Genomic DNA, 57,671 nt, shown 5'->3' with positions numbered 1-57,671 from the left:
TAGAGACCATAAAACTGTTGAAAGAAGCAAACCTGCCGAATCTGACCGTAGGCATCGGGACGGTGATCTCAGCACAAAACGCAGACAGCTTTGCTTTTGACCGGAAAACTTTATTGTCCTTGAATACCGATTCGCTGGTGGCCGAGATCGCCGAGGAACGGGTGGAGCTGAAAAACCAAAACATTTCCATTACCCCAACCCCGAAGCAATATAAAAGCGCGGCCGATGTTCTGATCTCCGAAACGGCTGAAAACAGGAAAAGGGGAACGGCCGGGCTGGTGCAGGCCTTCAGAAAACATTACTATCAATATGTTTCCCGGGTTTTGTCCGGCGCTGCCGGGCTAAAATGCTACGCCGGGACCGCCTCGGTCCAGATCATGCCGGATGGAAAAGTGTGGGCCTGCTGCATCAAAGGGGATGAGATGGGCTCACTAAAGGATTTCGATTATAACTTCAGGAAATTGTGGCGGTCGCCAAAAGCGGATGCCGTCAGGGAACTGATCAAAAATAGGGCCTGCGCCTGTCCCCTGGCCAACGCGGCCTATACCAACATGATGCTGGATCTCAGGACTTCGTTGAAAGTGCTCCGGGATTTATTATTTTGATTTCAGACACAATAACACTTCTATGCTTAAAATAGTTAAAAATATTGCAGCCCTGTTCGTCTGGTGGCTTTGCTATATTCCATTGAATATCTTCATCCTGGCCGTATTCATCCGGCAGATCATGGAAGGCAAAGCCGATGCCGGGCCATCCGCTGTCCATGACAACGATGATCAAAGGATCATTGCCTTGGTAGAAAAGAACCTGGCAGGTTACCGGGATGTTAACGTCAATGAGGGTTTTGGCACGCAATATGAACGGCTGATGGTAAATGATCTGTTAATGAGTACCTGTTTAAAATACGATCTGAAAAGCGTCCTTGAGTCTCCAGCCGACGGCATCACCGGCGTTCCCGGCGCCAACAGCCTTTGTTTGGCGAAAATAGCGGAAAAACCGGTGGCCCTGTCCAATCCGTCATCCCTGCTTTTAGAACGGGCCGGTGATACCTGGAAGCAGATGGGTTTGGCCGGCAAGATGGAGTCCTGCCAGTGCCCGGTGGCAAAACTTAAATATCCGGACCGATCATATGACCTGGTCTGGAGTTTTTGCATGCTGGAACAAATGAATGATCCGGAATCATACCTGAGGGAACTCTTCCGGGTATCCGCCAACACGGTAATGATGATAACGGTCAATGACAACAGCGGGGTTTGGCTGCACCGTCAATGGCATAGAGGCAGGAACATTCCCTGGGATCACGGAAATGAGGCATTGATGAATCCGTCCGGGATCAAAGAAGCCTTTAGACGGGCGGGTTTGAAGGTGGTTGAAGCCGGAGGGGTGGATGTTCCCCCCACCCTGGATACTTCGGACATGTCCCTGACCGCCGATCTACGAAGAATAGCCGGTCTCTTTGGCAGGAAGTGGAACTGGAACCTGAAGGGCGAAGAACAAAGACCTGGAGCCATCCTGCATCTATTCAGCTGGCTGGAACAAAATATGCCCCGGTGGTTCAAGCTCAGGCATGCCCATCACATTTACGTTGTGGGTATGAGAAATGACGGTCCCGAAAAATGAACAGAACCCGGATAAAATACCCCTGGCAGGAGAACCCTTGGCTGGATTATATAACAAGGTTTATTTTTACCCCTTACAATTCAGCCCGCAAGCTGGGCAATCTGGTCCTGGTGCTGCTCCAGAACATGATCAAACCGGAAAAGGCCTGGGCCAAGCCGGTCAAGCTGATCGTAGAGCCGTTCAACGGGTGCAACCTTCATTGCCCGCTGTGTCCGACCGGACGGATGCTGACCGAACGAAAGGTTTCCGCATTGTCATTTGACCTGTTCAAACAGGCAGTGGATCCTTTGTCCCCTTATCTTTATGAGGTCTATTTATACAACTGGGGGGAACCCTTATTGAACCCGGAATTGTTTGAATTTGTGAAATATTGTTCCCGACGGCGGATAAAGACCATCGTTTCCAGCAATCTGACTTTATTTGAACCCAAAATGACTGATCAACTCCTAGGCTCCGGTCTGGATACCCTGATAATTTCGCTGGACGGGATCAGCAGCCAAACCTACCTGCAATACCGCCGGGGAGGCGATTTTGAAAAAGTCATGGCCAATATGAGGAGCATTATCCAGAAAAGGGATAAAAACAGATCGGCCAAGCCCAGGGTGATCTGGCAGTTCATAGTATTTTCTTTCAACGAACATGAGGTGGCCGGAGCCGCCAAGCTGGCCCGGGAAACCGGGGTGGATGAGATCAGGTTTATCTCCTCTTTTTCCAACATGGAGGAAATGGTCTATAAGGATGATACCCAGAAACGATCCCAATTGAATGATTTCTTGCCCGCTGATCCACGGTACCATCTTTTCCGGACCGCTGCCGGCCAAAAGACCGTAATTAAACCCCAATGCAATTACCTATGGGGCCAGATTTCCCTAAGAACAGACGGCGGAATAGCCCCCTGCTGCGGCAGTTATTATCAGAGGGATGATTTCGGTTCCCTGGCTGATGCCGGCATCCTTGAGATCTGGAACAATGAAAAGTACCGGGAAGCCCGCCGGGCGGTAAAATCAGGCGGAATATACAGCAGTAACACGGTCTGCGACCCTTGCCTTAAAAACAATCAGTTGTGACAGAAGATCGGGCAATTATCTTCAAAAAATAAGATTAAAATCTGGCTAAAGGGAAACTCCCGGGTTATGCCATGAGGTTCTCAGTCAAATCAGGCAACCCATGGTAATGATAGGTTTTATCTTGACAAACGGCCCTTAAAATAGTATACTTAAAGTCTATATAAAAGGAAACAATATGTCTAAAAAAGAATTTAAAAATAAGGCCAAGGCCGTCCCGGAAAAAACTGTCGTAGTGCCGGAAACTCCGCTGGGATTTAACCGCAAAAACTATATTCTGTTCGGAACCGGTCTGGTTCTGATAATCCTGGGGTTTTTGTTCCTGACCAGCCCGGTTTTCGGCGGGGGATTCCCTTTTGTGCATCCTTTTAAGGGCGGCGTGGACGGCTGGCTGACCATGAATCTGGCTCCGGTAATGCTGGTGCTGGGATATTGTGTGGTAATACCGGCAGCCATCATCGTCAAATAACCGGGCGGGATAAAATATTTTAAACCACGGTCTAAGCGGATGCAGTAAAAATCTGCAAGGCTACTGTCCGTGGTTTATTGTTGCCCCGGGTAAAGGCAGAATTCTTAAAGAGCCAGACTTGATTTTTGGCGTTCCGGCTTTGCCGGGTCATAGGAAAATCATTGAAGCTAAAAAAAGTACGCCTGGGCGTCAACATTGACCATGTGGCCACAGTAAGACAGGCCCGGCTGGCTTGCCAGCCCGACCCGGTGGCCGCCGCCGGACTGGCCGAAAAAGCCGGGGCGGAAGGCATTACCGTGCATCTGCGCTCCGACCGGAGACATATCCAGGACCAGGATGTGATTAAGCTGTCCAAAGCTGTGAAGACCCATCTTAACATTGAGATGGCCGCCACTATTCCGATGATGGCCATAGCCGTAAAGATAAAACCGGACGCCGTCTGCCTGGTCCCGGAAAACCCCGATGAAATAACCACCGAGGGAGGCCTGGATCTGATCAAAGCCCGGGGGCGGGTGGCGCTAGCGGTAAAAGAGTTGAACCAAGCCGGCATCCGGTCAACCCTGTTCATCGAGCCGGATGAAATGCAGATCAGGACGGCTTTAAAACTGGGGGCCCGGGCGGTGGAACTGAATACCAATGCCTATTCCTTGGCCTGGGAAGCGGCGCCGGGCAACAGCCGCAGGGCGGCATTTCAGCTGGATCGTCTGGCCAAGGCAGCCAGACTTGCTTCTGAACTGGGAATGGAGGTCCACGCCGGGCACGGGTTGAATTATTTGAATGTAAAACCGGTGGTGAATATCCCCCAGATTACTGAGTTGAACATCGGGCACTCGATAATTGCCGAAGCAGTGCTGGCGGGACTTCCCAAGGCAGTACGCCGCATGGTCAGACTGTTAAAACGCTGAACATAGAACAATGAATTTTCGGACAGGTCAAAGCTTGAACAGCCGACGGATAATAAAACATTTTACCGGCAAGAAGATCGCGGTGCTGATGGGCGGAAGGTCTGGGGAGCGGGAGGTTTCGCTGCGCTCCGGCCGGAACGTGCTGGAAGCCCTCAAACGTAAGGGCCTTCAGGCCGTGGGTATAGACGCCGGGCTGGATCTGGGAACCGAGCTGAGAAACAAGAAGATCGACGCCGTCTTCGTGATCCTGCACGGCCGGTACGGCGAGGACGGCACGGTCCAGGGCTTGCTGGAGATGATGGACATTCCCTACACCGGCTCCGGGGTGCTGGCCTCGGCTCTGGCCATGAACAAGGTCTTTTCCAAAAAGATATTCAACGAACAGGGGATACCCACTCCTGAATACTGCTGGGCAGGACCAAGGCAAGACCCCAAAAAGGCGGCCCATGAAGCGGTGGACGACCTGGAACTTCCGCTGGTGATCAAGCCGGTGGATGAAGGCTCTTCCCTGGGTGTTTCCATAGCCAAGAACCAGGTACAGGCCGTAAAGTCATTCATCCAGATCCACAAACATTACGGCCAGGTGATGGCCGAGCGCTTCATTCAGGGAATGAACGTCACAGTGGGCATTTTAGGCTGCGGTGCCAAGGCCAGGGCTTTGCCGGTGCTGGAATTGGTGCCCAAGAATGAATTCTACGACTATCAGGCCAAATATACCGGCGGCCTGACAGAGTTCCACGTACCGGCCCGCCTGCCGGGCAGCATATACGCCAGGACCCAGCAGGTGACCCTGAAGGCACACCAGGTCCTGGGCTGCCACGGATGGTCCCGGGTGGATGCCATAGTCGACCGCTCCGGTACAGTCTACGTGCTGGAGGTCAATACCAATCCCGGCATGACCGACCTTTCCGATATGCCGGCCGAGGCCAAGGCCGAGGGAATGGGATACGACCAGCTGGTGCTGGAGATACTGGACAGCTCCCGGAAACGATAACCATAGAAATGCAATTTATTTTTTAATTAAGGAGATATCCAATGCCAGTCCCCAAGAGAAGACACTCAAATTCCCGCACCAACAAACGCCGGGCCACATGGAAGCTGGTCAAGCCGAATCTGGTGAATTGTTCCCATTGCCATCAGCCCCGTATGCCGCACCGGGCCTGCCCCAATTGCGGATATTATGGCGGACGGGAAATCGTTGCCATCAAAGAAGTATAAGTTACATTTTAAACTGTTGCTTCAATAAAAATGCCGCCTAAACCCATCAAGAAAAAGAACTCCAAAAGCTCTGATCTTACCAGCGGAGCAGCCATGGCCCAGATCCCGACCGGAACTGAAGTAGTGACGGTTGTGGTAGATGCCATGGGCGGAGATCACGGTCCGGCTCCCATCATAGAGGGAGCCATCCAGGCCGCCAAATTAGCCAAGGGGCGCTACAAGGTGATACTGGTGGGCGACGAGGTGGCCATCAAGACCGAACTGGCTCAGGGTGTGGGTGAAGACAAGTATGAAGAGGAAGACCTGAAAAAGTACGGGGTGGAGGTGGTGCACGCTTCCCAGGCCGTGGAGATGCACGAGTCCCCGACCGACGCCCTGCGCCGCAAACGGGATTCCTCCATCCTGGTGGGATTAAGGCTGCAAAAGGACAAGAAGGCCCAGGCCTTCATCTCCACCGGCAACACCGGGGCGGTGATGGCGGCTTCGCTGTTCGAATTGGGAAGGCTGAAGGGGGTGGCCCGGCCGGCCATAGCCAGTTTTATGCCCACCGAGCACGGCGGCTGCATCATGATAGACGTCGGTGCCAACATGGACTGCAAACCCCACCATCTTCTGCAGTTCGCCTTTATGGGTTCTTCCTATGCCCAATATGTCTTTGAACGCAACAATCCCAAGGTGGGGCTGTTGTCGGTGGGCGAGGAAAAATCCAAGGGCAGCGAGAGCATCTTAAAGGCCCACGAACTGCTGTCGGCCAGCAAGCTCAACTTCATAGGCAACATCGAGGGCAAGGACATCCTACGGGGCACGGCCGACGTGGTGGTCTGCGACGGGTTCATCGGCAACATCATCCTTAAGTTCGCCGAGAGCGTTGTCAGGATGTTCTACGGCTCCATCAAGCGTTATATCAACACCAGCATTCTGGCCAAGCTGGGCGCTTTGTTGCTGAAGCCGGCCTTGAAAAGGTTTGCCCAAGACCTTGATTACGAGGAATATGGCGGGGCACCGCTTTTGGGCGTCAATGGTGTCTGTATCATCTGCCACGGACGTTCCAGCGCCAAAGCCATCAAGAATGCCATATTGGTTGCCACCCGCTGCGTTACCCACCGGGTGAACGGCCATATTCAGGAGCAGTTGGAATCCTTAAACACCGAGGAATTTGAAAAATGAAACGGATAGCCATTTTGGGAACAGGTTCGTACGTTCCCGAAAAGATACTGACCAATGCCGACCTGGAGAAGATGGTCGAGACCACCGATGAGTGGATAACCCAGCGCAGCGGCATCAAAGAACGCCATGTCTCCGACGAGAAGACCCCGACCTCCAAGCTGTCGCTGGAAGCAGCCAAAAAGGCGCTGGAAGCTTCCGGGGTTAAGCCGGAGGATTTGGATTTCATCCTGATCGGCACGGTCACGCCGGACATGATGTTTCCCTCCACCGCCTGTCTGGTTCAGGCGGCGCTGGGGGCCAAGAACGCCGCGGCCTTCGATATTTCCGCCGGCTGTACCGGGTTCATCTACGGCCTGGAACTGGCCCGCTCGCTGATAGTGGCCGATCCCAGGCGCAAGGTGCTGGTGATAGGGGCGGAGGAGCTGACCAAGATCACCGACTGGACCGACCGCGGCACCTGCGTGCTGTTCGGGGACGGGGCCGGGGCGGCGGTGCTGGGCGAGGTGGAAGATGAAAGGGGTATCCTGTCCACCTATCTGGGCGCCGACGGCAACCTGGGCGACCTGATCTTCCAGCCGGGCGGCGGCAGTCTGAACCCGGCCACCCATAAGACGGTGGACGAGAAGATGCACTTTGTGAAGATGGCCGGGAACAAGGTGTTTCCCCATGCCGTCCGGAACATGCTGGATGCCTCGACCAAGGCGCTGGCCAGCGCCGGAGTTTCCAAGGAACAGCTGAATCTGCTGATCCCGCACCAGGCCAACATCCGGATCATAGAAGCCATCGCCGAGCGGCTGGGGGCCGGGAACGAGAAGATATACATCAATATCCAGAAATACGGCAATACTTCGGCGGCTTCCATACCCATCGCATTGGATGAGGCGGTACGGAACGGAAAGATCAAGAAAGGCGACCTGATAATGCTGGTGGCCTTCGGGGCCGGTCTGACCTGGGGGGCGGTGCTGATACGGTGGTAAACCTGAATACTGAATACGGAATATTGAATACAAATCAGTGTCCATAAGTGTCCCATAAAATTAAGAGGTAAAGTATGTCCAAGACAGCATTCATATTCCCCGGCCAGGGCGCCCAGTACGTGGGCATGGGCAAGGATCTGTTCGACAACCACCCGCTGGCCAAGGAAACTTACGAAAAGGCCAACGAGGCCCTGAAATTCGACATCACCAAGATCTGCTTTGAAAGCACGCCCGGCGAGCTGAGGATGACCCACAACGCCCAGCCGGCCATTTTGATACATTCCATCGCCGCCTTCCGCCTGCTGCAGAAGGAAGGCATCAAGTTCGACTATACCGCCGGGCACAGCCTGGGCGAATATTCCGCCCTGGTGGCGGCCGGGGCCATTGCCTTTGAGGACGCCGTGCGCCTGGTGCGCATCCGCGGCTCGCTGATGGCCATCTCCGGCGACATCCAGCCCGGCACCATGGCGGCCATCCTGGGACTGGATCCCAGGGATGTGGAGCAAATCTGCCACCAGGCCCGGGAAGCGGGCATCGTGGAAGCCGCCAATTTCAATTCATCCGAGCAGACCGTGATCTCGGGCGAGGTTAGGGCGGTGGAGAAGGCCATGGAACTGGCCAAGGCCAAGGGAGCCAAGCGGGCGGTGCAGCTGGAGGTCTCCGGCGCCTTCCACTCGGAACTGATGGATATCGCCCAGTACGGCATGCGGCGGGCATTGAACCAGGTCTCCTTTAAAGAACCGGCCTGCCCGGTGATCGCCAATGTCTCAGCTGAGCCGGTGCACAGCCCGGCCACCATCAAGGAGCTTTTGATAGAACAGGTGAAGAAACCGGTGCGATGGGAAGAGTCGGTCAAGAAGATGGCCTCGCTGGGCGTGACCACCATGGTGGAGTGCGGCCCGGGCCGGGTGCTTAAGGGGCTGATCAAGCGGATAGCTCCGGAGATCAATGTGCTGAACGTGGAGGATTCCAAGACTTTGGCAGAGACCCTGGAAGCGCTTAAAAAGGTCTGAAAAGGCTCTAAAGGAATAAACGTAGTAAATGTTTGAGGTTGCAGTATGAAGCAGCATGTGTTTCTATGTATGCTGATGGTTAGTCTGGCTTTTTATGGCTGCAGCAAAGACAGTGTTCCAACCGAAACACCGTTGGTGCCTGGTACAAGCACTATTATAACGGGCACAGTAAAAGATTCTTCAGGTAATCCCATAGACAGCGCGGCCATAAAAGTAAAATATTTTTTTACTGCGGTGGCAAAACAAAAAGCAAAAACAGACCCTTGTAGTTTGGTGAGTTTTACAGCTTCCCGGATCACAAATGGAGTGCAGTTAAACTGGAGTACTGATTATGAATCCTCTACATACCGATGGGATATCGAAAGGTCGGTTTGGCTAGATATGGGTTTTGTTAAGATAGGCGAAATTGCCGCAGCAGGAACGACATCATCAACAGTTAATTACATATACATTGACAGCACTACAGCTTCTGATACCTCTTATTATTTCAGGCTTTGTTTAATCGATGTTAGCGGTGCAAAATATTATTACGGACCGGTCTGGTTGGGGGGACCAATACCCATACCCCATGATGCCTTTTATCCCGCACGCCCATGTCCCTTTTATTTAAATACAAGTTTTTATTATTCACTAGCCGGCAGTAGCCAAACTTCTCTGCTAATAAAACAAAACGATAAAACCGTTAAAACTCTAGTAAATCAAACTAGCGTGGCCGGTTCTTATTTAATAGCCTGGAATGGGTTGAATGATAGTAGCATAACTTTAGCTTCAGGTTATTTTGTTTCTGAATTAACTCTTGCCCGGCACGATTCCACCTTCAAGTACACAAAACCTGTCTTTATAAATATAATTGACAGTTCTTCTACAAGGGTCAATGCTTGCTCAGATGCTCAAGGCGCTTTTACTATTAGCGACCTACCGATTGATTCGTTATTCAATATGACTGATGCGATGGGAACCGATTTGGGCAACGTAAAGGTCTGCGACAGTGTCACGGTTTACGCGGTAAAAAATGGGTATACTGCTAACAAGGTTACCTTTGTACTGGGTAAAAACACCACCAGCACGATTGACTTTATCTTAAGGTAAAAATGATCCTAGAAAATAAAAACGCCATCGTTACCGGTTCGGCCCAGGGCATAGGAAAATCAATCGCCCTGGCGCTGGCCAAGGCCGGGGCCAACATCGTGGTCAGCGACGTCAATCTGGAAGAGGCCGATAAGACCGCCAGGGAGATCGAGGCCCTGGGCCGGAAGGCCATCGCTGTCAAGTGCAACGTAGCCGATGCTGCTGAGGTCACGGAGTTAGTGAAGAAAGCCCAGGAGACATTTACAGCATTGGACATCTTAGTCAACAATGCCGGGGTGACCCGCGACAACCTGATGATGCGGATGGAAGAGAAGGACTGGGACCTGGTGCTGGACGTCAACCTTAAAGGCGCCTTCCTGCTGACCAAAGCCGTCACCCGGATCATGATGAAACAGCGCTACGGACGGATAGTCAACATGTCCTCAGTGATAGGCGTGATGGGCAACGCCGGGCAGTCCAACTACGCGGCATCCAAAGGAGGTTTGATCGCCTTCACGAAGTCCACCGCCAAGGAGTTCGCCTCGCGCAACATCACCTGCAACGCCATCGCCCCGGGTTTCATCGAGACCGCCATGACCGCCAAGTTGACCGACGAGGTCAAGGAGAACTACAAGAAGGGCATCCCGCTGGGCCGGATGGGCAGCGTGGACGATGTGGCCAACGCGGTGCTATTCCTGGTATCGGAGCAGGCGGCCTATATTACCGGCCAGGTGCTGCATGTGGATGGCGGTTTGGTGATGTGAGACCTCACCCTTGGTCCCTCTCCTAACGCATTATGAGAGGGAAGGAGAAGCTAAATAGGATAGAGAATAACTTAAGTAACATACCAACAATTTAATAAACCACTAGAAAAGGAGGTGAAACAAATGGCAGTAATAGATGATGTCAAGAAGATCGTCATCGACCGGTTGGGTGTGGACGCTTCGCAGGTGACCATGGAGGCCTCGTTCATCGAGGATCTGGGCGCCGATTCGCTGGACACCGTGGAACTGGTGATGGCCCTGGAAGAGAAATTCGGGATGGAGATCCCGGACGACGAAGCCGAAAAGCTTACCAAGGTGGGCGTGGCGGTGGAATATATCGAAAAGAAGATGGCCGAGAAGGCCGGGAAATAAATACCCGGATCCCAAGCAGAAACAGGAGAGGCGCTTTTCAACTCAGGCGCCTCTCCGTACCAAAAACAACAACGGCAGATAGAAAAGATTATGAAACGAAGGGTTGTTATCACCGGATTGGGGGTCATTTCCCCCGTGGGAAACAGTCAGGATGAATTTTGGAAAAGTCTGACCGAAGGCCGGAATGGGATTGGGCAGATCACCCGGTTCGACGTCTCAAAATATAGCGCGCGGATCGCCGGCGAGGTCAAGAACTTTGACCCGTCCCAGTTCATAGACCGCAAGGAACTGCGCCGGATGGACCGCTATACTCATTACGCCATGGCGGCCTCAAAAATGGCCATAGATGATTCCGGGATCAAGATCGAAGGGGAACTGGCCGAGCGCACCGGGGTGATCATCGCCTCCGGCATCGGCGGCACCGAGACCTGGGAAGAGCAGCACACCAAGCTGATCCAGGCCGGGCCGGACCGGGTCTCCCCGTTCTTCGTGCCCATGATGATCAGCGACATCGCGGCCGGGCAGGTCTCCATTTCTTTCGGGGCCAAGGGCCCCAACTTTGCCACGGTCTCGGCCTGCGCCTCGGGCGGCCATGCCATAGGCGAAGCGCTGAAGAGCATCCAGACCGGCGACAGCGACGCCATGATCTGCGGCGGGGCCGAGGCCCCGATCACCCCGCTGGCTTTGGCCGGCTTCTGCGCCTTAAGGGCCCTGTCCCTGCGCAACGACGATCCGGAACACGCCTCAAGACCCTTTGACAAGGACCGCGACGGCTTTGTGATGGGCGAGGGCGCCGGGATACTGATCCTGGAGGAATTGGAGCACGCCAAGGCCCGTGGCGCCAAGATCTATGCCGAACTGGTTGGCTACGGCGCCAGCGGCGACGCCCACCATATCACGGCGCCGGCCCCCGGCGGCGAGGGCGCGGTTAGGGCCATGAAAATGGCGCTGAGGACCGGAGACCTGAAGCCGGAGGAGGTGGATTATATCAACGCCCACGGCACCTCCACCGACATGAACGACAAATACGAGACCGCGGCCATAAAGACGGTCTTCGGCGACCATGCCAAAAAGCTGGCGGTGTCTTCCACCAAATCCATGACCGGCCACCTGCTGGGGGCGGCCGCCGGGGTGGAGGCCGTGGCCACCGTGCTGACCATCAAGAACGGGGTCATTCATCCCACCATCAACTACACCACCCCGGATCCGGAATGCGACCTGGATTATGTGCCCAATAAGGCCCGGCCGGCCAAGGTCAGGGCGGCGCTTTCCAATTCATTCGGTTTCGGCGGTCATAATGTTTGTCTGGCTTTTAAAGAATACGTATCTTAATGTTTTGCAGTATACTGCAAATACAGAATCAAACGTTGCTTTAATCTTATTTTTCGTTGAAAAGTCAAATTTCCAAAATCAATCCTGGAATCCAATTGTTTAAAAAGTTATTCGGCGCCGGGGACAAAAAACTCTCCCCGGAACGCCAGCAGGCGCTGGATAAGATCCGGCAGAGGCTGGGTTGGAAGATAAAGAACCGGAACTATTTTCTCCAGGCCCTTAAGCACCGCTCGGCCGCCGGACGCCACATTGATTCCAACGAACGGCTGGAACTTTTGGGTGATTCGGTGCTGGGTCTTTTGGTCTGCGAATACCTCTACACATCCAGGCCCAAGGACGACGAGGGCCAGCTGACCGAGGTCCGGTCCCTGGTGGTCAGTAAGAAGATTTTGGCCAAGCTGGCCAAGGAACTGGGAGTGGGGGAACTGCTGGAGATGTCCCGGGAGGAAGTTTCTTCCGGCGGGCGCTACAAGGATTCCATACTCTGCGATGCCATGGAATCGCTGATCGCGGCCTATTATCTGGATTCCGGCCTAAAGGCGGTCAGGATATTTCTGCAAAAAACGCTATTCTGGCAGATCATCCATCTTTCCAACAACGAGGCCTACAAGAATTTCAAGGGCCTGCTCCAGGAATACATGCAGTCCCGCCGGGATGACCGCCCCGTCCGCTACACCCTTAAATCGGACGCCGGCCCAGAGCACCACCGGACCTTTGAGGTGGAGCTGAAAATCTCCCGCAAGCGCTACGGGCTGGCCCGGGCCGGCACCAAGAAGGAAGCCGAACAGCTGGCGGCCCAGCAGACCCTGGAAAAACTGAAGTCCGAAGAAAACCTTACCCGCGAAATCCACTAAATAATGGAAAGTAATATATTAGTCTCCTTTAGTGTATTTAGTGGGCAGGTTCCTGTAAATAAACACACATTGCAAATTGAGGGCTGAAATGAACTACTTTCTGACCGAAGAACAGATGATGATCAAGGACCTCTGCCACAAGATAGGGGTGGAGAAGATCAAGCCGGTGCGCGAACATTACGACGAGACCGGTGAATTCCCCTGGGACATAATCAAGCTGTTGGCTGCGGCCGACATCTGCGGGGTCTATATCCCGGAAGCCTTCGGGGGCATGGGCGGCGGGGTGATGGAGATGGTGATCGCCACCGAGGAGCTGTCCCGCTTCTGCGGGGGAATCTCACTGTCCTTTGCCGCCACCGGGCTGGGGACCTTCCCCATCATCCTGTTCGGCACCGAGGAACAGAAGAAGAAATACCTGCCGGACATCGCCAGCGGCAAGAAACTGGGGGCCTTCGGTCTGACCGAGGCCAACGCCGGTTCGGATGCCGGCGGCATCCAGACCACTGCGGTCAGGGACGGGGATTTCTTTGTGCTCAACGGCACCAAGCAGTGGATCACCAACGGCGGCGAGGCCGAGATCTATACCGTGGTGGCCCTGACCGACAAATCCAAGGGCAGCCGCGGGGCCACCGCCTTCATCGTGGAAAAGGGGACGCCCGGGTTCTCCTTCGGCAAGAAGGAGAACAAGATGGGCATCAGGGCCTCGGTCACCCGCGAGCTGGTGTTCGACAACTGCCGGATCCACAAGGATCAGGTGCTGGGCAAGGAGGGCATGGGCTTTCTGGTGGCCATGGGCACTTTGGACCGGACCCGTCCCGGCGTGGCGGCCCAGGCTTTGGGCATAGCCCAGGGGGCGCTGGACGAAGCGGTGAAGTATTCCCGGGAGCGGGTGCAGTTTGGCAAGCCGATCTCGGCCTTCCAGGGGGTGCAGTTCATGCTGGCCGACATGGCCATGAAGCTGGAAGCCGCCCGGTCGCTGGTCTATGCCACGGCCAGGATGATCGACTCCGGTGAGAAGAAGTTCGCCAAGGAGAGCGCCATGTGCAAGTGCTTTGCGTCGGATGTGGCCATGGAAGTGACCACCAACGCTGTCCAGGTGCTGGGCGGCTATGGCTACATGAAGGAATACCCGGTGGAGAAGATGATGCGCGACGCCAAGATCACCCAGATCTACGAGGGCACCAACCAGATCCAGCGCACCGTGATCGCCTCCAACCTGATCAAGGAGGCGGCCGGAGGGAAGGAATAAGGAAAATCATATATTCCTGAAATACCCCAGGCTTTTTAAAAGTCTGGGGCATTTTGTTTGTTTAAAATATCTGCATTAGGGGACTGGTTGACATACCGGGTTTTAACGTGTATAATCATAGGTTGTGAAAGTTATTGCAAATAAACCAAAATCTCAGCATAATATAACAAGGAGAAAACCATGACCAGAAAGTGGGTATTGTTGACCCTGGCTCTGTTTTTTACGGCAGGTATAGGCCTGGCAAAGAACCTGGGCGGAAACCTGGATCCTGCATCCAGTGCCACCGGCGCTAAAGGCTGGCGCAGCAGACTGCGGACCAAACCGGTAGCGGTAAAAAAGAGCGCTGTTCCAGTCAAAAAACTCGATCCCAAAGCCTGGCACTTACAGGAAGACTTTGAGGGAACTTTTCCGCCGGCTGGCTGGACCACCCAAGACCTCGCCGGCATGGATGAATCCTGGCAACAGTCTGATCTGGATTACTATAACGGCAGTTACAGCGCTTTCATTGATTATGACTGTTCCGAATATTCCGAAGACTGGCTTATCACTCCCCAAATAACGATACAGGCAAATGATACACTCTATTTTTGGATGAATGTCTACGATCCCGGTTATGAGGATGATACTTACATAAAAATATCAACCGGGGACAATCAGCCGGCAAGCTTTACGACCACTTTGCTGCATCTATATGATGATTATGGTGCTGGCAACTATGTATATTCCTGGACACAATATGCCGTAGACCTTTCGGCGTATGCCGGGCAGACCGTCTATTTGGCTTTCCATCATACCGATGACTGCGGCGACGGGATTTTCATTGACGACGTCAGCGTGGGACATGAATATATTCCAACCGGCCATGATGTCTGCGTCAATTCCATCGATCTTCCGACCGCTGTGATCACGCCGACGGTGCCTTTCACGCCGACTGCCACCATTCAGGACCTTGGAATGAGCCCGGAGAGCGATTTCCAGATTTTCTTCCGGATCAACGACAGCTTGGGAGCACAACTCTACCTGGATTCGGCCCTGATAGCCAGCCCGGACAGCATTCTACCCGATTCCTTAAGGCAGTTCATCTTCAGCGGCTTCACTCCGGCGGCTTATACCAGGTATACTGCAGTTGTTTGGACGACATTGGCCGATGACTACAACTGGAACGACACCTTGGCCAAGCAATTCCGCACCTGGGACCTGGATGTGGCCGCAAACGCGATACTTAACCCGCTGGGTTCGGCCAATCCCGATCTCGATATCATACCCAGAGTAGTCTTCCATAATGCGGCAACCCAGACCGCCGACTTTACAGCTAATTTCGAGGCCACCTACGGCGGAAACCTGATGTATGACCAGGAAGTTAACATCAGCGGGCTGGCCGGCGGGGCCGACACCACCGTAGAATTCCCCGCCTGGCCGGGAGTAAGGCTGGAGGGCATCTACCAGATGACGGCTTATGCCGAAATGGACCATGATATGAATAATGCTAACGATACAATATCTGGTTCTTTCGGCAGCGGATACAATATCTGGGTATCTAAAACCCCGTTACCAACATACCAGTATGGCCAGGCCGTGGCGCCATGGAACGGCCGGATTTACCTGTTCGGAGGAGCCCCCGGCGGTACTTTCTGCAACACTATCCAGTATTATGATACATTGACAGAGACCTGGAACAATTCGGCCATTACTTTTCCCACCAACCTGTTCGGCGCCTCGGCCATTACCCTAGGCGACAGGATATTTGTCATCGGTGGCTGCGAGACCTGGGCCAATCCCTTGACCTCTGTCTATTGCTATTGGCCGGATGGGGATTCGCTGACCACCAGGGCCAGCCTTCCCACCGCCACCATGGAAGCAGCGGCTGGTTTGTGGCGCGACTCGTTGATATACGTCATGGGCGGCGGGAACTGGACAATGCCCCAAATCAACAATGTCCAGATCTACGATGTTGCCAATGACAGCTGGAACTCCGGAACTGCCATTCCGGGCACCGTGGGTACCAATGGCGGCGGAGTCTGCGGTGACACCATCGTTTCGGTAGGCGGGTACCTTACCAGCGCCTGTTACTACGGGGTGATAGATACCACTGATCCTACCAGTATAACCTGGACCGCCGGCACACCCTATCCAGCCGGTAACCTTTGCCGGCCTTCCACTGCTGTCCGCGACCATAAACTTTACGTGGCTGCAGGGTATAATGGCAGCAGTGCTACTGCTACGGCCTATTATTATTCACCAGCCGAAGACACTTGGACCCAACTGCCAGATAAGACATCGGCCACCATTGGCGCCGGACAGGCAGCCATTATGGGTGAGTGGTTGTACGTAATTGCCGGGGAAAGCACCGGTGAGAACGAGGCCCTGTTCCTTGGCACTTCGGATAAAGCCAACCCGGTGGTTACTGCAGTGGATCCGGCAAACAACGGTACCGGAGTGCACCTGCTGGCGCCGATAACCGTGAACTTCTCCAAGCCGATGGACACCACCACTGTCACGTATTCCTGCAATCCCGATCCCGCCGGCTGGTCCAGGGCCTGGAGCGCAGACCTGGCCACCATGACGCTGAACCACTCGGCTTTTGCTTACTCGACTGTCTGCAGCGTCTCGGTGGATTCCGGAAAATCTTTGGACGGTTACGATCTTAAGGCGGGGACCGCCCCCAATCCGTTCACCTTTACCACTTGGGAAGCCCCGGAGGTCATCGCCAACCAGTTAAACACAATGGAAAACTACGGCGCTTCCCAGATATTCTATGACTACCCGTCATTCAGCTGCTATGTGGCCGATGACATTGATATCCCGGCCGGCTATGATTCTGTGAAGATCACAGCGGTGGAGATAGAAGGCACCTACTGGAACAGCCACACCGGTCATGTTTTGGACAGCCTGTATCTGGCCTTTACCGGTGACAGCTCGGCCAGCCATTTCCCGGCCTTCAGCCAGGCATTGTGGACAGAGAACATGAACCCGGCGGTTTTTGACGAGGATACAACCGGTTCAAGCGAAATTCAATTCATCGTATATCTGGATAACCCGGTGGTTCTGACCCCCGGCAAAAGCTGGATGACCTGCGCTCCCTATATGGCATTTTCCGCCAAAAAGGACGGTCAATATGGAATGAACCTGCAATCTGCCATCACCGGGACAGAAGCTTCATGGCTCAATCCCGGAGGCGGGTTTGGCGCCGGCACTGACTGGTTAAGGGCCAGCGTTATTGCGGGTTCTTCCATGGACGCCATCTTCCGGGTTCTGGGGCATACTTATCTTGCAGCAGGCGCCGCCGGACAGCCTTCTGAGGCCGGATTGCCCAGGGTGTACAGCTTAGCCTCCAGCTATCCCAACCCCAGCCGCGATAACAGCACCATTAAGTTCGCCCTGCCCCAAGCGGGACAGGTGAAGATCGAGGTCTACAACATCGCGGGGCAGAGGGTAAAAACCCTGGTCAACGGCAACATGGGCGCCGGATACCACCAAGTCACCTGGAACGGGCGGAACGAGGCGGGACAGAAAGTTGCTAACGGAGTGTACATGTACCGGATGAACAGCGGCAGCTTCCAGTCCACCAAAAAACTGCTGATGGTAAAATAACCCTGACCTGAACCATTAGGCGGAAAGCGCCGGACAAAGCGGACGGGATATGTTATCCCGTCCGCTTTTATTTATTGGCGGTTAAACCTTTTGGGCTGATCTCCGGTCTAATGTTATGTTAGGATTTATCCTTAAACGGTCTTTCCCTCAGGCATCCGTTACCCTCCAGGGCGGACGCTTTTGGCGAAAGGCCGTTAGTTTATTTCTAAAAAATATTATTTGAGCCCCCTTGACATTCACAGGTGTATTGCGTATAATAGAACTGACCAGTCAGTTCCATTATCTATATAGCAAAGGCATAAAATGAGAACGGTTACCGATCTGAAGCGCCAGGAAATATTAAAAGCCGCCGCGGTGGTGTTTGCCAAGCGGGGATTCCAAAAAACGCTGATGGAAGACGTGGCCGGGCAGGCCGGCATCGGCAAAGGCACCATATACCGGTACTTCCCCGGCAAGGAGGACCTGTATTTCAGCATTCTGAACCAGGCTATCAGCGATCTTACCGATTGCCTTTCCCGCGATGTCAGGAAAAAGGAGCCGCCGGAAGCAAAGCTCAGGAAAATGGTCTCGGATATGACCGATCTGCTGATGACCAACCGCTCCTTGATGATCCTGTTGCACGAGATAGAAGGAAGCAAGATAAAAACCAGGCGCGCTCACTTTAAAAGAAACAATTCCAAAATCGACAGCCTGGTGGCGGAAGTGATAGCCGACGGCATAAGTCAGAAATTATTCAAAAGGGGTGATCCCCGGTTCATGGCAGTGCAGCTGGGCTTCATGGTAAAAGTAGCGGTCATGGAATTCCCCGGGAAAAAGAAGGATTATTTGGTGAACCAGATCATGGATACGTATTTGCATGGTATCAGCAGCAAATAGGAAACTTTTATCAGGTTTTTTGCGTAATATAATAGTATTTCCAGTTTAAAGATAATACCCAATAATCACTAAAATGGATAAAAATGAACAAAATGAGGAAATTATACCTGTTTTCTATGGCGTTTTACTTGGCCTGGGCGGGTTTGGCACATGCTGCTGATTCTCTGACTGTGGAACAATGCGTTTCCCTGGCCTTAAAACAAAGCCCGGAGATCAAAAAAGCCCAGGCCAACCTGAGCCTGGCCGGTGCCTCGCTGCAGGGTTCGGTGGGAACCATTCTTCCCCATCTATCGGGCAGCTCAAGCTATACCCAAAGAGGCCCGGCCACCATCGACCAAAACGGGCATTCCGATACCTACAGCACAGGGCTAAATGTGGGCATGAGCCTGGTGAATCTGTCCGGCTGGGCAGGCATCACCGGCACGGCGCTGGCCCGGCAGTCGGCCGGGGCGGCTTATCAACTATCGGTGGCTTCGCTGGCCTACCGGGTCAAGGAGGCGTTCTACGGCCTGGCCAAGCTGGAAAAGGCGGTGGAAGTGGCCCGGTCTTCCGTCAAACAAAGCCAGGAACAGGCCAAGAGAGCCGAAGCCATGTTTCAACTGGGTTCCTTAAGCCGGGCCGACATGCTAAAGATCCAGGTCCGGCTGACCCAGAACCGGGTGGACCTGCTTTCTGCCGAGAGCAATCTGTTGACCGCCAAGCAGTCATTGGCCGGTCTGCTGGGGCTTTCAGGTGAAGCGGTCATCAACCCCAACCTGGTCTTTCCCGACACCGGTCTTATGAAAGCGGTCAGCGACAGCGTAACTGCCTCCGAACTGGAACAGAACCCGGCCTATCGTTTGGCCAGCAAGAACCAAAAAAGCAAAAAAGCCGGGCTTTGGTCTGCCTGGCTGGATAAACTCCCTTATCTTTCCGGTTCTTATAATTACGGCTATTCAGATTCCCGCCAGTTCAAAGGCAACTCTGATTGGATGGAACACGATTCTTGGAGCGCGTCACTATCATTGAATTGGAATGTTTTTGACGGAGGCATTTCCGCTTCCCGCATCCGCCAAGCCGCCGCCCAGTTGAAAATTGCCGATGCCGATCTCTTTTCTTCCCGGCAGGCGGTCTATTCCGAGTTGAAGCTGGCCAAACTGAGCCTGGCGATGTCCCGGGAAGCCATCGGCCTGGTGACGGATCTGCTGCAGCAAGCTTCCGAAGATTACAAGCTGACCACTGAAAAATACCGGTTAGGATCTGCCTCGGTGCTGGACCTTTTGTCCAGCCAGCTGACCTATAACCAGGCCCAGCAGCAGGCCACCAATACTTTGTGCGATTATTACCTTTCCCTGGCCAGGCTGGACAAGGCTTTGGGCAAATGGTAACGACAGACCTTTCCGGGAATAGACAGGATTTACAGGATTTCACGATTGTCTGAATAAATACAACGTTTCAAATCTAAATTTCAGGAGTGACCAAGTGAAAAAGATCAATCTCAAAAGCAAAAAATTATGGATCATATCCGGTGCGGTGCTGCTGGTGCTGATCTTGGTCGTTTCCAACATCGCCCGGGGCAGCAAGAAACTGACCATCCAGTCGGCCAAGGTCAAAACGGGTGAGATCATCTCCACCGTCTCGGCCCCAGGCAACGTCAAGGCCGAGACCGAGGTTCAGATCTCGGCTTATGTGATGGGCAAGATCACCAGGCTGCCGGTCAAGGAGGGAGACAAGGTCCGCCAGGGACAGGTGCTGGTGCAGATCGACCCCGCCAGCTATGCCGCCCAGGTCAAGCAGAACAAAGCCAGCCTGGAGCTGGCCCAGGCCAACCTGGCCCAGACCGAGCTGATCTACAAGCGCAAGCAGGAACTTTTTGCCGCCGGGCTGATATCCCAAGAGGAGAACGAGGCCACCACCACCCAGTACAACCTGGACCGGGCCCGGCTGACCCAGGCCGAGGCTTCGCTGGAGCAGGCCCAGGACACCTACGCCAAGACCACCATCACCTCGCCCATCAACGGCACGGTAGTGCAGCTCAACGTGGAGGTGGGGGAAGTGGTGGTCACCGGGACCATGAACAATGCCGGGTCGGTGATCATGACCGTGGCCGACCTGTCGCAGATGGAGGTGGAGGCCCAGGTGGACGAGAGCGATGTCAAGGATATCAAGCTGGGGCAGGAGGCCCAGGTGGAAGTGGACGCCATCATCGGCAGAACATTCAAGGGAGTGGTCTCCGAGGTGGGCAACGCCGCCATCTCTTCCAGTTCTTCCTCCACCAGCAACGCCTCGGTGAACTATACCGTCAAGACCAGGATCATAGACAAATCAACAGACCTCAAGTCCGGGATGTCGGCCAACGTGGAGATCACCACCGCCCATAAGACAGGCATCATGCTGATACCAATCCAATCGGTGGTGATGCGCAAGGCGGAGGCGGAGCGCAAACAGGCGGACCCCAAAAAGGACAAGGGCGGAAAAGGGACCGCCCTGGCGGACGACAGCTCCAATGACGGCAAGAGGGTCAAGGAGAAGGAGCAGGAAGTGGTCTATGTGATGGAAAAGGGCCGGGCGGTAATTACGCCAGTGCAGACAGGAACATCGGATCAGGAAAACATCGAGGTGGTCAGCGGTCTGACCGAAGGCCAGGAAGTGATCAAAGGGCCTTTCAGCGTGCTGCGGAACCTGAAACACAATGACAAGATCAAGACCGGTACAGCCAAGGCGGCCGGAAAACAAGATAATGCCGGAAAGTAGGCCCTTATGATAAAAATGGAGAACCTGTCAAAAACCTATAAGATGGACGGGGTAGCGGTGGACGCCCTGAAAAGGGTGTCGCTGGACATCACGGCCGGGGAGTACGTGTCCATCATGGGCCCTTCAGGCTCCGGCAAATCCACCCTGATGAACCTGATCGGCTGTCTGGACACCCCCACCACCGGCAGTTATCACCTGGACGGACTGATGGTCTCTGAAATGGACGACGACCAGCTGGCGGTGGTGCGCAACAAGAAGATCGGATTCGTATTCCAGACCTTCAACCTGTTGCCCCGCTCCTCGGCCCTGCACAACGTGGAACTGCCCATGCAGTACGCCGGGGTTGACGCCCAGACCAGAAAGGCCAAGGCCGTGTCTTCGCTGGAGTCGGTGGGGCTGGCCCACCGGATCCACCACAAGCCCACCGAGATGTCCGGGGGCGAACGGCAGCGGGTTTCAATCGCCAGGGCCCTGGTTAACAATCCGGCCATCCTGCTGGCCGACGAGCCCACCGGCAATCTGGACAGCAAGACCGGGGTGGAGATCATGGCCTTGTTCGACCGGCTGCACCAGGAAGGAAAGACAGTGATCCTGGTGACCCACGACCAAAAGGTGGGCGAGCATGCCCGGCGAATGGTGCGGATACTGGACGGAGAGATCGTGGCCGACCAAATAGTAAGGAAATAAAACTCTTAGCTTTATGCTATCAGCCCTAAGCTTATAGCCTACAGCTTCAAAGGAATATCATTATGAATATCTGGGAATCGGTCCGGCTGGCCTTTGACGCCATCTGGGCTCACAAGCTCCGCTCGGGGCTGACCACCTTGGGCATCATGATCGGGGTACTGACGGTGATCGGCATGCTGGCTTTGATAGACGGCTTCAACAAGATGATAGCCAAACAGCTGTCGTCGCTGGGTACCACCACCCTCTATGTTCAGAAACAGGGATTGGTGATGAGCCACGAAGACTGGCTTAATACCAGGGGCCGCAAGAACCTGACCATCGAGGACGCGTATGCCGTCAGGGACAACTGCCCCTCGGTGCTGCGGGTGGCCCCCATCCTGGACAATATGGCCAATGTCAAGTACCAGAAGCAGGAGGTGCTGGGCACCGAGGTCAACGGCACCACCACCGACTACCAGTTCATTGCCGAATACGAGATCATCGACGGACGGCCCCTGTCCAACGTAGATATGGTGCACAGCCGCCAGGTGGCCATGCTAGGCTCGACCGTGGTGGAAAAACTGTTCGGCCATCAGGATCCCCTGGGCAAGGAAGTGATCATCGGCGGCAACCGCTTTGAGGTGATAGGCCTGCTGGGTAAAAAGGGATCATTCCTGGGCAATGACCAGGACAACATGATCATCATCCCCATTTCCACCTTTGAGAAGATTTTCACCGGGCAGATCCGCAACCGGGGCCGGGGCGGTTCGGTGACCATCGCGGTCCAGCCGCTGGACTTGGCCCACATCGAGACCGCCAAGGATGAGGTCACTGAGCTTCTGCGCCGGAGGCGCAAAGTTCCGCCATCCAAACCGGATGATTTTGGCATCGTCACCGCCGACCAGCTGATGGGGATCTTCAAGAAGATCACCGCCGGTGTCTTTGGGCTGATGATCGGCGTGACCCTGTTGTCGCTGCTGGTGGGCGGCATCGGCATCATGAACATCATGCTGGTGTCGGTCAGCGAGCGGATCAAAGAGATCGGCATCCGCAAGGCCATCGGAGCCCGCAAGAAGGACATCATGCGCCAGTTCATCATCGAGGCGGTTTCGCTTTCCCTGGTGGGCGGCGTTACCGGGATGATCCTGGGCTTCATCCTGGCCGGGCTGGTCTCTCTGGTCATAAAACTGCCGGCTTCGGTCAGCTGGTGGTCGGTGCTGCTGGGCTTCGGCTTTTCGGCCGCGGTGGGGATATTCTTTGGCTGGTATCCGGCCCAAAGGGCGGCCGATCTGGATCCTATAGAGGCTTTGAGATACGAGTAAAAATATTTAGCCCAGCCATCTGCCTGCGTAAAACTTAGGCTGACCAGTAAGGACTGGGCTAATAATATAATAACATAAAAAGCCTCCGGAGCGATCCGGGGGCTTTTCATGTGTCACAGGTAAAATCAAATATTATTTAGACTTGAAATATATATGCTAAGAGGGTATACTTCAGTCTATGAGCCAAACCGTAAAACATAAAACAGAACTGCACTGGCGTTACCGAGCCCTGGAAAAATTGGGGCAGGGAGGGGAAGGCGAAGTATACCTGGCCGAAGACAGGCTGACCGGCCGGTCTGTAGTGGTCAAGATATCTGTTAAGGGCTCGGGCCATGACTTGAAACTGGAGTTCATCCGGCTTTACCGGATGGACCATTCCGGCCTGCTGAAGGCTTTTGACTATTATTGCCAGGATGAAAAGTCCCTGGCCGCCTTTGAACATTTTTCCGGAGCCACTTTGGACACCTATATTCAGCAGAACCAGCCGGACAAAAAAGAGCTGTGGGATATCTGGGTCAGGATGGCCGGCATTGTGGCATATCTCCATGGGCGGGAATACATCCACGGAGACATCAAGCCGGGAAATATCCTGATAGGTCCGGAGGGAAGGGTAAAGCTGATAGACCTGGGGCTGGCCCGGAAAACAAGCGCTGAACTAAGTTCCGGCTTTACCGGTACCGCCGAATACTCGGCTCCTGAGGTTCTAAGCGGCAGCGCCGGGCCCACCCAAAGTTCCGATGTCTACAGTCTGGGCTTGCTGCTATTTCAGATGATGACCGGGCAACTTCCGTCGGCCAAGGACCGGCTGGAGGAAAATCAGTCATGGAGCCTGCGGCTCAGGGAAACATTGGATGACAAGCAATCCGAGATCGGGATAAAAGCTTTGAGCTTTTGGCCCCAGGAAAGATATCATTCAGCATCTCAGCTGATTCAGGCCTTGAGTCATTCCGGCAGTGGATGTTGTCTGGAACCCCCGGGGTCCTTTCGCTATTCCGGCCAAAACGCGGCTCTGGCAAAAGCCGTGGAACATTTGCGTCCGGGGAGATCCGGCCTGTTTATTGTTTCAGCCGGACCAGGCAGGGGAAAGACATCTTTTTTAAGAGAATTGAACTTTATCAGCCAGATGGCCGGACTTTCATCAGCCTGTTTGAATGCCGGACGGATAGAAGAGGATAAATTGTATCAGGTTATTCCGCCAGATACAGTTTTGCTGATAGATGGTATAACGGACGGAGATACCCTGGACTGGTTAAAAGAAAGGCCCGGCCAAACAGTAGTTGCCATTAACCCGTCAAATCACCGGTTTCCTAAAATCGGCAATGCGGCTTTGCTAAAATTCCAAAAGCATGAATACTGCAATGTTCTTTCTAACTATTTAACCGGGATCAGCGCCTGGGAACTGTACAACCTGTCCGATTGGATCTGGCGTAAAGCCGGAAGTAATATTACATTTGCCAGGTTGTATCTGAAATATTGCCAAGCCAGCGCTGTCATTGGACAAAAACAGAACCATTGGCAGATAGACTGGCAAAAAATGTTTTTCGACCGGACCATTCCGGAGGATATAGCCGCCGACATTGGCCGGCGCTGGAAAAGCCTTGACAATGAAGGCCGGGAGACTTTGAAGAAGATATGCCTGGAAGGCGATGCGGTATCACAGAAGACAGCGGCGGTCTCCGATCCGGACTATTGGCTGGATGACAGCGGCCGGGTGGATGGGGACATTCTGCGGTCTTTCATCCTGGAACAAACTGATCGTAGTTTAAAAACGGTGATGACAGCCCCGGCAGCGTCCGGCCTGAAAAATGAAGCACCTTCTTTGGCCCGCTGGATATTCTGGGATGAAATAAATATGCAGCAGCAATGGTTATCCGAAGGCAAAAGATTATTTGAACAGGCCAAGAGCGTCAATGATCTGGAGAAGATGCTGTATATTGGACGGCTGTTGATTGATTCCGGCCGGCTGGTGATCAAGGAACAGGTTCAAATGGCCAGGAAACTGGTAGACCTTTACCAACGGACAAGCCGGTGGGCTCCGGCCATAGAATTATGGGAAGCAATGGCGGGAAAGCTTTCCGGAGAGTGGGATTATTACCAGATATTGTCCAAACTATATGCCAACAAGGGCGAATATATACCGGCATTGGATGCACTGGAATCCGGGGTCCAATCAATCAGGACTGCCGATCAGCATTGCCTGTATCTGGCCTATAAGGGCTGGGTGCTTGGACTGCAGGGAAAAATGGATGAGGGCGGGGCTGCCTTGGACGAAGCTTTGAAAAGCGCAGACTCAAGCCAATGTTCCGACAGCACATGCTTTGAGATATATAATTCTTTGGCCCGGCATCATCATTTATTAAATGATTTTGAACAGGTTGTTTGTTGGGCCGAAAAGGCCGCCTTGATTGAAACCCCCGACGTAACGGGGAAAGCGAAATTATTGAATATTTTAGGGTACAGTTTATTGCAGGCTGGTAATTTAACTAAAGCCAAATCATATATTGAAACGTGCATCAACCTGATAGAACAAGAAGGGCAATATGGTATTTTATGCTATGCCTGGTGCAACTTGGGTTTAATAAACATTAGATTAAAAGATTGGGGCAATGCTCTTTTATGTTTGCAAAAGGCGGAAAACAATTTTAATGTGGGTGATGGTTTTGCTCTGCAAGCCAATATAATTGTTAATTTAGCGTTAGTATATGGAAAGTTAGATCAAACAAACCTTTCAAAAGAAAAATATTTGGCAGCATATAATGTTTACAATGAAATTGCCGATGTGCAGGGCATGTTAATAAGTCTTGCTAACGCTGCATTAAAAGATCACCTTTTGGGTAAAATTGAATACGCAATAAAAACACTTACACGTTGCCTGGATTTAGCATTAAAAAATGAGTTAGATCATGTGGCAAGTATTATTAGAAAAGACATTGGAATTGTTTATACAGAAGACGACCGATATGGCGAAGGCTTGGATTTCATCCAAAAAGCTATGGTGGTTTCATCGCAAAAAATTCACTGGGATTGTCTTTATTACGGGGCTTTGGCTGCCGGTGGTCTCAACGACCTTATAAAGATGAACGATCTTTTAGTAATGGCAAGAAACAAGACTGAAGACGAAACTGAAAAGGCGCAGCTTAAAATGCTGGAAGGAATATATATGGCTAAAAACGGTGATCTGAAAAAAGGCCTGGACCTAGCCATGGAGGCCGCAGGCGAGCTTAAGGACAACGGCGATCCGGCAGAATCCGCCAAAACCTGGCTGAAGACGGGAGAATTAGCCATATCATCGGATGGCTTTACCGATGCGGAAAAAATGATGCCCGGTCTGCTATTTGCCGAGGCCGAGTTCCAAAAAATGGGAGCGCCGGTTTACCTGGAGCGGACAAGAAACACCATCCTGGCAGCAGTCCATCAGTTGTTTGCCCCGGGCAATATCATGCCCGGAACTCAAATGCTGGAAGGGCTGTATCAGATCGCTGCCTTGCTGGATCCCGGCAGGAACCAGGCCGAGCTGGCCCAAAGCTGCCTGGATGTAACGGTCAAGCTTCTTAACGCCGAAAGGGGCGGCCTGTTCTTAATGGATGAGAATTCAAAACTGTTTCTGGCAGCCAAGACTGATCTGGATCCCGATACCCAGCACGACGCGCTGGAGTTTTCCTCCAATGCCGTGATGGCGGCAGCCGCCGGGGAGACCATGGTGGTCTCCAACGATGCTCAATTGGATGAAACCCTCAGCTCCCGCTTGAGCGTCAAGCGAAATGCCATCCGTTCATTGTTATGCCTGCCCTTAAGATCGCGGGAAGGAACGCTGGGAGCCATATATCTTGATTCCCGTCTTAAAAGCGGAATTTTCAACCAGGCCCAAAGGGATTTCACCAAAGCTTTGGCCCAGATCCTGGGAGCGGTCATTGAAAGCCACCGGTTGCTGGAAGAATTACGATCAAAAAGCCGGGAGCATCATGGCTCTGGGTCCAAGGCTTTGTTGGGAATGATCGGTAATTCGGCAGCGGTCAAAAGCATGATCAAGCGGATCAAAGCCGCTGCTCCCACCGATGTAACAGTGCTGCTGGACGGGGAATCGGGCACCGGCAAGGAAATGGCGGCCCAGATAGTGCATCAGCTTTCGTCCCGTAAGGACAAGAAGTTTTTGGCTTTGGACTGCGGCTCCCTGCCGGAGACTTTGCTGGAATCCGAGTTGTTCGGCTATATCAAAGGGGCGTTCACCGGGGCCAACAGGGACAAGACCGGGCTGTTTGAGGCGGCCGACGGAGGTACGGTATTTTTGGACGAGATCGCCAGCGCCAGCCCCGGAGTGCAAGCCAGGCTTTTAAGGGTGATAGAGGCAGGGGAGATCAGGCGGGTCGGCAGCGATGCGGTCAGCCATGTGGATGTCCGGATGATCTGCGCCACCAACAAGGACCTGGAGATCGAGATCAACGAGGGGAGGTTCCGGGAGGACCTTTACTACCGGCTTAAGGGGATAAAGATAGACATTCCGCCTTTAAGGGAAAGGGGGGACGATGTGCTGATCCTGGCCGAATATTTCAAAAACAAGTTCCAGAAAAAGCATAATAAAGGCCGGCTGACCTTTACTGAAGAAGCCCGGAGATCCATCATCATTAATTCCTGGCCCGGCAATATCAGGGAACTGGAAAATACAATTCAAAAAGCGGTGCTTTTGGCACAGGAAAAGGTTATAACCGGCAAAGATCTGGAGATCGACGGTTACTTCCTGGAATCAGGTCAAACTTTGAAACAAGAGATAAATAGCACCCAAAAAGAGAAAATATTGAGGATTTTAGAGGCAACGGAAGGCAATTATACCAAAGCCGCAAAAATTTATGGTGTCTCTGTAAGGCATTTTTACCGAATATTGGAGAAATTTGGGATCAACCGTGACATAAATGTCAATTAGCCTGACATTTATGTCATAGTGGGTTAATAGATTGTTATGCAATAACTTATATAATTAGTTATTTGTAATATTTAAAAAAGCAGGACATTTATGTCCTGCTTTTTTGTTTTCCACCAACAACATCAGTAAAAGCATAAGATCAATGATGTAATGTAAAATATTGCAAAACAATATAATAGATGAGTTGCGTGTTGTATGATTTTTATCTGGCATGGAACTTGGATATATATTATGTTGTAAACAAAAACTAAAATCCAAGGAGATAAAAATGAAAAAGGCGTCATTGTTCTTGCTGGCAGCTTTTCTCTTGATCAGCTCCATTGCGATTCCGGCCTATTCGGCCGTTATCAATAAACCAATAATTGTACTTGGCGATGACCCGGTGCCGCTTCCCCCGCCCCCACGTTAAACAGTATTAACCAGCTAAAGTAAAGAATATTTTCATGTACAATAAAATAGACACATACCATTTCATTCTCAGCACGGGCCAGGACTTTTACGGAAAAGTCCTGGCCCAGGACGACCTTAAAATGGTCGTTTCTACGGTCAAGGACAGCAAACCGGGCCGGAGGGTGATCATTTACCATCAAGCCATGCTGATGGCCGAGCCGGTGAAACTGCCAGTTGCCAAATCATGTTGATTGATGGAGTATGTTATTAAACAACCAGGTTGATCCGGAAAATGATTCACCGGTCTGCGAATTGAAGCACAGGGTCAAGATCCCAGTAGCAGCTTTAAAAGGGTGTTACAAATACAAGTGTTGTGACGCCCGTGACTGTCATTGGAAGAAACACCTTGACAATGAAAATTTCTGCCTGTTTGACCGGGATCGTCGGCCAGACTAACATTACAAGAGGTTATAAAATGCATTTCTCTGAAGAGACCCTTAAAAAGGCCTGGGAACGGGCCGGCGGCAAATGCGAGGGGATGGTAGTTTCCGGAGGCCGGAAAGAAGTCTGCGGCAAGTCGCTTTTTTGGGAAAAGAAAAACTCAGTGGTTGAGCTAAAGCATCCGGACGGTTGGATAGCCCTGCCCCGGCTGGTGATAAGCGGCAAAGCGCCTGATCTGGCTGCCAACTGCGAAATACTGTGCCAGGACTGTCACCGGCAGTATCAGTGAACAATAGCCATAGGAAAACCGGAATTCAATAATGAATCCAGGAAAACAGGAAAGATTCTTGGATTTGTCAGATAGAATCAACCCGGTCGGCAATTAAATCCAAGTGAGTCGTTACCCATGAACGGACAGACCAAGATATATCTCTGCATCCGGGAGGTGGGGACCGAATACTTGCTGCAGCCTACCAATAAGGATCAGAATACTTCCTTTGCTGGAACAGAGGATAATATTTGGTATTTCATCACCACCAGGCCGCTGGCTTCATTTAAGTATTTAGGAAGTTTTGGGTCTTACCGGGATCTGCAGGCCGCCTTCAGCGCCATGGTGCTGTTATATCCTTTGTTACAAAAGACTGACGCAAATAACCTGCTGTGATTGGGCATAATATATGGCCTGTCCTGATGGAAACCTGGCAAGAAGCACCCCTGGCTTTCGGATGCGGCAAGCTTTCCGGAAGTGCAGGTTTTTTTTTGTACTATTTAGACATGATTAACATGATTTATTGGATTGTATTTATCATGGCGCGGTTTAGACAAGGATCACAGTAACTCCGTGATAGTAAAAAAATCATGTAAATTCTGTTAAGGGATTTATCGTGAATATGATCAGGTTACCACACCGCCAAACGCAACCGAAAAGGACATGAACCGTGTCTGCCGAACACCACTTGGACATGACAATGCTGGGACAGAGTTTCCTGGACCACATGCCCCAGGGTCTGATGGTCTGCCATCCGGATGATTCCAGGGTGATCTATGTCAACCCGGCATGGGAAGCGGTCACTGGTTACCATCTGGCCGACATGCAGGATTCCAGGCCGCCCTATCCCCACTGGATCCCGGCGGAAAAAGAGCGGATGGTCCAGCAGATGCTGCTGGCCCGGCAGAACGGCTTTTTGGACTGCGAATGCAGGCTCCAGCGCAAGGACGGCAAAGTAATCTCAGTTCAGGCCTATCACGGCCAGGTGCGGGACGGCGAGGGAAAGCTGCTGGCGTGCTATCAGTCTGTGATAGACAATACGGACAATAAGATACTGGAAGCAAAACTGCTTCAGGCCCAGAAGATGGAAGCGGTGGGGCATCTGGCCGGGGGGCTGGCCCACGACATGAATAACATCCTCCAGGTGATCCTGACCTCGGGCGACATGATGCTGACCGAGGCCGGGGCCGGACATCCCTGGCATCAGCGGATCATGGATATCATTCTGGCCGGGGAAAAGGCCGCTGTGCTGACCCGGCAACTGCTGACCTTTGCCAGGAAGAACAAGGCGGAGTTCAAAGTGCTGGACCTGAATCCCCTGGTTACGGAATTCCAGAGGATGATCTCCCGCCTGCTGGGAGAAAGGATCAAGGTGGAGATCACCCTGGGACGCAACCTGCCGTTGGTGATGGCCGATCAGTCCCAGATGGAGCAGGTGCTGATGAACCTGGCTGTGAACGCCCGGGATGCCATGGAGCAGGGAGGCCTGTTCTCCATCGCCACCAGAGAGGAATTCCTTGACGATAACTATGCCAAAACCCATCCCGAGGTGGAGCCGGGGCGCTATGCCCTGATCACAGTCACCGACACCGGGGCCGGGATGGAGGCCGAGACCCAAAAACATTTATTCGAGCCATTCTTCACCACCAAAACCAAGGACCAAGGCACCGGCCTTGGTCTTTCGGTGGTCTACGGCATCGTCAAACAGCACCAGGGACACATCTACGTCTACAGCGAAAAGGGCCGGGGCACCACCTTCAAGATATTCCTGCCGGCGGCGGCCGATCAGGGCAAGGGCCGGCACGCCCAACAGCAGACCGACATCCGGTTCGGCCACGGGGTGGTGCTGCTGGTGGAGGACGAGGATGTAGTTCGGGAGATGGAGATCCAGCTTTTGACCAGTCTGGGATACCAGGTGCTTCCCGCCCGCAACGGCGAACAAGCTTTGGAGATGTTTGCCCAGCGTCAGGGGAAGATAGATCTTTTAATGAGCGATATGATCATGCCGGGTCTTTCGGGTTGGGAGCTTTACATGATCCTTAAAAAACAAAAGCCGGAACTAAAGGCCCTGTTCGCCTCGGGCTACAGCGACGAGAGCATCCGGCCGCTGATCAAGAGCCATGGGGTGGAGTTTTTGCAGAAGCCGTTCAGTCTTCACAAATTGAGTTTGAAACTGCACGAAGTGCTGAAACGATGAACAATTAAAAATAAACACTAAACACTAAACACTAAACACTAAACACTAAACACTAAAAGGTTTCGAGCCATATTAAATGACCAACAACAACCCTACAGTACTATAAATTACACACAAAAGGGAAAAAGACAATGAACAAACATATTTTTACCATCATGGCAGCAATAATTACTGTTGGCGTCACTGCAACAATCTCGGCAAGCAGCGAGATATGCTATGGAACTGTATATGACAACGGTATGGTTGTGTCAGGTGCATCCGTGCATTGCGAACATTCGGCTGGGGGTTGGTGTGGTGATACTTATTGGCCCAATACCACTACAACTTTGGACGGATGTTTTGATATATCTGCCCACTATCCGGAGGATCAGGCCGGTTATTATAATTTGTGTATAATATATGGCAGCAAGCGGGCCCATGTGCTTAACTTTTATTCCAATATGATAACCAGTGGAAATCTTGGGAATGTTTCCCTCCAAGGCGGGGCACACCCATCTCATAATACGTGTCAATGATTAATCCAACAATCAGATAGTGACTAATTGGATATAGGCAGGTTATGAAGCAGAGTAAAACGAAAAGAGCGTTAGTCTTATATTAAACTGTAATTTCAACAACCCAACAGTTCTATCAACAAACAATCAAAGACAAAAAGGACAAAAATGAAAAGACTTATTTTAATTATCATGGCGATTGCAATAGTTGCCTGCCCAGTGACGTCAGCTTTTGCAGGGAATTGGATTGTCGCCGGAATTGTATGGGACAATGGAGTTGTTGTCTCTGGTGCCTCCGTGCATTGCGAACATTCGGATGGGGGTTGGTGCGGTGATACTTATTGGCCCAATACCACTACAACTTCGGATGGGCGTTTTGATATAGATGCCCATTATCCCGAGGATCAGGCAGGTTATTATTCACTGTGCGTAACATATGGTAATAAGTGGGCTCATGTGCTTAATTTCTATTCCACTTGTGTATATACCGGAGCGGTATTCGACAATATTGTTCTCCAGAGCGGCGCACATCCCTCACACAACATGTGCCAATAGTTAATTAAATAATCTGTTGGGTTGTTGAATTTAAAAAGACTGAGTTTCTAAAAATGATCAATACTAAACTATTCACGATTCTTTTATTATTAACTATCTGCAACTCATGGGCTAAAAATGTGAACGTTATCGCCATAGCACCGATAAATGGGCAGGTTTCATCATGCCAATGCGGTGGCAGGGATATGGGTGGTTTGGCTAAAATACACACGGTTAGTTATAATTATAAAACAATCGGTCCGGTGTTATTAAACGGAAATAATATGGATTTATTGGGAAACAAGACAAAAAATAATCTTATATTACAACAATTAAGTAAAATGAATATAGCAGCAGTTGGCGTGGGATGGGCTGAATTAAAAGGTGAATTACTCCCTGAAATAATGAATGTTAAAACAGCTGGTCTACCCTGGGTTAATTGCAACCTGTTTTATGCCGGTAATCCGCTGACGAATAGATCTGTTCGGTATGAATTGAATGGTGTAAAGTATGTAATCACGAGTGCGATTTCCGATATAAGGGTCAAATCACCTTTATTAGAGGAACATGCCAAAGAACTCAAAGTGCTACCGGTTACAAAAAGCATATTTAATGAATTCATTAGTTATAAGGAAGGAACCGATATATTCGTAGTACTTTCAGATATGAGCATTGAGGACGAGAATGAATTAGTGGTAAGTTATAAAGATGATAAACCGCTGCTGATAATCACAAGTAACGGAGAGAAAGGGATTGATGACAAAAGAAACAAGGGCCGTGTATTTATACTTAACCCAGGCAGTAAGGGACTTCAAACTTGGCAGGCGAGCTATGATAGCACAGCAAAGGTATTTGATTTCATTAAATCACCCATAGACAGCAGTATTGAAAGTAACTCGGAAACAGCAACTGCAGTGGATATATATATACGCGTAGCTGGAAACGATAGCGTAATAAGCAGGTCTATGCTGGTCACAGATAAAAGCGATATGATTACTGTGCTGAAAAATGAGATTATTCTATTTTACGCACCAAATTGCGATGATTGCAGAGAAATTATTGAAAACAGTTTGCCAAATACAAAGAAAGTAATGAAACAAAGGATAAGATATACGGACATAACGAATGCCAGTAATTATCAAAAGCTGATGGATTTGCAAAAAAAAACCGGGATGATGACCTATGGAATGCCTGTCGCCTTTTACAACGGAGTGTTATATGATGGGAAAGAAAAAGTGGGGGAATTATTTAAGATAATATTAAGTAAAAGTAAATTGGGGAGAAAAGGATATTGATTGTCTGTTTGTTAGTCAATATTGGAATCATAGATCACTTAACCGGAACGTGAATTGCCATCCAACATTTCCGCTATATCTGTTGTTAATGATAATGATATCCGTGAATTATTGCCGGGCATATTTGAATACGAGATTGTATTGTAATATAAACGGTCAAGAAACTGAAATTGAGAGAAATAAAGCTGGAAAAGAATCATAAACAATCAAAACAAGGAGAAAAATGAAACGGATTTTAATCCTCGCAGCATTGATCGCTTTGGTGGTCATCGGATTAACTACTACTTCTTATGCTTTGCCTGCAATCTGTTATGGCCGCTTATTTTTGGGATCAACCGGGCATAACGGGGCCACGGTAAAATTGTACTCTGCCGATTGGACATACTTGGACCACTACTCAACCACAGTCAGCTATCCGGACAGTTCCTCGCCGGGATATTTTCTGGTAAATAAGTGCACCGAAGGCGCGGGATACTACAACCTGTGCATCATTGATGGTGACGGTTGGGAACATTATAATTTTTACTATGACGGCAACTACATGACCAATGTGGGGAACTTGTATCTACACACTACCAAACATCCCGTACACAATTATCTGCCATAAAATAACTGATTCTTTTCCAGCTTTATAATTTGTATTATTAATTATTATCCGACAAACCGAAAAATATTAAAAAAAGTGAAAAAATGAAAAATATATTTCTCATAGTAATGCTGTCGGCCCTGGCAACAACTGCCATTGCCACCGATTCCATGGCCAATCCTCTTTTTTGCGATGGTTATGTCTTCCTGGGCGATTCTGGGCATGACGGAGCAATAGTTTATCTGTATTCCTGCGATTGGCTGTACCTTAATTACAATACTAGCACTTACAACTCCGGATGTTTCCAAATACATGATTATTACATCACTACTGCCGGCTATTACAACCTGTGTATCCGCGACAGCCACGGCTGGGACCATGTGAACTTTTACTTTGACGGGGAAAACGTGGTCCATATTGGCACTACCTATCTGCATACCACTACTCATCCTCTTCACAACTATCTGCAATGAAACTTAGGAAACCGGTATTAACGAAAAATTTTCCAGAGAACAATACGCTATTCAGCAGGTACTGCCCAGTAGACCCTGCTAGGTAGCCAGTATCAATTACCACTATTCAGTATTCAGTATCATAGTTACCATGAGGAGCCGAATGCTAACCAACATAACTTCCGAGGAACTGATCCTTACCGCTCAAAGGCTGGAAGCCGCCGATCTTTTGGCTCAAGCCGATTACACCATGCTGGTGGCCACAATGGATGGGCTGGAACCGGCCGGTCTGTTGCCGCAGGGGTTCCTGTCAAAGGTAAAGGAGACCCAAAAACAGGTGGACAAGGCCCTGGCCCAAAGGTTCCGGGGCGGGGAGGAGCGGGAGCTTAGGCTTAAGATGGGCCTGTTGTATCAGGAGCTTTGGGAGATCACCCTGGCCGGGCAGAAGCTTTATGCCGGGGATGCGCAGAGCGCGGCGGCGTATAATCTGGAGCTATTGCAGTGAGGGGGCATTGCCCAATCACATCATAAGCGGATCCTCCTAAAAAAATGTTAGCAATAAAAAGCCAATAAACGAAAGGGGAAAAATGAGAAGAATTGCATTACTTGCTGTCCTGTCGATCATATTAATGGTCTCAACAGGTTTAGCTGCTGTCGTCGTATTTAAAGGTTATGCTTTTACTAATGGTTCCGTACCATTGGTTGGCTATACAATTACTATAAGCGGTCAACCCAGTTGTGGTTCGGGGGTAACTAGTAGTAATGGCTATTTTGAAGTACAGGGTTATTATCCCGATGCTGGTTATTATACTTTAGTTGCCACAAAAAGGTATCAGGGTTCATTGGTTTCTGTTTCCACGTACTACCACAATGGCTCTTATACAACTGATTGTGGTAACGTTAATTTTGAACCACCAACGGAATAACTCATAATAAAAATGTGCTTTTTATTGCTAACAATACAGAATATAGGTTAACATAAATTACAAACCCAACACGAAGGAGTGATATACGGCCAAGGTTTTATTGCCTGAAGTGCGGGGTATATAGGGAATTACAACATAATGAGAATAACTAAATAGAAGTGAAATAAACAAAAGGAGTATTCAAATGAATAAAATAATTGCATTGGTAATAGCAGTTGTTATACTGAGTTCCGTTTTATTATACGCCGAGCCCAGTTGGGTGAACGGAATTGCAATCTTCAATACTGATGCTTTAAACGGCTGGACCATCACATGCGGCGGCGGCACTTATGGCAGCACTGTTGCAGCTATCAATGGTGGTTTTGGCTTGTCCTGGGAACTTCGTCCACCGGCAGGTTATTATTATTTGACTGCTGATACAGCCGGGCCAATTAAACGTTATTCAGGACTGTTTTATTACGACGGGTCTTCATACGGCACGAATGGAACATGGTATTTCTCCAGGTATATTCCCGAATAAATAATCACCTACTAAAATAGTACTAATACTTCTGTTTTGTTATTCTCATAGTAGTTTAATAATTCCCAAGCAATAAAGATATTCTATAGTATTTGACCAAATATGTTAAAAGTAAACAGTTAAAAAATCTGATGCTGAAAGTCTATCCAGTAGCCGCTATCCAGTTGACTAACTAGGAACGGTGAATGGAAAATGGTAATCCGTAGGGGCGATTGGACAATCGCCCGGTGGTACATGTTAACGGGAAATACAGAACATTGAATGGTAACCGTAGGGGCGATGCAGGAGCCCGAAGACCTGTCCGCCGTAGTATGCCTGTGGCAGACACAGGAGGAAGCCTATGTAGATAGCGTAGTAGAATGAATCGCCCAGCGGCATATAAGAGTACCTATTATCTGTACATAAAATAAATAACCAATAAAAGTGAGGCAACATGGAAAATACGGACAATATTTGTTATAAACCGTCATTTTATAACTATACATTTAACATTGAAAAGGTAACGATCTTATACAATACCTATACCGGTGCTATGGCAAAACTACTGGATAAAGACAAAGAACAGGTGTCTGCTATTCTAAAAGATCCCAATGCCAATAAAAAAAGTGATAATGGCGAATTGTTCGAAACAATGGTAAACAATGGTTACATTTTAGATAAGAGAATTAACGAGCTTGACCTGGTAAAACTAAGGATAATGGAAGGCAGGTTCAATGCCAAAAGCCTTGCCATAACTGTGCTGCCAACGATGGCCTGCAATTGCAAGTGCACCTATTGTTTTGAGGAGCCGTATGCCAGCACAATGGGTAAAGAAGATATTGACAGGATTGTGGAATTTGTTGATGAACAAATAAAAACAATAAAGCCGCCTCAATTGTTCGTCAACTGGTATGGCGGGGAGCCTTTGCTGGGGTATGCGATAGTTGAGGAATTGAGCTTGAAACTCATGGAATTGAGCAAAAAACACGGTATCGAATATATCGCCCATATAATAACCAACGGATATTTGCTGACCAGGGAAAGGGCGGAAAGACTTAAGGAACTGGGGGTCATTCATATTCAAATTACGCTGGACGGTACAGAAGAAATACACAACCGCCGCAGGATGCTAAAGAACGGCGGGCCTACCTTCGGCAAAATTAAGGAAGCGATAATAATAGCGAAAGATGTGTTTGAAAAAGTTACTGTGCGCATACATATTGATAAGGAGACCAAGGAGAGCGCCTACGAATTGCTGGAACAAAAATGGATGATGGGCGATAACGTGAACGTCCGGGCCGGACATTTAAAGGATTTTAGCACTACTTGCATAGATTGGCGGACGGACAAGAAATCACTGGACGGCAAGGACTATATCGAAGTGGAAAATCACTTCAGCGAAGTCACCGGAACCGCCAAATACGCCGAGGAGAATTTTGATTATAAAAGTTATATCGGCTTGATTCCCTTAAGGGGAAGGTATTGTTCGGCCGATTTCATGGGGTCCTGGATCCTGGGTCCGGGAGGCAAGGTATACAGATGCGCTTCTGCCTTGGGAAAGAACGAGGACTGCGGCGTTATCTCCGGCGGTACGTTCCGCCCCAATCATAATATTTCAAAATGGTTCATAGATAGCCCAATAGATAATGAAATATGCAGAAATTGTAAGCTGCTTCCGCTTTGTATGGGAGGATGCCCCACTGTAAGGAAAAGGTATGCCCGGCCGGAAGAATCGGGCATATGCGAATATTGGGATGAATTTTTAAAAAGGGCGGTAAGCAAGGTTGTTAAAAAACTTGATAAGATATGATAAGTAATAAAGGCAATTATGCGGATCGTGAAATGGCATGCGCAGCCTTTCTTTGATTCGTTATCATTATATAGAAAGGAGGTGAGAATATATGGAGATTTTAAGAACAGGAAAGCACAATATCTATACTACAGAGGCAGAAAGCGAAAATGCGGCACCGATCTCTTGTTGTGCGGATAACCTGTGCATTCCGACCAAGGTGTGCTATTAAAGATTGAATAGCCAACCGATGGAGGTAGAGTTTAATGCTCTACCTCCAGTTCAGCATCAACCGCCGAATGTCGGCTTGCAACAAACAGCTTAGAAAATATAGCTAGAGCCTACAGCTTAAAAGAAGGAAACAGCCTATGAAACATTTCTTTTACCTATGGATGGCAGTGCTGGTTCTGCCGGGCATAGTTTTGGCCCAGCCGGCCTTTGACATCATCCGGCCCGACAGCATCCTGGGGCCTGGCAAGACCGTGCCGGTGTGGGTGCAGATAAGGGTAAAGGAGAAGAGCGGGGTTTATCTGATAGACATACAGCCTTCCTGCCCGCCGGGCTTTGTGATGCGGCCGGACAGCGGGACGGTGTTTCCTCTGACCGTCAACGGTTCCAGGGACAGCAACGACCTGCTGGTGCCGTTCAAACTCAGCGCTCCCGGCTGGAAAAGAGGCGGCAACGAACTGCTGGTGGCGGCCGGACAAAAGCAGTTCGCCCTTAACTATACCTACCAGGCCGGGGATAAAGGCGAACCGGTACGACGCTCCGGCACCTTTGGCATCACCTATGTGCCCTCGCTGTTCCTTTACCTGGTTTTCGGGCTGGCCGGGATACTGCTGGGCTTTTACGCCAAGATCAACATCAAGAACAGCGCCCAGATAGGCGGGATGGCGGCCCCGGAGGACGGGACGAACAAGGTACAGCAGATGGCCCAAAAGGCCGGGGCGGTGATGGGTTCCACCGTGCCCAATCTTTTAACCACTTTGATCCTGGGCCTGGCGGCGCTGTTGACCCTGGCCAGGTCCGGCATCCCGGTGGAGCATTGCTACTTTGCCCTGCCGCTGGGGATAGGGCTGGCCATGCTGGCCGACGAGGAGCTGATCTCGAAGGTGAAAGTGAAGTAGAGGGCCGGAGGCGGCCCGAAATTAAAAGGATGGTTGAGGTTCAAGTATTTAACGGTAAACCAATAAAGGAAAGGGCCAGAGATGCCTTTTAAGCCGGAAACCCAAGTTTGGCCTGAGGACAGGGCCATACTGTTTGTACATGGAATAGGTAACGCTAAAAAAGGCGATGGCCATGTGCTGATCGATATGTTAAAGGGAGGACTGGACGATCAGGCCGGCAAGTTTGCCTATTACTCGTTGTATTACGACGATATTAATGATTGGTTCAAGGAGAAGATAAAATTTACAGATGCAATCAAAGCCCTTAAAAACGCCATAAAACCTGGTATTGGCGATGACAGTGTCAGCGATACCATAGCGGAATACAGCGGCGATATAATTTGGCCGGTGTTGAACTCTGCGGCATACGACGCTATCCAGACCGCTTACATAACCCAGTTACAGCAGATTGTTTTGGACGGCCAGAAAAGAAGTGTTAAGGCCACTAACCAAAAGATAAGCATTATCTGCCACAGTCTGGGTTGTTTTCACACCTACGAAATGCTGCATAAAGTGGCGGATGAACCCCTGCATAACCTGTCCCCGGACAAGCTGTGCTTTGCCAATGTGATATTTATGGCTTCTCCAGTTCAATTGATTAAAACAGTAGCCCAGAAAATCGGGCATCTGGTCCCCGGCAACCTGGCTGTGCTAAAGCCGGGCGGTTTGAGATGCCCTTCAAGGAAAGTTGTGTTCTGGAATTACAGCTCCACTAAAAACTTGGTGTCAATCACCGGGGATTACGATCCGGTGGGCGGCTATCTGCTGAAGAAACGGCTGGACTGGGCCTATATGGATGTGCCGGGGCAGGTATCCAAAATCGACCCGCAGGACTTGCTGAAGATAAATAACAAGACCGAGCTGGCCGCCATTCTGAGCCAGTCCTTTAGCACCGATGGTCCTCCCAAGATTACCGTCAATAACCCGCATTCCTGGGAGAGCTATGTCAAAAACCACCAAGAGGAGATAAAAGAATGGTTGACTGCCTGAGAAAGATAGCCTTATGCCTGGTGCTGCTGTCCCTGGCGGGACCAGTGCATGCCGGTGATGCCGTTCCGCCGCTGCCGCTATATGTGGATCTTTTGGGAAAGGTGGCCCAGGCACTAAGGGCGGTGGATGACAGCTCCCACATAGGTTTTCTGGGGCCGGGCATAGTAGACACCCTGGCCGGAAAGATCACGATCATCGAAAGTTTTAAAAACAAGTACTCGTCGCTGGGTGATTTCAAAACAAAGGCCCATTGGAGCAGAACCGAAGTGGCCAAACAGGACCTGACAAACGACCGGGAATTGAATAATGCCCTGGACGGAGTGATGGAGATCCTAAAACAGCTGAGGAACAATCCAGAGATAGACAGTAACACTATTGCCCTCTGGGATTCCCTGCAACTATACCGCCTGCATTATTCCCAGGAGGCGGGGCTTAAAAAATTGCAAAGATACGAAAACAAATACGGCCCCAACTCGGCCCAATTGAACCCTGTTGAAGGCTTTTTAAACATCATCGTATTCCAGTGCTTGCCAGGCTTTAAGTTAAATTCCCAGGGTCCCGGGCCGCTGGAATTCATTTCTTCCTACAGTTCATCCTATGTCACAGCCTACGATGCGGAGACCGGGAAAACATTTGACGACATCGGCGTGGTTTCGGCCTTTGAAATAGGTCTGCGCTGTTACTTTTTTGGCGGGAGCTGGGGCCAGCAGGGGTGCAAAGGCATTTTAAAGCCGGGATATGCCACGGCGGGCCTGCTGATAACCGGGGAGGCGAGAGGATTCTTCAAGTGGCCGTTAAGGGGCAAGGAGTCTTATGGGATATTCGCCAGCTGGGGAGGATTAAAGGCGGGGTACATACCCGGGGGCAATTACCGGATACTGCTGAGCAGACAGTTTCAACTTGTACCTTATCTCTTCTGACCGGGCAGTAGACGCGGAACTTTAAACATTAACCGCTATCTCATTTCCGCGATACCGTTCCGCCTTCGTACCGGCATACAACTGCGGCGGACAAGAACCCATATTTTTCTTTTTTGTACTGCCAACTAAGAAAAAGAACCAAAAAGAAAAAAGTTCGTCGCAAATGACTTGTGGTGAGCGTTGTCGAACCAACCATCCGGGCGCTACGCTTCTCGTTACCGTCGGGCTTGTCTGAACTCGGGCTTTGGCGATCCCTCAAACAGGCCAGACAAGTATTTAACGCGACAACACAGGGGTTGGTTAGCCTCCAGAAAACAGAATATTGGATGGTAACTGTAGGGGCGATTCATGAATCGCCCGGTAAGATATTCCGCGATACCCTAACCCATATTGTTCTTTTTCTTTTTTGTACCGCCAACTAAGAAAAAGAACCAAAAAGAAAAAAGCTCGTCGCAAAATACTATCCGGGCGCTGTGCTTCTCGCTGACGGCGGGCTTGTCTGAACTCGGGCTTTGGCCAGCCCTCAAACATGCAGACAAGCTTTTAACCGCCATCAACTGCGATGCTCACTGATAGTATTTAACGCGACAAACGGGGTTGGTTAGCCTACGGAATATCGCCCGGTGAAACAACCCGACGGCGAGCACAGTCTGTTCCCGGCCGGGGCGGAGTACATGGTCTGCCCGCGCCGGCAGTCTTTCGCCAGCAGTCAGTTCTGGCCCTGCCAGGTGCGTCATCATCTGCATCAAAGGGAAATATCCTGAACCACCGGACTCAACTTAATGGAACAAAAAGGAAAAACCATGGCTTTCAATTTCCGAAGTAAATTGCACCGGACCGGCATTGTCATCACCATTATTTCCTTGGCGGGATACATCATTTATTTCATCGCCAAAGGTCCGCGGGACAAGGTCTCTGTATTCCTGGCTTTGTGTTTGATCGCAGGTATCATTTTGGCGGTCTTTACCGTGAAAGAGCCGTGGAGAAAAAAACGCGGCCCGGGGCCGGAAGGCGGCGGCATATAATTTGGAGCTGCTGTAGTGAACAATTTACAGGGTTCTTTCAACACAAAATCACAAAGGGGTTTATTCAACCGGTTACGAAAACCTATTTATTTATGATTAACAACTAAAAGTAAAAAGGAATAAACAAACAAACAAACAAATGAAAAGGAATACCATGAAACGAACAATCCTAACCATGGCCGTGATATTAATCATTGCAGCTTTAGCATATGCAGTGCCACAATGGTGTGAAGGGCATGCGAAAAGCACACGTGGAGCATATTTAAAAGGGTGGACTATATCCTGCCCAACCTATGGCTCTGGTATAGCAGATACACTCGGAAGATTTGTTTTTGGTTATCCAAATTATCCACCTGCAGGTTACTATTATTTCCATGCTGACTCAACCGGTAAACAAACTTTAACATCGCAAGATGCGCTTTATTATCCCGGGACTGGCCAGGTAGACTACGGTGATATTATTTTCGATAAATTCTAAACATTAACCATAATTCCTTTTTACTTTTAGTTTAGTATTTCAAAGGAATACCTTTATTTAGTAGTTATCAGATGATCGTTTCCCATGCTAAAAACCCACTATCTCAAAGAACTCTCCCTGGCCCAAACCTGCCGCACCGGGTCGCAGGGAAATGACGTCAAGAAGATCCAGGAATGGCTGGAGCTGTGGCGCCATGCCCGGCCGGATTGGGCTTTGACCAAGGTGGACCTGGACGGCGTCTTTGGCCCCCAGACCGCCTTTGCGGTAAAGGAGTTCCAGGCCAAAAGCGGAATGCCGGCCACCGGCGCGGTGGACGTAAAGACATTTGCCAGGCTGTGCGGGCCGATGGCCGGGGCGTGGCTTCGACCGGGGGCAGGCACCGCCGGCCCGGCAGCTCAGCCAGCGGCTGGGCCGCGGCTTCGACAAGGGGCAGTTCTTGACGGCCATGCAGCTCAGCCAGCGGCTAAGTTCAAAGGACTGATCATTCCCTACGCCAGGCGGCATCTGGCGGCGCAGGCCCGGGAGCTGGGGTCGAACAACGGTCCCTGGGTGCGGGCCTACATGGACGGGAATGAGGGAAAGGATTTTCCCTGGTGCGCCGGGTTCGTGCAGACGATCTTTGACCTGGCCTGTTCGGCCTGTGGGTTCAAGTTCACCGAAATGATCACCCGCACCTTCAGCTGTGACGGGCTGGGGCTGTATGCCCTCAGCCATGATAGGCTGATACCGCATAAACAGATATCCCGCCGGATGGCCGAGATCTCCCCGGGCGACATCTTCCTTGTAAAGCATCCCAAGAACAAGCTGGACTGGGTGCACACCGGGCTGATAGAGAGCAAGGGCAAGGGGTTCCTTATTACCATAGAGGGGAACACCAATGACGAGGGGTCACGAGAGGGTTACGAGGTGTGCAGGAGGAGGAGGGATCTGGGGACTGAGAAGCTGGACGTTATGAAGGTCTGAAGGTCTGAAGGTCTGAAGGTCTGAAGAACTGGCCGGCATATAGAAACTGGTTGGCTGACAACAAAAAGAAAACGGAAAGGGAGGATATGGCTAAAAATATCGATGGTCCGGCGAAACAGGCCGGGAAACACCCGGGTCTTTTTACCCGGATAACCGGCAACAGCCTGTTCCTGCTTTTGACCGGCGCCCTGATGTCGTCCCTGGTCGTCCCGTACATAACTTCGGTCTCAGTCAAGAATCGGCTGCTGCAGGAGAACCGGCTTAACATGCAGCGGGAGATAATCAAGAACGGCATCCTGACCGACCGGCAGATCAACGCCATCCTGACCAGGCTGGAGCTGTACCACAAGGACAACTACCGGCTAAAGCCGGACAAAAGGGAACTGAAGGCCGCCCAAAACAAGCTGCAGGACGAGATCAACCGGATGTACCTGGCCTTTGACGACAATGCCTGGTGGTGGCACCGGGGCCTGTACCAGGAGGCGGCAATGCTGAACTTGACCTCCCGGGAATCCCTGGACAGCCTGCTTTTGGACATGGGAAGATACCAGGGCAACATCGTGACCAGCACCAATGTGCTTTCCGGGCTGTGGGGGAAATGCCTTTCGGCCGGTTACGATTACAATGGAAATTGCGCCAAAGCCATAGAAAGCGATTCGACCCGGGAAAAACTGCTGGCTTTGAGGAATGAAAGGAACATTCTGATAACCAAGCTGGTGGGGTATTTTAAGTGAAGTGTGAAATGTGAATTCGGAATACAGAATATTGAATGGTAACTGTAGGGGCGATGCATGAATCGCCCGGTAAGATATTACACGGTACCCTAATCTATATTGTTCTTTTCTTTTTGTGCCGCCCCTTCGTTTGCAAGGTAAATAGCCTTCTCAGGGCAGGCGCCAGCAAATAACCAAAAGAAAAAGCTCGTCGCAAAGAACCATCCGGGCGCTGTGCTTCTCGCTGCCGTCGGGCTTGTCTGAACTCGGGCTTTGGCCAGCCCTCAAACATGCAGACAAGCTTTTAACCGCCGTCAACTGCGATGCTCACTGATGGTTCTTAACGCGACAACCGGGGTTGGTTAGCCTATAGAACACAAAATATTGAATGGTAACTGTAGGGGCGATGCGAACAGGGGATAGGGTTTAGCGTACGGCGTGAAGGGTAAAATGTGAAATGTGAATTGTGAATTGTGAATTGTGAAGGTAAGGTTGACACTACCCAGTAGACAGCAGCCGGTAACTTGAAGCTGAAGGCTGACAGCTGACAGATGATGGCGGCAGTTCAATTGTTAAACGTAAATTCCAAAAGGCGCAGCATTGTTTTTAGCACAAAACCAAAGCAAAAGGCGGTAGAACAATGGGAAACAGCAACATTAACATCTAGAGGGTAAAATGAAAAGAAAAACACTGGCTTTACTATTGGTCCTGCTATCAATATCAACGATGGCGATGGCGGTTAATTACTGGTGCTATGGAAACGCAAAAACCGGGGTCTCAACCTATTTAACGGGGTGGACAATAAAATGCGAAGAAGGCACCTATGGCACTTATACGGCCGGATCAAACGGGTATTTTGAGATGGTCTATTATTATTATTGGACGCCCCCTGCCGGTTATTACAGGCTTACCGCCGATTCAACCGGGAAAGCGCGCCTGACTTCCACCAGATTCTACTATTCCGGAAGCGGCAGTTTAAGCCTGGGGACCATATCATTTTCGCGTTTAGCCGAGGAAGAATAATCCAAAATCTTTAGTCTTTTGCTTTTGGTTTTGTTAAGATAGTTAACCACGATTGATTGAAACACTCCGGCGCAACAGCCGGTAAAAATCAATACCAAACGAGATCGCCAAATGGGGCCTGACCCCGGCCGGACTGCAGAAGCTTTTGGACGCCTACCAGGCCGTCAACGCCAGGCAGGAAAAGATGAAATCGGATATGCAGATCTCCACCCTGGATTTTAACGCGGCCAAGAAGGACCTGAAGAACGAGATGGCCCGGTGGGTCTCGGTGCTGGAGGGGAACTACGGCAAGACCGGGGATAAGCTGCAGGAGTTCGGTATAGCGCCCAGGATGTACAGGCTCAAGAAGGGGCCGAGGGCCAAACAGGGCTGACCTGACCCCTCACTTCGGCAGTTAATTGAGTTGCACTTACTCAGTGCAGGCTTCCCGTCCTCTCCGCTTCGAAAGATAGGCATGGCGCGATCCTCAGTGCAGGCCCGCTGCGGAGAGAGGTGAGGCAGTCACCAAGGCACCCTTCGATAAACACTTCGACACACTCAGTGTATCACTCATCACAAGTTTTTAACGCGACAACCTGGGTTGGTTAGCCACCAGAATACAGAATATTGAACGGTAACCCGTAGGGGCGATGGACGTGTCCGACCCTTTGCCGGCAAAGCAGGCGGTTATCCCTTAGGCATAGCACTTCGATAAACTCAGCATGGCACTCAGGGCAAGTCTCAGGGCAGGCTCCGCTTTTTTTGTTTGCTAAATCGTAGGCAGAGGTAGTCGGATCAATCGCCCGGCAATGCAATAGTTTATTAAATCCAGGCACGAACGCCAGCGGGGCATTTACCCCCACAAATAGAAATGAAGGAACATGGCATTAAACATTCGAACCATATTGCACCGGACCAGCATTATCTACACCATCGGGTCATCGGCGGGATATCTATTTATTTTCATAGCCAAAGGACCGTATGATAAGGCCTCTATGACCCTGGCGTTTTGTTTGATTGCCGGGATCATTTTGGTGGTCGTTACCTCGAAAGAGCCGTGGAGAAAAAAGCGCGGCCCGGGACCGGAAGGCGTTGCTGAAGGATCTGAATGAGCGGCGGGGACAGGGAGAAAATAGTCAGGTCAATATCATTGGTATTTTAAACAAAGAACTGATAAAAAAGGGGCAATATGTTTAAAAGGATTTTTACCGCCGTCTGGGCAGCATCATTGTTGCTGGCGTTGGGCGGCTGCAAAGAGGCGCCGTTTGACGCCGGCGTTTTGCAGAGCTTTGAGGGCCTGAAGCAAGCCCACCTTGCCCTGATCGATACCTGTTCCGTCATGCCGGCGCTGGATGCCGCCGGGCTTGAGGCCAAACGGGATGCCTGGCAGAAGATAAGCCGGGAGGCAGACGGCTATCAGGGCGGGCTGATGGAAAATGACGACCTGCGCAAAGCGGCCTTTAAAATACTGAAAGACCATTTTGAAATGAACCTGATGGAACTGCAAAACGCCCGGTATCCGCTGTCGCCCACCTTCGTCAGCAACCTCAGGGAGCAGGCGATCAATGACCATAATGCGGCCATAGCCGGGGAGAAGGCCAGGAAAAATTCGCCCTACCACGATGCCAACAGGAAAGGACAATGAGATGAACGGAATAAACGACCGGTTGAACCAGATCCCCGAATACCGGGAATTTGAGGACATGCTCCTGGAAGGCCATGACCTGTTAAAGGAAAAAGGCGTGGAGTACAGCCAAAGGCTAAAGCAATACACAAGACAACTGGCCGAGGGGGAGGTCAATGCCAATGAATACAGAATAAGCGTGGAGGGTTTGCAGTATGAGATGAAACAGTGGGTCAACACCCAAGGGATATTCAAGAGAAGAAAGATGAACAAGTTGATAAATGGAGTAGGAAATTATGTTTTTAATACCCTGGTAAATGTTATTGTAACTCGCAGCTAAAAGGCTAAAGTGTGAATTGTGAATTGTGAATTGCGAGGGAACGGCAGCCGGAAATTAGAAGCTTACAGCTGAAGGCTTACAGCTTATAGCTATAACAAAACATCAACCAAACACAAAGGAGCGCGTTAGGTTCAACCTGACCTATGCCCAAAAATCGGCCTTCGTGCAGATGGTATCCCAGTTGTTAAAGGACAACCTGGCGGACCTTAAAGCCCAGGGGTTCAACCCGGCGGCCAAGCTAAGCTCGCTGGATGCCGCCCTAAAAGCCTCGGTGGAGGACGACATGAAGCAGGAGGCTCTTAAGGCAGAATTGGTGAAAGCCACCAACCAGGCCCTGAAGTCCCTGGAAGCCGCCTACGTGCTGGCCTCATCCATGTCCGACGCCATGGTGGGGGTGATAGGCAAGAACGCGCCGATGGCCCTAAGGATAAAACAACTGCGGGGCCAGATGGTAAAGGAAAAGGCCAGGGGCAAACGGGAGGTCAAAGCCTAAGAACAAATGACCAGGGTCTAGGGTTTAGGGTCTAGGATTTACGATTTCCAATTTGGGATGGTGTGTTTACCATTTGGGATAGGGAAGCTCCTTATTAGGATGGAGGATATCCCATCTGGGATCTGGGATCCACCCTTTGGGATCGGGAATATCCTGTTTAGGATGGAAGATTTCCCGTTTGGGAGGGAAAGTTTCCTGCTGGGGATGGAGGATTTGGACATTGGGAGATCCGGTTTCCGGTCGAGGAAATCGGATCTCCCAGGCAGGAAATTCAATTTCCTTAAGGGGAAATGGGTTGTAGCGCAAGGGGTTAGGATATATATAGGCAGTTTTTGGTTAAGTTTAACAGTTGGCAGTTTTGGAGGTGGTTTTTTTAGTAAATAATGGTTGGCAGGGCGGGTTTTACGAAGGAGGTAACAACGGTAAAAAGGCAATAAATAAATTGACATTTACCCATATATAATAGTATTATTACAGGGGGTTGGCAGGCCGTTTGATGCGGAATAAAAACAAGACTGTGGTTACACGAAAACATCTTAATATTTAAGGTTTGTGTTAAAGAATGCCGCCAGTTACAATAAATGACCCGATAATAAACTCTCCCTTCATCCACCTACGCTTAAGCTACGGCGGACAAGTTGCGCCGAAGCGGCATTTCCGCTTTGACGACAACGGCATCACCGAGCAGATCGTTGAGGGCCGGAGGGAGAGTTTCTATTTTATGCCGGTTATTGTAATTCTTTAAACAGGATATAAGATGCCAAACGACAAAAAATACATCGAGCTGATCTGGGCCGACAAGTACGACAAGCTGGAGAAGGGCGAGAAGATGCCCATAGAACGGCCCAACCTGCCGTTCCAGGTGGTGGAGACAGTGAACAAGCCCCGCCAGAAGGACATTGAGGAAGGGCTGTTCAGCCAGGAGCAGTACTACCCGGAGAAGGATTACCCCAAGGGGTATCCCAAAGACTGGAAGAACAAGCTGATCTGGGGTGACAACAAGTTGGTGATGAGCTCGCTGTTGAAACAGGGCTGGGCCGGCAAGATCAATCTGATCTATATAGACCCGCCATTTTTTACCGGGTCCGATTTCTCGGTTAAGACCACGGTGCACGGCCAGGAGCTGGAGAAGGAGCCTTCCATTATTGAAGAGCGGGCCTACAAGGACACCTGGAGCGGGGGGATCTCGTCGTATTTGAAGTACATGTATGAACGGCTGGCGTTGATGAAGGATCTGCTGGCAGAGAATGGGAGTATTTACGTGCATTTGGACTGGCACGTGGGACATTACATAAAGGTAATGATGGACGAGTTGTTCGGATATGAGAACTTCAGAAACGAAATAACAAGGCAATCAGTTTTCAGCCATAGTGACGCAAAGCAATATGGCAGGAATGCGGATTTAATATTATTCTACAGTAAGACACTTGATTATTATTGGGAAACGCAATACCAACCTTATGATGAAAGCTATATTAATTCAGCCTTTAAGAATATTGAAAATAAAACTAACCGTAAGTACCAGTTGGTTTCACTTACTGGTGCAGGCTCGGGACCCGCTAAAACATTTTGTGGTAAGAAAAGAACACCACCACCAGGCCGACACTGGGCAGGCACTATGGGTAAAACCATTGATGAGTTGGAAAAAGAAGGGCGCATCATAATCTCGAAAAATGACGTACCAAGAGTTAAATATTATCTTGACGAGTTGCCTGGTAAAGTATGCCAAACAATATGGACAGATGTTGTTGATCCACAATCCCAATCCGATGAAAAAATATATTACGACACGCAAAAACCAGAAAAGCTATTACAGAGAATAATAAGTGCTTCGTCAAAACCCGGGGACGTAGTGGCCGACTTCTTCTGTGGCTCGGGCACCACGCTGGCAACCGCCGAGAAGCTGGGCCGGCGGTGGGTTGGTTCGGACCTTTCCAAGTTTGCAATACAGGTTACCAGGAAACGGCTGCTGGGGATACACGAGAGCAAGGGGGTAAATTCAAACTAAAACATACCAACATATATTCAACATTGCATATATAGCTTTTAACTAAAAGCTAATTCACAAAAACCAAGAAAGGTTAATTCATGCCCAAAGTAATCAATGATGAGAATCCGCTTAAGCACCCATTTGGTGAAGTTGCTTGTGAAGAAGAAATTACTGTAATGGGCGATAAATATAGTGAGTATTATTTTAAACATGCACCATTTAATAAAGGTGTATTGGATAAAGATTGTTACTTAATTGTTGGTAGGCGAGGTTCTGGTAAAACATCATTGGCAAATTATTTAACATTCCAAAATAAATTTAAAACGACAAAAAATATATATATACAAAACCCTATGGAGTATGAAGAACTTGCTGAGAAAATAAGCAGGTCAGTGTCTTTTGATGCAGAGGTGATAGTGCCAAGGCTTATTAAGCTTTGGGAATACTATATATGGTATAAAATATTTATAGAATTTAAAGAAACTCATATTGATATAAAAAAAGCATGTCTCTTAATCGAAGAGAAGGATAATTACCTATCACTTTTTAAACAAATAGTAAAAAGTGTGTTGCATAAATATATTGATAGCGATGGTATGATATATAAAAAATTGGAGAATATTCTGTCATCACAAGTAACAAATGACGCTAAAGCAATAATACTCAAGCAAGCAAAGAAAAAGCCTTTTTTCATTACCATTGATTCAATGGAGAGATATGATCTAAAAAACCATTTATTAATTTATTGTATTGCAGCAATGATAGAATTCGCAAAAAAATTCAACCTACAATATTCTGATAAAGGTATACATTTAAAAATATTTGTTTCTGAGGAAATCTATCCTGAGCTTGCTGAAACATATGTAAGAAATCCCGCAAAATATATTAGTAACCCCATATTCTTACATTGGAGACCGAAAGACCTTCTTAGATTAACATGCTGGAGATATTTTAAATATCTTCAGCAAAATCAGATTATTTGCGAAAAATTAGAAGATTATGAATGGGATAAGTATGAAATTGTTAGAAAGAAATTTTGGAATATATATTTTAATGAAAATATTTCAAATAAGATGGGTTTATCGGAGAGTACCTTTCCATATATATTGCGGCACACACACATGAAACCTCGCGAAGTAATAGCTATATGTAATAAAATAGCATATCTATCGAAGGCTAATGAAACATTTCCCAAATTCTCACAATGTGATATTATAAAAGGCATGCATGACGAATGTGATAATTTAGCTAGTTCAATAATAAATACATATGAGAGTATTTACCACAATGTCGCAAACATTATAGATACATTGGTAAAATTTCCAATTATATTTGAAGGTAAATTGCTTGATAAATATGCGCCAAGAAGTTCGCCTGATTGGCCTAAAGGTGAATATTCACCACAGAATTTTCGCAAGTTAGTTGCTGAGCTTGGCATAGTTGGAAGAGTTAGGAAGCATGAAGGTTGCTGGGTAGAAGCTGATTTTGAATATGCAATGAATGATAGGCTGGTAATTCAACCCGAGGATACATGTGTAATACACCCTATGTTTTACAGGAAATTGAAAATACAGGTTGATAAAAGCATTATAGTACACCCTTTTCCGGATGAGCCAGAATATGAGGAAATAAAGTAGCTTATACAAGGCGCGAACAGGTAATGAAATAGTAGCATGGAAAACAAAATACCCCTTTTTAAAGTTGGAAAAGAAAGGGATAGGTAAGAAAAATAAATTATGCCTGATAACACTAAATACAACCGCCCCGCCCGGCCTTTCGAACTGTGGAACATCGGCAACTACGAAACAGTCTACTGGCAGGAGCGAACCGAGGACTACCTGTCCTTCATGCTAAAACTCTACCAGGCCAAACCGCTCAATGGCCACCGTTACCTGCACGGCAACAAGGCCGGCCGGGTGGTGCACGTGGGGCCTCTTAACGCGCCCATTACCATGGAGGAAATAGAAAAGGTGGTGGTGGCCTGCCGGGCGGCCAATTTCAACAAGGCCGATATTTTGGGCTGGGAGTGGAGCTACGAGGTGAACAACCTGGCCAAGGAGCAGGCCAAGAAGAACGGGGTGGATTTAAAGCTTATCCAAATACCGGCGGTCAACGAGATCAAGGCCGCTCTGGTGGGCTTTGATTTCCAGCTTTTAAAACTGCCGGAGGAGGCGGTAAGCAAAGAAGTTCTTAAGCACATCAAGTTCGCCGAGGTGGCCTACTTAGAGGTGGAGACCAAGTTCAAGGACGGGGAGTTCAGCCTTAAGATAACGGACTTCCAGATCCCGCCCAACGGAGATCTGGCGGAGATATCCGCCAAGATCAAGGACAGCCGGGAGCTGATAGACTACTGGGCCATAGACTGGGATTATAAGGGCGATACTTTCCGCAACTACTGGCAGAGCTTTAGGACCAAGAAGGAGCCTAAGGTGGAATACGTGGCCCGGCACAGGTATGAACAGCCGGGGAAGTATCAGGTGCTGGTAAAAGTGGTGGATGTTTTCGGGAATGATACAAATAAAGTAGTGGAGGTAAAGGTGAAATGAGCAGTATATTTGATGAAATATTGAATAAGCAAAATGGTGCAGTATTTTACCGCGCTGATCTACATATACATACGCCTTTTTGGCACCACTTTAAAAAACCTACTGGTATAAATACTAATGACGCTGAATGGAAAAAACAATATGCTTTAGAATTTGTCAATAAAGCGATAGAAAAGAAATTGGCAATAATCGGTATAACTGAACATAACGATGTAACGTGGGCAGATTTAATAATAAACGCTGCCAAAGGGAAACCAATAAAAGTATTTCCAGGTTTTGAAATTACCACAATGAGTGGTTCGGATGGAATACATTTGCTATGCTTGTTTAATGATGATATTGGTTCGGAAAAGTTAGATGGTTTAATATCACAATTTGGATTATTGCCTGGGAATCGTTTTTTCCCCGACAATACACCAAAAGCAGCGGAAAAAGATGCAAATTCAATTATTGAAGAAGTTAAGAAAAATAATGGTATTTGTATTGCTGCACATATGTCCTCAAGTAATGGATTGTTGGCGAAAACGGAAGGACAGATCAGAATTAATATATTTACTAATCAAGAGCTTTTAGCTGGTGAAATACCAGCAGAGAAAAACAAACTTGGCAAATTCGAATCGGAAGCTGTTTTAAACAAATTAGATTTATATAAAAGGAAATTTCCCATTGCATGCCTAAATTCATCAGATGCAAAATCATTGGACGAGATAGGTAGCAAATATACATATATTAAAATGAGCTCACTTACAATAGAAGGTTTGAGGGAAGCATTTTTAGACTGGGAATCACGGATTCGATTAAGCAATGAAATACCAGTTCAGGCACCTAGATACTCAAAGATAATAGCTGCAAAATGGGAAGGTGGCTTTTTGAATGGCATAGATATAAGGTTTAACGATAATTTAAACTGTGTTATTGGCGGGAAAGGGACAGGTAAATCTACGATAATAGAAACAATAAGATACGCTTTTGATGTTAAATCTACAGTTGATAAAATTGAAGAACAAAATGATGATGTTTTGAAAAATGTTTTTAAAAGTGGTTCTAAAATATCACTATTATTGGAAACCCATGAACCCAGCCCAAGGAGGTATTTGCTTGAAAGAACATACCCGGAATCACCCGTAGTTAAAGATATTGAAAGTGGTGAAAAAACAGAATTGCGGCCCAAAGATATTATGGGTCTTGAGGTGTATAGTCAAAAAGAAATATATGAAATATCAAAGGATAGAGCATTTCAATTAAAATTATTAGATAGATTTATTGGCAATCAAACAGATGGGGATAAAGAAAATATAAAACAAATAAAAATTAGTTTATCAAAAACAAAAGATGATATAAAGGCATTACTAAAATTAATACAAAGCGATGAAGAAGAAATAGCGTTGTTGCCATCTATTGAGGAAAAGATTAAAGCATATAAAACAATAGGAATAAATGATAAGCTTAATGAGAAAAGATTATATTCAAAAGAAGAATATATACTAAAACAGAGCAGTGATAAATTAAATGCATTAAAAAGAATTGCAGGACAGTTTAAAAACAGTATTGATTTGAAAATAGAAATAAGTGATGATGACAAACTACCAAATTATCAGTTGTTAAAAGAATTAGAAAGTCTTTTAAATTCACTCCAAGGTGCAGTTGACACAAATATTGCCAATATTGCGGAGGCATATGACAAGACAATTGCCTCATATAATGCATTAAATGAAAAATGGAATGAATTGAATCACAAGCAAAATGAAAGATATGGCGAAACATTAAGGGAATTGCAAAAGACAATCAAAGATGTTGATCCCAACGAATTGATTAAACTTGAACAGCGTGTTGGTGCATTGCGAGATAAGAAAAAGAATTGTGACAAGAACAAAGAAAAGTTAGTAATTGTTGGGAAAAAGAGAAATGATCTATTAGCAGATTTGCAAGATAAAAGGGGGCAGGTATTTAGAAAGAGTAATGAGATAATCAATGCTATCAATGATAAATTAGCGGGAACTTTGCAAATAATATTGAAATATCAAGAAGACAAGAGTGAATTCGTAAGATATATAAGGCAGTTGAAATCGGGTGCAAGAGAAGAGCAAATAACTAAAATAACGTCTAGTGTCGGGTTTAATATATTGGAATTTACTAATACCGTAAAATCTGGACCAGATGCACTCTCGAAAAAATATGATATACAGCCTGCAACTGCACAATCAATATGTAAAAGTCTTATTAATGATGCAATGATGGAAATGGAGCTGCTTGAAATTCCTACTGTAGCTTTTATAGAATTGAATTTAGGGACAAAAGAAAACCCAATATACAGAAATATTGATAATTTATCGGTAGGCCAAAAATGCACAGCGTTATTAATGTTGATATTACTTGAAAATCCATATCCATTAGTGATTGACCAGCCAGAAGATGATTTAGATAATGCGTTTATCGTAAATGATATTGTTAATAGGCTGAGGAATGAAAAAGAAAGACGACAATTCATCGTGGTTACACATAATGCGAATTTACCCGTATTGGGCGACGCTGAATTAATTGTACCATTAGAAGCGTCGCAAAATCAGGCGAATATTAAAGATGGCGTTGTTGGTTCAATAGATGACAACGAGATGAAAGAAATCGTAAAAAATACATTAGAGGGTGGTAACGCTGCTTTTGAAATAAGAAAACAGAAATATGGGATATAGGAGGTTAATCATGAGCTGGTTTAAACAATTTATGGACGAAACCGTTGCTTTGTATAATACGGAGCAAAAACAATACCTAACGGTAGAATCAAACCCCCGTGTTGCCTCTTTTTTAGATGAGCATGATCTTACCAGCACTAAACTTGGTATTATGGGTGAAGATTATGTCAAACTATTATTAAGAGGTAAACAATATTTGGTCTTCAGGTCAGCGGGCAGTAGGTCGCCAGCAGATGTGTGGGGTATTCATGTAGAGGGTGATATTATACATATCCCGCTTATTCAAGTAAAAACTACAGGTGAAAATGATAAACCAGCGCAGCTAAGTGAAGAAGACCATAAAGAATTAAATAAATTAGCAAGTTATGTGTATGACCGATTTCTTGAATCTGAGTTAGTACCAGAAAAACACAAAAATGAAGAAATGAGATTAATTGTAAGCACTGGCTATGCTGGTGTCGTTTTCGATGACAATTTAGATCCAATGTTATACGAACCTTATTATAACGGTTGCTATTATACAAACGGGTTAAATGAACAAGAACTTAAGAAAATACTTGCAAAATTTCATAAACTACAATAATGACCCAAGTGAACAGCAATAATATACGCCAGCCTTCAAAAACCTACCTCGCCAACCGCCTGCGTTCCGCCGTTGCCTCCTGGCGCGATAGCAACTACCAGAACGCCACGCTCACGACCCGGCGCCTTCTGCAATACTGGTTCTCCGAAGACCACATAGCCTTTGGCGAACCCTTTTCCTATTGGACCTGCCAGCGCGAGGCCATAGAGACCCTGATCTACACCTACGAAGTCCTTAAAAAACGCAACTTCATAGACCTGGCCCGCGATTTCGGCGACGGGCCGATCATGGGCTATGACCCCTCTTTTGACCAATACCCGCTCTACGCCTTTAAAATGGCCACCGGAAGCGGCAAGACATTCGTCATGGCCCTGGGCATCGTCTGGCAGTACTTCAACCACCAATACGAAAAGTCCCCAGACTATACCTCAAAGTTCCTGCTGATAGCCGGGGAGAAGAACGTGATCTACGACCGGCTGTGCCGGGATTACGTGGGCGGCAAGATATTCAAACAACTGCCCCTGATCCCGCCGGAGTGGGAGGACGATTTCAATTTAACCGTCATAACCAAGGAAGACCCCATTCACACCGTGCCGGAAGGGGTTTTGTTCCTGACCAACATCCAGCAACTGGAAAAGCGGGAGGGCAAACGCAAGGAGACCGACCAGTTTGTGGACGAGGTGATGGCCCTGCCCGAGGTCAAAGATGTGCACGACATCTACCAGGAGAACCGGATCAAGGCCGTGCTGGAACTCTGCCCCGATATCGCCATTCTAAAGGACGAGGCCCACCATATCTACAGCGTGGAGAAGGAATGGAAGAAGATACTGCTGAATCTCCATAAAAAGCTCAAAAAGGTCCACGGCCGGGGCATAAACATGGAGCTGGACTTTTCGGCCACCCCCCGCAACGAGAACGGGGCTCTTTTCCCCTGGATCATCTCCGACTTCACCCTAAGGGAAGCCATAGAACAGAACATAGTCAAGCGGCCCTTGCGGGGCATTGTCAAAAAGGCCGAGGAGATAGCCTCCAAAAAGGCGGTGGAGCGTTACCGGGCCTGGATAGACGCCGGGATAAGACGCTGGCGGGAATACCGCAAGGCGCTCATTCCATTGGATAAGAAACCGGTGATATTCTTCCAGTGCTCCAGTAACGAAGAGGCCGACGAGATATTTTACTATGTCAACAATGTGGCCGATCTGAAGAACAAGACCCTTCTGATCCACACCGACAGCACCGGAGAGATCAAGAAGGAATCCATCCCCCAGGCCCGGGAATTTGCCAAAACCATTGACTCCAATGAAAACCCCCACAGCGCCATCGTCAGCACCATGATGCTTAACGAGGGCTGGGACGTCCGCAATGTCAACGTCATAGTGGGCTTAAGGCCCTACGGCGGCCACAGGAACGTGCTGGCCGAACAGGTGATCGGCCGGGGCTTAAGAAAAATGTTCCCCAACGAACCGGCCAGCACCGACCCCAACCAGTCGGCCATCAATATTTTGGAGGTCATCGGGCCTCCGGGCCTGACCCAGATACTGGAAGAACTGGAACAGCTGGAGGGGATAAAGATAGCCGAATTTGAGACCGGCAAAAACCTGAACCTGACCACCATCTTTGCCAATGAGAAAAAACTGGAATACGACATAGAACTGCCCATATTAAGCCCCAGAATTGTCATCCGTGAATTCAATGCCGACGATCTGGACATTGACGAGGTCAAATCATTAGGCGTTCCATTGGAAAACAAAGTGCTTGAGACCGAATACGTGGCGGTGGACATGCTAAAAGGGGTGGAGGTGGTCAAACGCACCTGGGGCCTGCCGGTGCCGCAGGACACCAAGTCGGTGATCGCCTATTACACCGACCTGATACTTAAGCAATTAAGGATAAACGGGGCCTTTGCCACGTTCTACCCCCTGGTAAAACAGTACGTAAGCGCCAGGCTGTTCCAAACCCCGGTTGAGTTGGAAGATCCCAGGGTGCTTTATGCCCTAAGCGCAGCCGACACCCAAAAGAAGATGGTGGACGCTTTTGTGGAAGCCTTCAAGAATATCTCATATGTTGAAAGGGAGCCGGAGCCGACGGATACAATAAAA

57 protein-coding genes (2 of these 57 running past the window's edge) are annotated in these 57,671 nt (G+C 49.3%); all 57 read left to right on the top strand.

Translation table 11 applies throughout. From position 1 onward, the window contains the following. Nucleotides 1-605 carry the 3' portion of a radical SAM protein gene (locus tag HZA73_03985; protein ID MBI5805185.1) on the top strand. 460 nt of this gene lie to the left of the window's left edge, so 605 of the gene's 1,065 nt are visible here — the last part of the coding sequence; the start codon falls outside the window, past its left edge; its stop codon occupies nt 603-605. A gap of 22 nt (nt 606-627) precedes the next feature. Then, entirely contained in the window at nt 628-1,620 is a 993-nt protein-coding gene (locus tag HZA73_03980; protein MBI5805184.1) for a methyltransferase domain-containing protein, read from the top strand. Then, on the top strand, nt 1,617-2,687 hold the full coding sequence (locus HZA73_03975; GenBank protein ID MBI5805183.1) for a radical SAM protein: 1,071 nt from the start codon (nt 1,617-1,619) through the stop codon (nt 2,685-2,687). The genes HZA73_03980 and HZA73_03975 overlap by 4 nt, the downstream gene beginning before the upstream one ends. Nucleotides 2,688-2,862: 175 nt before the next feature. After that, a complete protein-coding gene (locus HZA73_03970; GenBank protein ID MBI5805182.1) occupies nt 2,863-3,153 on the top strand; it encodes a DUF3098 domain-containing protein in 291 nt (96 codons plus the stop codon). A gap of 161 nt (nt 3,154-3,314) precedes the next feature. Continuing rightward, nucleotides 3,315-4,058, top strand: a complete 744-nt coding sequence (locus HZA73_03965) for a pyridoxine 5'-phosphate synthase (GenBank protein ID MBI5805181.1) — start codon at nt 3,315-3,317, stop codon at nt 4,056-4,058. A 10-nt stretch (nt 4,059-4,068) separates the two neighbouring features. Then, nucleotides 4,069-5,052: a D-alanine--D-alanine ligase gene (locus tag HZA73_03960; protein ID MBI5805180.1), complete on the top strand. Its 984-nt coding sequence runs from the start codon at nt 4,069-4,071 to the stop codon at nt 5,050-5,052. A 41-nt stretch (nt 5,053-5,093) separates the two neighbouring features. Then, complete coding sequence (gene rpmF, locus HZA73_03955; GenBank protein MBI5805179.1) at nt 5,094-5,276, top strand: 50S ribosomal protein L32; 183 nt, start codon at nt 5,094-5,096, stop codon at nt 5,274-5,276. 123 nt (nt 5,277-5,399) lie between these two features. Further along, nucleotides 5,400-6,443 carry a phosphate acyltransferase PlsX gene (gene plsX / locus HZA73_03950; GenBank protein ID MBI5805178.1) on the top strand — a complete coding sequence of 348 codons (1,044 nt, stop codon included), beginning with the start codon at nt 5,400-5,402 and terminating at the stop codon, nt 6,441-6,443. Continuing rightward, the gene (locus tag HZA73_03945; GenBank protein ID MBI5805177.1) at nt 6,440-7,420 is read left to right on the top strand and encodes a ketoacyl-ACP synthase III; all 981 of its coding nucleotides are present in this window, start codon (nt 6,440-6,442) and stop codon (nt 7,418-7,420) included. The genes plsX and HZA73_03945 overlap by 4 nt, the downstream gene beginning before the upstream one ends. 74 nt (nt 7,421-7,494) lie before the next feature. Continuing rightward, nucleotides 7,495-8,433 carry an ACP S-malonyltransferase gene (gene fabD / locus HZA73_03940; protein MBI5805176.1) on the top strand — a complete coding sequence of 313 codons (939 nt, stop codon included), beginning with the start codon at nt 7,495-7,497 and terminating at the stop codon, nt 8,431-8,433. 45 nt (nt 8,434-8,478) lie between these two features. After that, a complete protein-coding gene (locus HZA73_03935; GenBank protein ID MBI5805175.1) occupies nt 8,479-9,522 on the top strand; it encodes a hypothetical protein in 1,044 nt (347 codons plus the stop codon). A 2-nt stretch (nt 9,523-9,524) separates the two neighbouring features. Beyond that, nucleotides 9,525-10,265 carry a 3-oxoacyl-[acyl-carrier-protein] reductase gene (gene fabG, locus HZA73_03930; GenBank protein ID MBI5805174.1) on the top strand — a complete coding sequence of 247 codons (741 nt, stop codon included), beginning with the start codon at nt 9,525-9,527 and terminating at the stop codon, nt 10,263-10,265. A 123-nt stretch (nt 10,266-10,388) separates the two neighbouring features. Beyond that, entirely contained in the window at nt 10,389-10,637 is a 249-nt protein-coding gene (locus HZA73_03925; GenBank protein ID MBI5805173.1) for an acyl carrier protein, read from the top strand. Nucleotides 10,638-10,724: 87 nt separating this feature from the next. Then, complete coding sequence (gene fabF, locus HZA73_03920) at nt 10,725-11,969, top strand: beta-ketoacyl-ACP synthase II (GenBank protein MBI5805172.1); 1,245 nt, start codon at nt 10,725-10,727, stop codon at nt 11,967-11,969. A gap of 95 nt (nt 11,970-12,064) precedes the next feature. Continuing rightward, nucleotides 12,065-12,823 (top strand): ribonuclease III, encoded by a 759-nt coding sequence (gene rnc / locus HZA73_03915; protein MBI5805171.1) that lies wholly within the window; start codon nt 12,065-12,067, stop codon nt 12,821-12,823. Between the two features lie 88 nt (nt 12,824-12,911). Then, on the top strand, nt 12,912-14,072 hold the full coding sequence (locus HZA73_03910; GenBank protein ID MBI5805170.1) for an acyl-CoA dehydrogenase family protein: 1,161 nt from the start codon (nt 12,912-12,914) through the stop codon (nt 14,070-14,072). Nucleotides 14,073-14,252: 180 nt separating this feature from the next. After that, entirely contained in the window at nt 14,253-17,663 is a 3,411-nt protein-coding gene (locus HZA73_03905; GenBank protein ID MBI5805169.1) for a choice-of-anchor J domain-containing protein, read from the top strand. 303 nt (nt 17,664-17,966) lie between these two features. Continuing rightward, nucleotides 17,967-18,539 (top strand): TetR/AcrR family transcriptional regulator, encoded by a 573-nt coding sequence (locus HZA73_03900; protein ID MBI5805168.1) that lies wholly within the window; start codon nt 17,967-17,969, stop codon nt 18,537-18,539. A 92-nt stretch (nt 18,540-18,631) separates the two neighbouring features. Continuing rightward, a complete protein-coding gene (locus tag HZA73_03895; protein ID MBI5805167.1) occupies nt 18,632-19,906 on the top strand; it encodes a TolC family protein in 1,275 nt (424 codons plus the stop codon). A gap of 94 nt (nt 19,907-20,000) precedes the next feature. Further along, nucleotides 20,001-21,272 carry an efflux RND transporter periplasmic adaptor subunit gene (locus HZA73_03890; GenBank protein ID MBI5805166.1) on the top strand — a complete coding sequence of 424 codons (1,272 nt, stop codon included), beginning with the start codon at nt 20,001-20,003 and terminating at the stop codon, nt 21,270-21,272. Between the two features lie 6 nt (nt 21,273-21,278). Then, the gene (locus tag HZA73_03885) at nt 21,279-21,959 is read left to right on the top strand and encodes an ABC transporter ATP-binding protein (GenBank protein MBI5805165.1); all 681 of its coding nucleotides are present in this window, start codon (nt 21,279-21,281) and stop codon (nt 21,957-21,959) included. 62 nt (nt 21,960-22,021) lie between these two features. Next, entirely contained in the window at nt 22,022-23,260 is a 1,239-nt protein-coding gene (locus HZA73_03880) for an ABC transporter permease (protein MBI5805164.1), read from the top strand. A gap of 178 nt (nt 23,261-23,438) precedes the next feature. Further along, nucleotides 23,439-28,178 carry a sigma 54-interacting transcriptional regulator gene (locus HZA73_03875; GenBank protein MBI5805163.1) on the top strand — a complete coding sequence of 1,580 codons (4,740 nt, stop codon included), beginning with the start codon at nt 23,439-23,441 and terminating at the stop codon, nt 28,176-28,178. Between the two features lie 268 nt (nt 28,179-28,446). Further along, nucleotides 28,447-28,587 (top strand): hypothetical protein, encoded by a 141-nt coding sequence (locus HZA73_03870; protein ID MBI5805162.1) that lies wholly within the window; start codon nt 28,447-28,449, stop codon nt 28,585-28,587. 34 nt (nt 28,588-28,621) lie between these two features. Continuing rightward, a complete protein-coding gene (locus HZA73_03865; protein ID MBI5805161.1) occupies nt 28,622-28,819 on the top strand; it encodes a hypothetical protein in 198 nt (65 codons plus the stop codon). Between the two features lie 224 nt (nt 28,820-29,043). After that, nucleotides 29,044-29,298: a hypothetical protein gene (locus tag HZA73_03860; GenBank protein ID MBI5805160.1), complete on the top strand. Its 255-nt coding sequence runs from the start codon at nt 29,044-29,046 to the stop codon at nt 29,296-29,298. 117 nt (nt 29,299-29,415) lie between these two features. After that, nucleotides 29,416-29,673 carry a hypothetical protein gene (locus HZA73_03855; GenBank protein MBI5805159.1) on the top strand — a complete coding sequence of 86 codons (258 nt, stop codon included), beginning with the start codon at nt 29,416-29,418 and terminating at the stop codon, nt 29,671-29,673. Nucleotides 29,674-29,947: 274 nt separating this feature from the next. Continuing rightward, entirely contained in the window at nt 29,948-31,474 is a 1,527-nt protein-coding gene (locus tag HZA73_03850; GenBank protein ID MBI5805158.1) for a response regulator, read from the top strand. A 662-nt stretch (nt 31,475-32,136) separates the two neighbouring features. Then, nucleotides 32,137-32,523, top strand: a complete 387-nt coding sequence (locus tag HZA73_03845) for a hypothetical protein (GenBank protein ID MBI5805157.1) — start codon at nt 32,137-32,139, stop codon at nt 32,521-32,523. A 53-nt stretch (nt 32,524-32,576) separates the two neighbouring features. After that, entirely contained in the window at nt 32,577-33,797 is a 1,221-nt protein-coding gene (locus HZA73_03840) for a hypothetical protein (protein MBI5805156.1), read from the top strand. Nucleotides 33,798-34,020: 223 nt separating this feature from the next. Further along, the gene (locus tag HZA73_03835) at nt 34,021-34,404 is read left to right on the top strand and encodes a hypothetical protein (protein MBI5805155.1); all 384 of its coding nucleotides are present in this window, start codon (nt 34,021-34,023) and stop codon (nt 34,402-34,404) included. An 83-nt stretch (nt 34,405-34,487) separates the two neighbouring features. Next, complete coding sequence (locus HZA73_03830) at nt 34,488-34,856, top strand: hypothetical protein (GenBank protein MBI5805154.1); 369 nt, start codon at nt 34,488-34,490, stop codon at nt 34,854-34,856. A 142-nt stretch (nt 34,857-34,998) separates the two neighbouring features. Then, the gene (locus HZA73_03825; GenBank protein MBI5805153.1) at nt 34,999-35,340 is read left to right on the top strand and encodes a hypothetical protein; all 342 of its coding nucleotides are present in this window, start codon (nt 34,999-35,001) and stop codon (nt 35,338-35,340) included. A gap of 82 nt (nt 35,341-35,422) precedes the next feature. Continuing rightward, nucleotides 35,423-35,761 carry a hypothetical protein gene (locus HZA73_03820; GenBank protein MBI5805152.1) on the top strand — a complete coding sequence of 113 codons (339 nt, stop codon included), beginning with the start codon at nt 35,423-35,425 and terminating at the stop codon, nt 35,759-35,761. A 184-nt stretch (nt 35,762-35,945) separates the two neighbouring features. Beyond that, nucleotides 35,946-36,281 (top strand): hypothetical protein, encoded by a 336-nt coding sequence (locus HZA73_03815; GenBank protein MBI5805151.1) that lies wholly within the window; start codon nt 35,946-35,948, stop codon nt 36,279-36,281. Between the two features lie 433 nt (nt 36,282-36,714). Further along, on the top strand, nt 36,715-38,070 hold the full coding sequence (locus HZA73_03810; GenBank protein ID MBI5805150.1) for a radical SAM protein: 1,356 nt from the start codon (nt 36,715-36,717) through the stop codon (nt 38,068-38,070). A gap of 347 nt (nt 38,071-38,417) precedes the next feature. Next, nucleotides 38,418-39,176: a hypothetical protein gene (locus tag HZA73_03805; protein MBI5805149.1), complete on the top strand. Its 759-nt coding sequence runs from the start codon at nt 38,418-38,420 to the stop codon at nt 39,174-39,176. Between the two features lie 174 nt (nt 39,177-39,350). Beyond that, nucleotides 39,351-40,205, top strand: coding sequence for a hypothetical protein (locus HZA73_03800; protein ID MBI5805148.1), 855 nt, complete (start codon nt 39,351-39,353; stop codon nt 40,203-40,205). Next, nucleotides 40,190-41,125, top strand: coding sequence for a hypothetical protein (locus HZA73_03795; GenBank protein ID MBI5805147.1), 936 nt, complete (start codon nt 40,190-40,192; stop codon nt 41,123-41,125). The genes HZA73_03800 and HZA73_03795 overlap by 16 nt, the downstream gene beginning before the upstream one ends. A gap of 623 nt (nt 41,126-41,748) precedes the next feature. Then, nucleotides 41,749-41,889 carry a hypothetical protein gene (locus HZA73_03790; GenBank protein ID MBI5805146.1) on the top strand — a complete coding sequence of 47 codons (141 nt, stop codon included), beginning with the start codon at nt 41,749-41,751 and terminating at the stop codon, nt 41,887-41,889. Between the two features lie 39 nt (nt 41,890-41,928). Then, the gene (locus HZA73_03785; GenBank protein MBI5805145.1) at nt 41,929-42,150 is read left to right on the top strand and encodes a hypothetical protein; all 222 of its coding nucleotides are present in this window, start codon (nt 41,929-41,931) and stop codon (nt 42,148-42,150) included. A 154-nt stretch (nt 42,151-42,304) separates the two neighbouring features. After that, the gene (locus HZA73_03780) at nt 42,305-42,628 is read left to right on the top strand and encodes a hypothetical protein (GenBank protein MBI5805144.1); all 324 of its coding nucleotides are present in this window, start codon (nt 42,305-42,307) and stop codon (nt 42,626-42,628) included. 84 nt (nt 42,629-42,712) lie between these two features. Beyond that, nucleotides 42,713-43,591 (top strand): peptidoglycan-binding protein, encoded by an 879-nt coding sequence (locus HZA73_03775; GenBank protein ID MBI5805143.1) that lies wholly within the window; start codon nt 42,713-42,715, stop codon nt 43,589-43,591. 86 nt (nt 43,592-43,677) lie between these two features. Further along, the gene (locus tag HZA73_03770; GenBank protein MBI5805142.1) at nt 43,678-44,325 is read left to right on the top strand and encodes a hypothetical protein; all 648 of its coding nucleotides are present in this window, start codon (nt 43,678-43,680) and stop codon (nt 44,323-44,325) included. 654 nt (nt 44,326-44,979) lie between these two features. Then, complete coding sequence (locus HZA73_03765) at nt 44,980-45,327, top strand: hypothetical protein (protein MBI5805141.1); 348 nt, start codon at nt 44,980-44,982, stop codon at nt 45,325-45,327. A gap of 145 nt (nt 45,328-45,472) precedes the next feature. Next, a complete protein-coding gene (locus tag HZA73_03760; protein ID MBI5805140.1) occupies nt 45,473-45,700 on the top strand; it encodes a hypothetical protein in 228 nt (75 codons plus the stop codon). Between the two features lie 487 nt (nt 45,701-46,187). Next, nucleotides 46,188-46,418 (top strand): hypothetical protein, encoded by a 231-nt coding sequence (locus HZA73_03755; GenBank protein ID MBI5805139.1) that lies wholly within the window; start codon nt 46,188-46,190, stop codon nt 46,416-46,418. Between the two features lie 77 nt (nt 46,419-46,495). Beyond that, complete coding sequence (locus HZA73_03750) at nt 46,496-46,951, top strand: hypothetical protein (protein ID MBI5805138.1); 456 nt, start codon at nt 46,496-46,498, stop codon at nt 46,949-46,951. 1 nt (nt 46,952) lies between these two features. Next, nucleotides 46,953-47,270, top strand: a complete 318-nt coding sequence (locus HZA73_03745) for a hypothetical protein (protein MBI5805137.1) — start codon at nt 46,953-46,955, stop codon at nt 47,268-47,270. Nucleotides 47,271-47,433: 163 nt separating this feature from the next. Further along, on the top strand, nt 47,434-47,763 hold the full coding sequence (locus tag HZA73_03740; GenBank protein MBI5805136.1) for a hypothetical protein: 330 nt from the start codon (nt 47,434-47,436) through the stop codon (nt 47,761-47,763). A 562-nt stretch (nt 47,764-48,325) separates the two neighbouring features. Then, nucleotides 48,326-48,508: a hypothetical protein gene (locus HZA73_03735; protein MBI5805135.1), complete on the top strand. Its 183-nt coding sequence runs from the start codon at nt 48,326-48,328 to the stop codon at nt 48,506-48,508. 12 nt (nt 48,509-48,520) lie between these two features. After that, nucleotides 48,521-49,771 carry a site-specific DNA-methyltransferase gene (locus HZA73_03730; protein ID MBI5805134.1) on the top strand — a complete coding sequence of 417 codons (1,251 nt, stop codon included), beginning with the start codon at nt 48,521-48,523 and terminating at the stop codon, nt 49,769-49,771. Nucleotides 49,772-49,851: 80 nt separating this feature from the next. Continuing rightward, a complete protein-coding gene (locus HZA73_03725) occupies nt 49,852-51,390 on the top strand; it encodes a hypothetical protein (protein ID MBI5805133.1) in 1,539 nt (512 codons plus the stop codon). A 99-nt stretch (nt 51,391-51,489) separates the two neighbouring features. Further along, nucleotides 51,490-52,299 carry a hypothetical protein gene (locus HZA73_03720; protein MBI5805132.1) on the top strand — a complete coding sequence of 270 codons (810 nt, stop codon included), beginning with the start codon at nt 51,490-51,492 and terminating at the stop codon, nt 52,297-52,299. Beyond that, entirely contained in the window at nt 52,296-54,989 is a 2,694-nt protein-coding gene (locus tag HZA73_03715) for an AAA family ATPase (protein ID MBI5805131.1), read from the top strand. The genes HZA73_03720 and HZA73_03715 overlap by 4 nt, the downstream gene beginning before the upstream one ends. 10 nt (nt 54,990-54,999) lie before the next feature. After that, the gene (locus tag HZA73_03710) at nt 55,000-55,572 is read left to right on the top strand and encodes a hypothetical protein (GenBank protein ID MBI5805130.1); all 573 of its coding nucleotides are present in this window, start codon (nt 55,000-55,002) and stop codon (nt 55,570-55,572) included. Then, nucleotides 55,572-57,671, top strand: partial view of a DEAD/DEAH box helicase family protein gene (locus tag HZA73_03705; protein MBI5805129.1) — the 5' portion only. Its footprint extends 459 nt past the window's final position; the window shows 2,100 of its 2,559 coding nt (coding positions 1-2,100); its start codon is at nt 55,572-55,574; the stop codon falls past the right edge of the window. Before HZA73_03710 ends, HZA73_03705 begins: the two co-directional genes overlap by 1 nt.

The organism is candidate division TA06 bacterium (genome assembly GCA_016235665.1).
Taxonomy (GTDB): domain Bacteria; phylum Edwardsbacteria; class AC1; order AC1; family EtOH8; genus UBA5202.
This window is presented reverse-complemented; position numbering and strand designations above follow the sequence as displayed.

Bases quoted from the DNA above. Each gene is read 5' to 3' on its own strand.
- HZA73_03980 (MBI5805184.1), top strand. From the start codon at position 628: ATGCTTAAAATAGTTAAAAATATTGCAGCCCTGTTCGTCTGGTGGCTT.
- HZA73_03975 (MBI5805183.1), top strand. From the start codon at position 1,617: ATGAACAGAACCCGGATAAAATACCCCTGGCAGGAGAACCCTTGGCTG.
- HZA73_03970 (MBI5805182.1), top strand. From the start codon at position 2,863: ATGTCTAAAAAAGAATTTAAAAATAAGGCCAAGGCCGTCCCGGAAAAA.
- HZA73_03960 (MBI5805180.1), top strand. From the start codon at position 4,069: ATGAATTTTCGGACAGGTCAAAGCTTGAACAGCCGACGGATAATAAAA.
- rpmF (MBI5805179.1), top strand. From the start codon at position 5,094: ATGCCAGTCCCCAAGAGAAGACACTCAAATTCCCGCACCAACAAACGC.
- HZA73_03945 (MBI5805177.1), top strand. From the start codon at position 6,440: ATGAAACGGATAGCCATTTTGGGAACAGGTTCGTACGTTCCCGAAAAG.
- fabD (MBI5805176.1), top strand. From the start codon at position 7,495: ATGTCCAAGACAGCATTCATATTCCCCGGCCAGGGCGCCCAGTACGTG.
- HZA73_03935 (MBI5805175.1), top strand. From the start codon at position 8,479: ATGAAGCAGCATGTGTTTCTATGTATGCTGATGGTTAGTCTGGCTTTT.
- fabG (MBI5805174.1), top strand. From the start codon at position 9,525: ATGATCCTAGAAAATAAAAACGCCATCGTTACCGGTTCGGCCCAGGGC.
- HZA73_03925 (MBI5805173.1), top strand. From the start codon at position 10,389: ATGGCAGTAATAGATGATGTCAAGAAGATCGTCATCGACCGGTTGGGT.
- HZA73_03910 (MBI5805170.1), top strand. From the start codon at position 12,912: ATGAACTACTTTCTGACCGAAGAACAGATGATGATCAAGGACCTCTGC.
- HZA73_03905 (MBI5805169.1), top strand. From the start codon at position 14,253: ATGACCAGAAAGTGGGTATTGTTGACCCTGGCTCTGTTTTTTACGGCA.
- HZA73_03900 (MBI5805168.1), top strand. From the start codon at position 17,967: ATGAGAACGGTTACCGATCTGAAGCGCCAGGAAATATTAAAAGCCGCC.
- HZA73_03895 (MBI5805167.1), top strand. From the start codon at position 18,632: ATGAGGAAATTATACCTGTTTTCTATGGCGTTTTACTTGGCCTGGGCG.
- HZA73_03885 (MBI5805165.1), top strand. From the start codon at position 21,279: ATGATAAAAATGGAGAACCTGTCAAAAACCTATAAGATGGACGGGGTA.
- HZA73_03880 (MBI5805164.1), top strand. From the start codon at position 22,022: ATGAATATCTGGGAATCGGTCCGGCTGGCCTTTGACGCCATCTGGGCT.
- HZA73_03875 (MBI5805163.1), top strand. From the start codon at position 23,439: ATGAGCCAAACCGTAAAACATAAAACAGAACTGCACTGGCGTTACCGA.
- HZA73_03870 (MBI5805162.1), top strand. From the start codon at position 28,447: ATGAAAAAGGCGTCATTGTTCTTGCTGGCAGCTTTTCTCTTGATCAGC.
- HZA73_03865 (MBI5805161.1), top strand. From the start codon at position 28,622: ATGTACAATAAAATAGACACATACCATTTCATTCTCAGCACGGGCCAG.
- HZA73_03860 (MBI5805160.1), top strand. From the start codon at position 29,044: ATGCATTTCTCTGAAGAGACCCTTAAAAAGGCCTGGGAACGGGCCGGC.
- HZA73_03855 (MBI5805159.1), top strand. From the start codon at position 29,416: ATGAACGGACAGACCAAGATATATCTCTGCATCCGGGAGGTGGGGACC.
- HZA73_03845 (MBI5805157.1), top strand. From the start codon at position 32,137: ATGAAAAGACTTATTTTAATTATCATGGCGATTGCAATAGTTGCCTGC.
- HZA73_03840 (MBI5805156.1), top strand. From the start codon at position 32,577: ATGATCAATACTAAACTATTCACGATTCTTTTATTATTAACTATCTGC.
- HZA73_03835 (MBI5805155.1), top strand. From the start codon at position 34,021: ATGAAACGGATTTTAATCCTCGCAGCATTGATCGCTTTGGTGGTCATC.
- HZA73_03830 (MBI5805154.1), top strand. From the start codon at position 34,488: ATGAAAAATATATTTCTCATAGTAATGCTGTCGGCCCTGGCAACAACT.
- HZA73_03825 (MBI5805153.1), top strand. From the start codon at position 34,999: ATGCTAACCAACATAACTTCCGAGGAACTGATCCTTACCGCTCAAAGG.
- HZA73_03820 (MBI5805152.1), top strand. From the start codon at position 35,423: ATGAGAAGAATTGCATTACTTGCTGTCCTGTCGATCATATTAATGGTC.
- HZA73_03815 (MBI5805151.1), top strand. From the start codon at position 35,946: ATGAATAAAATAATTGCATTGGTAATAGCAGTTGTTATACTGAGTTCC.
- HZA73_03810 (MBI5805150.1), top strand. From the start codon at position 36,715: ATGGAAAATACGGACAATATTTGTTATAAACCGTCATTTTATAACTAT.
- HZA73_03805 (MBI5805149.1), top strand. From the start codon at position 38,418: ATGAAACATTTCTTTTACCTATGGATGGCAGTGCTGGTTCTGCCGGGC.
- HZA73_03795 (MBI5805147.1), top strand. From the start codon at position 40,190: ATGGTTGACTGCCTGAGAAAGATAGCCTTATGCCTGGTGCTGCTGTCC.
- HZA73_03785 (MBI5805145.1), top strand. From the start codon at position 41,929: ATGGCTTTCAATTTCCGAAGTAAATTGCACCGGACCGGCATTGTCATC.
- HZA73_03780 (MBI5805144.1), top strand. From the start codon at position 42,305: ATGAAACGAACAATCCTAACCATGGCCGTGATATTAATCATTGCAGCT.
- HZA73_03775 (MBI5805143.1), top strand. From the start codon at position 42,713: ATGCTAAAAACCCACTATCTCAAAGAACTCTCCCTGGCCCAAACCTGC.
- HZA73_03770 (MBI5805142.1), top strand. From the start codon at position 43,678: ATGGCTAAAAATATCGATGGTCCGGCGAAACAGGCCGGGAAACACCCG.
- HZA73_03765 (MBI5805141.1), top strand. From the start codon at position 44,980: ATGAAAAGAAAAACACTGGCTTTACTATTGGTCCTGCTATCAATATCA.
- HZA73_03755 (MBI5805139.1), top strand. From the start codon at position 46,188: ATGGCATTAAACATTCGAACCATATTGCACCGGACCAGCATTATCTAC.
- HZA73_03750 (MBI5805138.1), top strand. From the start codon at position 46,496: ATGTTTAAAAGGATTTTTACCGCCGTCTGGGCAGCATCATTGTTGCTG.
- HZA73_03745 (MBI5805137.1), top strand. From the start codon at position 46,953: ATGAACGGAATAAACGACCGGTTGAACCAGATCCCCGAATACCGGGAA.
- HZA73_03735 (MBI5805135.1), top strand. From the start codon at position 48,326: ATGCCGCCAGTTACAATAAATGACCCGATAATAAACTCTCCCTTCATC.
- HZA73_03730 (MBI5805134.1), top strand. From the start codon at position 48,521: ATGCCAAACGACAAAAAATACATCGAGCTGATCTGGGCCGACAAGTAC.
- HZA73_03725 (MBI5805133.1), top strand. From the start codon at position 49,852: ATGCCCAAAGTAATCAATGATGAGAATCCGCTTAAGCACCCATTTGGT.
- HZA73_03720 (MBI5805132.1), top strand. From the start codon at position 51,490: ATGCCTGATAACACTAAATACAACCGCCCCGCCCGGCCTTTCGAACTG.
- HZA73_03715 (MBI5805131.1), top strand. From the start codon at position 52,296: ATGAGCAGTATATTTGATGAAATATTGAATAAGCAAAATGGTGCAGTA.
- HZA73_03710 (MBI5805130.1), top strand. From the start codon at position 55,000: ATGAGCTGGTTTAAACAATTTATGGACGAAACCGTTGCTTTGTATAAT.